Below are 57,671 nucleotides of genomic sequence, written 5' to 3'. Positions count from 1 at the left end.
ACCAACAGCATGGTCGACAGCGGATCCTGTTCCGACGGTTTGAGCACAAAGGTGTTGCCGCAGGCGATGGCCATCGGGAACATCCACAGCGGAATCATCGCTGGGAAGTTGAACGGCGTAATGCCCGCGCACACCCCGATCGGCTGGCGCAGCGTGTAGGTGTCCACACCACCGGCGACGTTCTCGGCGAACTCGCCCATCTGCAGGGTGCCGATGGAACAGGCGTGCTCGACCACTTCCAGGCCGCGGAAAATATCGCCCTCGGCGTCAGCGATGGTCTTGCCCTGTTCGGCGCTAAGCACCGCGGCAATACGCTTGGAATGTTCGCGGATCAACGCCTGGAGCTTGAGCATGATGCGCATCCGCGCACCGATGGGCGTCAGTTTCCAAGTCTGGAAAGCACGCTGGGCAGCGGCGATGGCGGCATCGACTTCCGACGCCGTGGCGAACGGAACCTTCGCCAACACCTCCTGGGTGGCCGGGTTGACGATGTCGTGCCATTCGCTGGATTGGGATTCAACCCACTCGCCATCGATCAACAGTCTGACGGTTTGCAGGGCGGTGTCGCTGGGCGTAAGGGAAACGTTCATGCTGGCCTCCGGGATTGTTCTTATAGAGAGCGCTGGTTCAGCAAAGACCAAGGCGCATACGCACCCTTGGTGATGAGACGGTTTTTGGAGTATAGATGTGCAAACTTCTAATAAGAATGCACATAAAAGCCGGTCCATCATGCAAAAAAACATCACCTCCCTGGGGTCGCTGAATTGGGACGACCTCAAGTTTTTCCTCGAAGTGGCCCGCACCCGCAAGGCCAGCACGGCCGCCAAGCGCCTGGCCGTCGACTACACCACGGTATCGCGACGCATCAGCTCGCTGGAAACTTCGCTGGGCACGCTGCTGTTCGAGAAATCCCGGACCAACGGCTTTGTCCTGACGGCCGAAGGCCAGCGCCTGCTGGGTTACGCCGAATCGATCGAAAGCACCCTGCACATGGCCTGCGAACAGGTTTCAGGCTCTGGCGTCGCGCTGTCCGGCCACGTGCGCATGGGCTGCACCGAAGGCTTCGGCAGCTTCTTCATTACCCCGCAACTGAGCCATTTCGTCGACACCTACCCGGCCATTTCGGTGGACATCCTGCCGCTGCCGCACTTCATCAGCCTGTCCAAGCGCGAGGCCGATATCGTCATCGCCCTCGAACGCCCCGAGCATGGCCCGTATGTGTGCTGCAAATTGTGCGACTACCGGCTGCAGCTCTACGCCACCCAGCCCTACCTGGACAATCATCCACCGATCCAGCGCCCGGCCGACCTGGGCAAGCACTCGTTCATCAGCTACGTGGATGACCTGGCGTTCAGCTCCGAATTGCTCTACCTGGCCAACGTCCTGCCGGGCGCCAATGCTCATCTGCGCAGCACCAGCGTGATCGCGCAATTCGTGGCAGCGCAGCAAGGCCGCTCACTGGCGATCCTGCCCTGCTTCCTCGCCGCCCAGGACCCACGGTTGTTGCCGGTGCTGCCGGAGGACATCACCGTGACCCGGCAGTTTTGGATGTACTGCCGGGAGGACTTGAGGAAACTGAAACGGATTACGTTGTTGTGGGATTACATCCGCGAGGTGACTGAGCAGAACCAGCCATTGCTGATGGGCGAAAGCCGGGAGATGGTGTTCGCCGACTAGTCGGCGATGACCACGATGGCGACACGGCGGTTTTCGGTGCGGCCCTCGACCGTGTCGTTGGAGGCGACCGGCTTGCTGCTACCGAGACCGCGCGATTGGACGTTTTCTTCACGCATGCCTACGCCTATCAATACTTTGCTCACGCTAAGGGCACGACGTATCGACAGTTGCTCGTTATAGGCTTGGGAACCCGATGCGTCGGTATGTCCGTCGATCCGCACCCGCTCGATTCCGGCCCCCAGCAGCGCCTTGCCAATTCGCTCGACGATCTCGGTGCTGGCTGGGTTAAGGCTTTCCACGTCGCTGCCGAACAGTACCTTGCCTGATAAACCAAAAGCCCAACCTTCGTCAGTCAATTTGAAGCCTTGCTCCTTGAGCACGGCAATTTGTGCAGGACTAAGCCCTTTTTGCGGCGCGGTCTGGCAACCGGTAAGGGTCAGGGCAGCCATGAACAAAAACGCGATGAACCGTTGCAGTGAAGTTTGAGGATATAAACGCACAAGTCAGCTCCTGGTTTGAAGATCCGCGACGGAGTGATCCGACCCCGCCGTATGTTGACCGCCTCGGGCGAGGCGTTTGGCTTGGTACATTGCCGCATCGGCGGCGTGGAGCAGGGTGCCGGGTGTGGCGCCATGCTCCGGGTAGACGGCAATGCCGATACTGAGGGAGGTCAACACGGAGGCGTTGCCGGGCAATTGAATCGGCATTTCCATGCTGGCGATGATTTTTTCCGCGATCCGCTCGGCATCCTCGGCCTTGTGCAGGGGCGCCAGCAGCACGGCGAATTCGTCGCCCCCCAAGCGCGCGACCAAATCGTCCTCGCGCAACTGGGCCCGGACCCGGGTCGCCACGGCCGTCAGCACCGCGTCGCCGGCGGCATGGCCAAAGTTGTCATTGATACCCTTGAACCGGTCGCTGTCCAGGTACAACACGGCCACTTGCTCATTGAGCTTGCTGGCATTGCGCAAGGCGCGAATCAGCCGGCCTTCGAAAAACGCCCGGTTCGGCAAGCCGGTCAAGCTGTCGTGGCTGGCCTGGTGGGCCAGGGTTTCGTTTTCGCTTTGCAGGTGGGTCTGCCAGGACTCCAGTTCATCGAGCAGTGCGTTGAAGTCATTGGCCAAATTATCCAGTTCAGCAATGGCGGCCGGCGGCACGCGTCGGTCCAGGGCGCGTTCGCTGCGGGCCGCGTGGGCCACCTCGGCCAGGCTGCGCAGCGGTCCGGTGATCGCCCGCAACTGGCGCCGCGCCAGATAAAGCGCCACCCAGGCACTCACCGCCGTGCACAGAATGATCCCCGCCAGGCCGCTGAGCAAAAAGCGCAACAGGCTCCCGCCATGCCCCGCCAACACGATACGGCCGATGTTCTGCCCTTGATGAACGATCGGCAGGCTGATGGGCTTTTCCAGGAAGGCCTTGGCAATGTGCACTTCCAGCTCCGACAACAGGCCGGTTTGCGGTCGCTGCCAGCGCGCCAGCAGACGGCCATGTTCATTGAACACCTGAGCATCGGCGACCTCCTCGGTGGAGGCGATCAAGGCCAGGGCTTCGGTGGCCGCCGCCGAGTCATCGAAGACCACGGCGGCTTCCACGGTGTAGTTGATCGAGCGAGCGATCAGGTGCAGGTTGTGATCGGCGTAGACCCGCAACGCCAGCAGGCCAAGCAAGGTCAGGGAAACACTGGCCATGGTGATGGCCACCAACGCGACGATCAGATGACCACGACCGATGACCGAGCCCAGGGTGGGACGGACCCTTGGTTTGCTCTGCTTCATGGCGTCGCCGGCCTGCGACGGGAAAGCTGCAGCACACTGGGATGGATGCGCACACCACTGCGCGCCACCGAATCGAGGTTGACCTCGAAAGACACTTGTTCATCGCCGACCCGCAGGCAGAACAGGCTCCCCACGGTGCACTGGTCGCCACCTTCGCTGATGCTCAGCACCGGCTTGCCGATCAAGGATGCAAACAGACGGGTGTGCTCATCATTGGTCAGCCGGCCGACGTAGACCGCGTTGCAGTCAGTGGCGATACCAGGATGATCGGCCAACAGCCGCTGCACCGTCACCGACCGCCCCGTGGCCTGGATGGTACCCTTGACCAGATCGTCGGTGTATTGAGTCGGCCCGACGATGCACAGTTGCAGTTGGGTGGGCTCCACCGGCCAGCGGGCGTAGCTGAGAATGCCCAATACCACCTGGGTCACCGCTTCTGCCCGCTGCTCGGCCTGAGTCGTGGCGGCTAGCTCCTCGGCCACCGTGACAGGCGGCAGCAGACACAAAAGGCCGGCAAGCAGAACACGCCCCCAGCCCTTGCTGCGCACTGCCTCCCCTACAGGCACGTTCATGGATAGTCTCTTGTCCAGACGATAAGTGCCGGAACGATAGCACAGTGCCAAAAAGCCAGCGAGACAGCGTGTTACGTAGACTTTGGAGCCAAACAGGCAAAATTGCCACGGGGGCATGAATCCTTAAAAGCTGATGATTCAGTCAGCCTGCTCCAACGCCAGCATCAACCCGCTCAAGCGCTTGACCTTGCGCCGGACCGCTTCCTCGAAGATGCCCCCACGCGGTTCGATCAGGCTGAACCATTGCTTGCCCCGGGTAATGGCGGTGTACACCAGTTCCTTGGTCAAGACCGGGTTGAGCGCATCCGGAAGGATCAACGCGGTATGGGTGAATTCCGAGCCCTGGGATTTGTGCACCGTCATGGCATACACGGTTTCCACGTCATTCAGGCGGCTGGGCAGGACGAAGCGCACACCGCCCTGGCCGTCATTGCGCGGGAAGGCGACCCGCAGGACCTGTTTGCCGGCATCGGGGCCGTCACGCTCGGGCAGCTTGAGGGCGATGCCGATGTCGCCGTTCATCAACCCCAGCCCATAGTCGTTGCGGGTCATCAGCACCGGGCGGCCTTCGTACCACTGGTGATCGCTATCGATAAGACGGGCCTTGAGCAGCGCAGCGGTGATTCGCTGGTTCAGCCCTTCGACGCCCCACGGGCCTTTACGCACCGCACAAAGCAATTGGAATTCGTCGAAAGCCGCCAGGACTTCCCGGGCCCAATCGGCCCAGCAACTGTCCTCCAGCGGACGAGAAATGGCCGGGCGGCGCTGCCGCAGCAGGCTCAGGTAATGCCGATATCCCTGGGGCCCTTCTGGCTTGCCGTCGAGCAACAGTTTTTCCAGCTTCGTATCGTGTTCACTCGTTAATTTTAGGTAGGACAGATCGGCATACTGCCCTTCCTCCAACAACTGTCGGGCTTTTTCAGGCTGTTGCTGGTTGACCCAGCGAGCCAACTGACCGATCCCGCTGCCTTCGCCGAAGCGTCGGGAATGCCTGAGCATGACCACTTGCTGCGCCAAGGGATGAGTGCCGTCGAGGTCTTGCTGCAAGTCACTGGCCGCCAGGTTTTCACCGCTGACCGACTCAAGCCAGGCTCGCGTCCGAGGGCTGTACCAACCGTCCTCGGCGTCTCGACACAAGTCCCCCAGCACCGCACCGGCCTCTACAGAAGCCAACTGGTCCTTGTCCCCCAGCAACACCAACCGCGCATGGGCCGGCAGCGCATCCAGCAGATTAGCCATCATCTCCAGGTCGATCATCGACGCCTCATCGACCACCAACACGTCCAGTGGCAAGCGATTGCCGCCGTGGTGGCGAAAATGCCGAGTGCCCGGACGGCTGCCGAGCAAACGATGGACTGTCGTGACGTCGCAGGGAATACGTTCGCGCACAGCCTCATCCACATCCAGGGTCCGGACTTGCTGGCTGATGGACTCGGTCAGGCGCGCGGCCGCCTTGCCCGTGGGCGCAGCCAGGCGAATTCGCAGCGGCTTCCCAGTCTCGACGGCCGGTGCCTGCAACAGCGCCAGCAGGCGCACGACAGTGGTGGTCTTGCCGGTACCCGGGCCGCCGGTCACGATGCTGAAGGCCCCGCGGGTCGCCAGCGCGCAGGCCAGCTTCTGCCAATCGATCGGGCCGTTGGCATTGGCCGGCCCGAACAGTCCGTCCAAACGCTCGCGCAGGTCGCCAGGCGCCGCTTCATGGTCAATCAGTCGTTGGCGCAACGCCTCGTCGATCCGTCGTTCATAACCCCCAGTAGCGGCGCAGATAAAGACGCTTGCCGGACAGCACCAACGGACGTTGCTGCGCCTCTTCGCTCCCATCCGCAGCCAGGGCCACCAACCGGCTGGACGCCAGGGCCTTGCACCAATGGACGCCGTCCAGTGTCTGCAATATTTGCGAGGGCAACAGCATCGCGCCTGGCTGCAGGTCGCCCTCGGGCAGCGACAGGGCGAAGTCCGGCTCCTTGAGGGTTTCGAACACATCCAGGCAAACATGCCCGTGGCCCAATTGATGACTGGTCAGCGCGGCGGCGAGCAGGACCAGGGGATCATCGTCCGGCGCCAGTTCATGGAGGAACGCCACGAAGGCTTTGTCCAAAGCACGCAGCCAGCCACGCTCGACCCAGCGCGTCAGTAACAACAGCAGGTCCTGGGCACGGCTCAAGGGGGCCAGGTCAACCGGACTCTCGTCGTCGGACGCCTTGGGCAGCAGGTCGGCAAAAGAACGACTCATAGCAATTCTCCCTGTACCCACGCCGGCTCGGCCTTGGGTTCGGGCGCGCCTTGGAACAGCCGATCCAGTTGTTCGATCAAGGCCCGTGGCGGCTTGGTGAAATACACGCCCTGGCTGGTTGATCGGGTGCCACGGAGAAACAGGTAGAGCGCGCCGCCAACATGCCGGTCGTAGTCGTAATCGGGGAGCCGCGCCTTGAGCTGGCGATGCAGGGCCAGCAGGTACAGCACGTATTGCAGGTCGTAGCGATGGTCCAGGATCGACTGTTCCATGGCCTGTACGGTGTAGGCCATGTCATCGCCACCCAGCCAATTGGATTTGTAATCGGCCACGTAATACCGACCGTCGTGCTCGAACGTCAAATCGATGAAGCCCTTGAACATGCCGTTGAGCAGTACCGGCTCCGCAGCGACGCGGGCCACACCGCCATGGGTGAACCGGCAAACCAGTTGGTCAAGCTTTTGCACATCGACCTTGTGGCTGGCGAACCAGAACTCCATCTCCACCTGGAACCGGGTCAGGTGTTCAAGCACCACCGGCGCCTGGTCGTTGCCGACGTGCATGGGCATTTTGATCAAGTGCTGCAGCCAGTCGCTCAACGTGGTGATCCAGCCTTTCCAGCCTCGACGATTACAGCGCCGGGCAATGGCATCCTCGATATCCGCCGGCGTAGATGAAAAACCTTCCCCAGCGACCCACTCCAAGAGGCCATGAAGGAAAGTGCCGGGGCCGGGGCCACGGGGAAATCGGTGGATATCGCCACTAACGGCGATGGTCTCCCTGGGCGCGTCCGGGTCCAGTCGCTCATCGTCGAACAGTTTCTGCGCTTGCGGATTCTCTGGCGCGGCATCGCTACCTTCGCTCAGGCTTTCGCCGATGCGCAAGGCACTGTAGGACGCGATCCACCAATTTTCGCTGGCTTTGCGCAAGGGCACCAAGGGCTCGAGCAACACGGCGTCGTTACGCGGCGGCCGATAGCGCTCGTCGGTGGCTTCGGGCACCGGCTGGCAACTCACCGCGACGCTGCCTTGTTGCAGGTCTTCCAGCCAGCGCCTCAGCTCCACCGAATCGGTCAGCGGCACACCGCCTCCCAGCAGATAACCCAGCGCGGACACATGCAGGATCGAGCTGTTGTTGTTGCCCCGCTTGAGATCCGCGACACCCAGCCAGCAGGCATGTTGTGCACGGGTCAGTGCTACGTAGAGCAGCCGCAGATCCTCGGCCAGACGCTCGTCATCGGCCTTGGCGATCAGTTCGGCGGTGGGCTTGAGGCTGATCTGCGCCTTGTTGGCCTCATCGTGGTAATGCAACGGCAATCGACTGCCATCCACCGGTTTCGTCGAACAGATGAAGGGCAGGAAGACCAACGGATATTCAAGCCCCTTGGACTTGTGGATCGTGACCACCTTAACCAACTGCTCATCGCTTTCCAGGCGCAGGATCTGCTCTTCCCCCGCCTGCCCGGACAAGGCCAGGTGCTCGGACAAATGTCGGATCAAGGCTTGTTCGCCATCCAGTTCACCGGCGGCCTGCTGCAACAGTTCGCAAAGGTGCAGCAAATTGGTCAGCACCCGCTCGCCATCGCTGCGCGCCATCAGGGCCTGGGGCAACTCGAAATCATGCAGCAGGCGTCGCAACATCGGCAGCACGCCCTGGCTGCGCCAGACCGTACGATAACCGCGGAACTGCATGACCCGGGCTTCCCAGGCCAGCTCATCCTGATTGAGACGCTCCAGCTCCGTCAGCGGCAGGTTCAACGTGATGCTGGCCAGCGCTGCCCGTAGCGGCCGCTCCACATCCGGCTCGGCGCAGGCCCTGAGCCAGGTCAGCAAATCCCGCGCCTCTTGCGATGCGAAGACCGAATCCTTGTCGGACAGGTAGACACTGCGCACGCCCCGCGCAGACAACTCGTCTCGCACGGCCTGCGCTTCTTTACCGTCGCGCACCAGGATGGCGATATCCGCCGGACGCAACCCGCGCAGCGTTTCGCCATCGACCGTGAAGCCGTCGCGTCCCGACTGGCCGCCATTGAGCAATGCCGTAATCTCACTGGCGCAGGCAGCCGCCATGGATTGCCGATACAGCGCACCGGAAAGCGGCTGGTCCGACGCCAGGTGCCAGAGGTTCAACGCCGCAACGGCCTGTCCTGCCACCTGCAAGGACTCCTTGCGTCCCTGGGAATCAACGGACAGGAACGGCACCGAGTTTTTGCCCGAAGGTTCACGAAACAGAAAGGCCCCGCGCCCCTTCAGACGGGACTCGGCCTTCTGGAAAATATGGTTTACCGCACCCACCATGGCATGGCTGGAACGGAAATTCGTGCCCAGCGTATGCAACCTGCCGGCCGTGGCCTCGCGAGCACGCAGGTAGGTGTAGATGTCGGCACCGCGAAAAGCATAGATCGCCTGCTTCGGATCGCCGATCAGGAAAAGTCCGGTCTCTGGGTCATTGTCTTCAATACGATAGATGCTTTCGAAGATCCGGTACTGAACCGGGTCGGTGTCCTGGAACTCATCGATCAGCGCCACCGGAAACTGCTCGCGGATCAGGCTCGCCAGACGCTCGCCCCCGTCGGCCTGCAGCGCCGCGTCGAGACGCAGCAGCATGTCGTCGAAGCCCATCTCGGCGCGGCGACGCTTCTCTGCCTCGAAACGCGCCCCAACCCACTGCGCGGCATGCTGCAACACAGCGGCATCTGGCGTGGGCAACGCATCCAGGCTGGCCTTGAGACCGGCCATGGCCTCCAGCCCGGGATGGTTGGGCACTTCGCCTTTCCAGGCTTCGGCCATGCCCTCGGGTGTCAGCCGCGTGAACCCGGTGCCGATGTCCAGCAACTCGTGGCTTTCATCATCGACCCAAGCGGTGATTTTCTGAAACCACGGTTCGAAGTAACGCGCCTGCATCTTGCGCCCGTCGACAGACTTGCTGGCGACGCCTTGCTGGCAGATCTCCAGCAGTTCCACGGCCCATTGTCGCCACGGCGCCTTGAGATCGAGCAAGGCGGCACTGCGCTCCTGCAGGGAGGCGGCGATGAGTTCAGCCGGCTCAAGTCCGTCATCGTCGCCACGCTCGCTGGAAAACAAACCTCTGACCCGTGGCAACAGCGCAGCAGGCCCTCCCCAATGGGTACGCACCCAATTCAGCGCCTCGCCTTGCATCGAATAGCAGAACAGCCGCCAGTAATCGCGCAAGACCTCGCCCAGCAATTCGCTGTGATCGGTTTCCAGGGTCTGGGTAAACAGGCTGCCACTGTCGAAGGCATGCTCACGCAACATGCGCTGGCACCAACTATGGATGGTCGAGACGGCCGCTTCGTCCATCCACTGCGCGGCGATGTCCAGCCGGTTCGCGCAGCCTGGCCATTGCTCAGCACTGAACTCATCGCGCAATGCAGCGATCAGTGAATCCGGGGCTGGAATCTCGTCGCGAAAGAAACGTGCGGCTTCGGCCAGACGGGTGCGAATTCGCTCACGCAACTCTTTGGTGGCAGCGTCCGTAAAGGTCACCACCAGGATTTGCGGCGGAAGCAGCTCGCGGCCAAAACCGGACGCCGAACCACCGTGCCCCAGCACCAGGCGCAGGTACAGCGCGGAAATAGTGAAGGTCTTGCCGGTACCTGCGCTGGCCTCGATCAGTTGACTGCCCCGTAGCGGAAACGCCAGGGCCAATGGTGCCTGCCGACTCATGAACGGGCCTCCTCGCTGACCAAGGACCGCCATGGTGCTTCGAGCAATGGTCGGTAAAGCGCATCGCACCAATCGGGGAATGTTTCGTCAGCCATCAAGGTCCCGAAATCAGGAAACTGTCGAGCCAAGGCCGGGTTTTCCCGCCGCTCGCCTTCGAACGTCTGCCCATCGCCCTCATAAGCTTTGCGAGCTGCAGCTTCGGCCTTGATCGGCTCGGTCTGACCGAGCCAGGCGAAAGCCGTCTTCACCGCGATCGGCAGCGGCTGGCGCATACCGGTCTGCCAGGCCAGCAACATGTCGCCCAGCAACCGTTGCGCCACAGGCTCCTCAAAAGGGGCCAGCAGCAAGCTGTCATCACTGGCCACCAGCGCCGTCGTCAACGACAAGCCGTTAGCGCAAGCCACGAGATGGTTGACCCAGGGTCGTATCAGACGATGCCACTTGCGGGTCTTGGAAGAGCCGATGCTGTTGGGGATGGCCGTGATGGCGAGGACCGCACCGTCAGAGCGCTGGTGCAGGCCACTGAGCCACCCTTCGACACTCACACCCTGCAAGCGCAGGCTGACGGGCACAGCACTGGTCAGCGGTGTGGGCCATAACGCCAGAAGCTGTTGGTAGCGCTGGAGCAGATCCGGCAAGGGTTCGATCAATTCACGCTGCATGCACTCACCGAACCCGGCCATCGGTAACAGGCCGCTGTTCTGAAGTCTCTGGGCGTGGGCGGCCAGGGCCAGATCCGGTTGGTCCAGGCGTATCAACGCGGCCTCGAGCAGGCTGTCACTCAGGGTGTAGCGTTGCAACGCGTCGAGCACGAAAGGTTCGTCATCGGCCAGAGGCGCTTCGATGGCTTCGAAGAACACTTTCAGGCGCTGGCTGAAGAAATGGCGGACGGGGTTGCGCAGGAAGTCCTGCAACTGACCAAGGCCCAAGGGTTCTTCCTGGACGTAAGGTGCCAGCACCTGGGTTTTGTCGGTGTGATCGGAGGTGTCGTGGAGCATTCGCCATTCGCTGGCGTAACTGAACAGCTCGTCACCTTGATGGAAATAACGCGCACTGAACGGTTGCAGCGGATGCTCCTGGGTCAGGGCATCGAGAAGAGGCTTGCTGTCATCGGCCAACCGCCAGCCATTGGCGAGGTGATCACGCAATTGGCCGATCAACACCGATGCCGGTCGCTCGCTGTTGTCGCGGATGCTGCGCCCCACCCAACTGATGTACAGCTTTTCCCGGGCCGACAGCAGCGCTTCCAACAACAGGTAACGGTCATCCTCACGACGGGAACGATCGCCCGGGCGATAATCACCGCCCATCAGATCGAAATCCAAGGGTGGCTGGGCACGCGGGTAATCACCGTCATTCATCCCCAGCAGGCACACCAGCTTGAAAGGGATCGCGCGCATTGGCATCAAGGTACAGAAGTTGACGGCTCCGGCCAGGAAGCGTTGGGACAGTCGCCCCTGATCCAGCCCAGCCAGCCACGCTTCACGCACCACCGTCAGCGGCAATTCGTCGTGCAGCCCCACCGATTCACAGGTTTCCAGCCAGGTTTCACGCAAGTCTTCGAGTTGGGCCAGCAAATAGTCGTCATGCTCGTTGCTCGCCTGGAAAAACAGCTGCATCAAGTCGTGCAGGCGCGCCCCCCATTGCTGTGGCGATGCTGGCCGGGTGAGTTCCTGATGAGCGACCTCCAGGGCATCCAGCAACGCAACCAGCGGACCGATCAATGCCGCATCCAGGCCACCGATCTCGTCATAGGGCTCGATGCCATCATAGGCCTGCGAACTGCCAACGGCGTACCCCAGCAACATGCGACGCAAGCCGAAACGCCAGCTGTTCTGCTCAAGCTCCGCGGGCAAGCCCAACCCGGCACGGTGCTCGGCGCTCATCCCCCAGCGAATGCCTGCCCCTTCGATCCAACGGTGCAGGGTCGGCAGGTCGGCCTCGTCGATGCCAAACCGTTCGCGCAACGCCGGGACATCCAGCAGATCGAGGATTTCGCTGACCGGGAAACGACTGTCCGGCAGCTTGAGCAGGTGCTCGACGGCGATCAGCAGTGGATCACGTCCACGCTGGCCCTGGTCGGTCAGCGTGAATGGTATGAAACGAGGATCGCTCCTGTCGAGCTGGCCGAACACCGCGCGAATGTGCGGCGCATAACTGTCGATGTCCGGGACCATGACGATGATATCCCGTGGGCGCAGGGTCCGATCCGCACTGAAGTGGGCCAGCAACTGGTCATGGAGAATTTCCACTTCACGCTGGGCACCGTGGGCCACATGAAAGCGGATCGAGCCGTCTCGCTCCGTATCGACGGCAGGCCAGTGTTCCCGGGTTTCGTTCAGGGGACGCAGCTCGAGGATGTCGTCCTGCAATTGACTGAGAAGGGTCGTGGGGGTCCCATCCGTGAACAGGTCGATTCGCCCATCGCGAAATACCGCACGGTAGCTATTGGGGTCATCGTAGCTATCGAGCAGGTTGATATAGTCGCGCCCCTGCTTACCCCAAGCGGCCAATAACGGATGGGCATGTTGATGCAGGGTTTGCGGATCAAGGACCGCGGGCATGCCGGTCTTGCGTGCTTGGCGCTTGTATTGGTGACGCAGCAAGTCCTTGTCGGCCACGATGTCCGCCCAATGATGGCGACATGGGTTATGCACGCATAGCAGCACCTGGCTGAACCGGGAAAGACCGGCGAGCGCCTCGAGGACTTGGGCAGGCAACGAAGAAATACCGAACACGATGACCCGCGCCGGCAAACCTTTCGGAGCCACGTCCAAGTTGTTGATACGTTCGATGTAGCGCTGGTGTACGCCGGCACGGCTTTGCGCCATGCCTTGTTCCCCCACATCCAGCAGCAAGGCGCGCCACAGTTCCGCCTGCCAGCAATTCGCCGGCGCGAGCGGCATGATTTCGCCTCGGACATTTCGTGTCTGGTGTCGACCTTCAGCCCAATCCTCGAGCCAGTCGGCTCGGTACACCTGGTACTGGTCGAACAGATCGGCGAGGCGCTCGGACAACTGATAGCGCTTGCGCAAGTCGGTGTCGTGGGTAAGGAATCGTCGCAGAGGTTCGAAATGAGGCTGCTCGATCAACTGCGGTAGCAGGCGCATCAGACGCCAGGTTAGCGGAGCCTTGTCCAGCAGGGACTTGGCCGGAATCTCGTCACGCCCCAGGACGGTTCGATAAAGCTGCCACATGAAGCTGCCCGGCAGTTGCACATCAATGGCCGCCGCAATACCGCAGCCGCCGGAGTCATCCTCGTCCGGGTCTTCAGCCAGTGCAAGCTTGAGCCATTGGGCAATGCCGTTGCTTTGTACCAGCGCGATTTCATTTTCAAGGGGGGCCAGCGGGTAGCGCCGCATCAAGCTGATCACCAGGCTGCGCAGTTCATCAAGGCGATTCCCGTGAACCACCATGAAAGCTGGGCTGAGGGACGTTGCGTCCGGCATGAAAGGCATCCTTGAAAATGCAAAAGCTAGGGCAGAACCTTAGCACTGTCGGGGGGCTGTGACAGCCGGGAGCTGTCCGAGCTTGTCGTAAGAACTTTCCTGCGGGCAAAACAAAACCCCTACCTGCGTCAGCAGATAGGGGTTTCGGAATTTAATCTTGACGATGACCTACTCTCACATGGGGAAACCCCACACTACCATCGGCGATGCATCGTTTCACTGCTGAGTTCGGGATGGGATCAGGTGGTTCCAATGCTCTATGGTCGTCAAGAAATTCGGTAGCCGGTGCGTGCCTTGCGGTCACGTGCCAGCGAATGGGTATGCGATAGTTTGTGTGCTGCTTGTGAGTATCTCGAACTTTCGGTTCGTTTCGTCTTCACACACCGCAATCTGGTCTCTTTGCCTTTGGGCTTGGAGTTACAAATTGCTTGGGTGTTATATGGTCAAGCCTCACGGGCAATTAGTACAGGTTAGCTCAACGCCTCACAGCGCTTACACACCCTGCCTATCAACGTCGTAGTCTTCGACGGCCCTTCAGGGGACTCAAGGTCCCAGTGAGATCTCATCTTGAGGCAAGTTTCCCGCTTAGATGCTTTCAGCGGTTATCTTTCCCGAACATAGCTACCCGGCAATGCCACTGGCGTGACAACCGGAACACCAGAGGTTCGTCCACTCCGGTCCTCTCGTACTAGGAGCAGCCCCTCTCAAATCTCAAACGTCCACGGCAGATAGGGACCGAACTGTCTCACGACGTTCTAAACCCAGCTCGCGTACCACTTTAAATGGCGAACAGCCATACCCTTGGGACCGGCTTCAGCCCCAGGATGTGATGAGCCGACATCGAGGTGCCAAACACCGCCGTCGATATGAACTCTTGGGCGGTATCAGCCTGTTATCCCCGGAGTACCTTTTATCCGTTGAGCGATGGCCCTTCCATACAGAACCACCGGATCACTAAGACCTACTTTCGTACCTGCTCGACGTGTGTCTCGCAGTCAAGCGCGCTTTTGCCTTTATACTCTACGACCGATTTCCGACCGGTCTGAGCGCACCTTCGTACTCCTCCGTTACTCTTTAGGAGGAGACCGCCCCAGTCAAACTACCCACCATACACTGTCCTCGATCCGGATAACGGACCTGAGTTAGAACCTCAAAGTTGCCAGGGTGGTATTTCAAGGATGGCTCCACGCGAACTGGCGTCCACGCTTCAAAGCCTCCCACCTATCCTACACAAGCAAATTCAAAGTCCAGTGCAAAGCTATAGTAAAGGTTCACGGGGTCTTTCCGTCTAGCCGCGGATACACTGCATCTTCACAGCGATTTCAATTTCACTGAGTCTCGGGTGGAGACAGCGCCGCCATCGTTACGCCATTCGTGCAGGTCGGAACTTACCCGACAAGGAATTTCGCTACCTTAGGACCGTTATAGTTACGGCCGCCGTTTACCGGGGCTTCGATCAAGAGCTTCGCGTTAGCTAACCCCATCAATTAACCTTCCGGCACCGGGCAGGCGTCACACCCTATACGTCCACTTTCGTGTTTGCAGAGTGCTGTGTTTTTAATAAACAGTCGCAGCGGCCTGGTATCTTCGACCGGCGTGGGCTTACGCAGCAAGTGCTTCACCCTCACCGGCGCACCTTCTCCCGAAGTTACGGTGCCATTTTGCCTAGTTCCTTCACCCGAGTTCTCTCAAGCGCCTTGGTATTCTCTACCCAACCACCTGTGTCGGTTTGGGGTACGGTTCCTGGTTACCTGAAGCTTAGAAGCTTTTCTTGGAAGCATGGCATCAACCACTTCGTCACCCAAAGGGTAACTCGTCATCAGCTCTCGGCCTTAAGATCCCGGATTTACCTAAGATCTCAGCCTACCACCTTAAACTTGGACAACCAACGCCAAGCTGGCCTAGCCTTCTCCGTCCCTCCATCGCAATAACCAGAAGTACAGGAATATTAACCTGTTTTCCATCGACTACGCTTTTCAGCCTCGCCTTAGGGACCGACTAACCCTGCGTCGATTAACGTTGCGCAGGAAACCTTGGTCTTTCGGCGTGGGTGTTTTTCACACCCATTGTCGTTACTCATGTCAGCATTCGCACTTCTGATACCTCCAGCAAGCTTCTCAACTCACCTTCACAGGCTTACAGAACGCTCCTCTACCGCATCACTTGCGTGATACCCGTAGCTTCGGTGTATGGTTTGAGCCCCGTTACATCTTCCGCGCAGGCCGACTCGACTAGTGAGCTATTACGCTTTCTTTAAAGGGTGGCTGCTTCTAAGCCAACCTCCTAGCTGTCTAAGCCTTCCCACATCGTTTCCCACTTAACCATAACTTTGGGACCTTAGCTGACGGTCTGGGTTGTTTCCCTTTTCACGACGGACGTTAGCACCCGCCGTGTGTCTCCCATGCTCGGCACTTGTAGGTATTCGGAGTTTGCATCGGTTTGGTAAGTCGGGATGACCCCCTAGCCGAAACAGTGCTCTACCCCCTACAGTGATACATGAGGCGCTACCTAAATAGCTTTCGAGGAGAACCAGCTATCTCCGAGCTTGATTAGCCTTTCACTCCGATCCACAGGTCATCCGCTAACTTTTCAACGGTAGTCGGTTCGGTCCTCCAGTTAGTGTTACCCAACCTTCAACCTGCCCATGGATAGATCGCCCGGTTTCGGGTCTATTCCCAGCGACTAGACGCCCTATTAAGACTCGCTTTCGCTACGCCTCCCCTATTCGGTTAAGCTCGCCACTGAAAATAAGTCGCTGACCCATTATACAAAAGGTACGCAGTCACCCAACAAAGTGGGCTCCCACTGCTTGTACGCATACGGTTTCAGGATCTATTTCACTCCCCTCTCCGGGGTTCTTTTCGCCTTTCCCTCACGGTACTAGTTCACTATCGGTCAGTCAGTAGTATTTAGCCTTGGAGGATGGTCCCCCCATATTCAGACAAAGTTTCTCGTGCTCCGTCCTACTCGATTTCACTTCTAAGATCCTTTCGCGTACAGGGCTATCACCCACTATGGCCGCACTTTCCAGAGCGTTCCGCTAAAATCAAAGAAGCTTAAGGGCTAGTCCCCGTTCGCTCGCCACTACTAAGGGAATCTCGGTTGATTTCTTTTCCTCAGGGTACTTAGATGTTTCAGTTCCCCTGGTTCGCCTCTTGCACCTATGTATTCAGTACAAGATAACCATCTTATGATGGCTGGGTTCCCCATTCAGACATCTCCGGATCAAAGTCTGTTTGCCGACTCCCCGAAGCTTTTCGCAGGCTACCACGTCTTTCATCGCCTCTGACTGCCAAGGCATCCACCGTATGCGCTTCTTCACTTGACCATATAACCCCAAGCAATCTGGTTATACTGTGAAGACGACATTCGCCGAAAATTCGATCTTGCTCTAAGAGCAACTCACAAATTTTACCTTAGCCTGATCCGTTACCAGTGAAAGTAACGTTCAGTCTATCTTTCTATCACATACCCAAATTTTTAAAGAACGAACTAGTCAAAGACTAGAAATCAACATTCACCATCGAACCGATGGAATGCTCATTTCTAAGCTTTATACAATCGAAGCAGTAGTGGTGGAGCCAAGCGGGATCGAACCGCTGACCTCCTGCGTGCAAGGCAGGCGCTCTCCCAGCTGAGCTATGGCCCCGTATTTCTACAGGCGTTTCCCACACAAAATTGGTGGGTCTGGGCAGATTCGAACTGCCGACCTCACCCTTATCAGGGGTGCGCTCTAACCAACTGAGCTACAGACCCAATTTCGGGCTGCTTCTTTCGTCTTCTTCAATGAATCAAGCAATTCGTGTGGGAGCTCATGAAGCAGCTGCGGTCGTCGATTAAGGAGGTGATCCAGCCGCAGGTTCCCCTACGGCTACCTTGTTACGACTTCACCCCAGTCATGAATCACACCGTGGTAACCGTCCCCCCGAAGGTTAGACTAGCTACTTCTGGTGCAACCCACTCCCATGGTGTGACGGGCGGTGTGTACAAGGCCCGGGAACGTATTCACCGCGACATTCTGATTCGCGATTACTAGCGATTCCGACTTCACGCAGTCGAGTTGCAGACTGCGATCCGGACTACGATCGGTTTTGTGGGATTAGCTCCACCTCGCGGCTTGGCAACCCTCTGTACCGACCATTGTAGCACGTGTGTAGCCCAGGCCGTAAGGGCCATGATGACTTGACGTCATCCCCACCTTCCTCCGGTTTGTCACCGGCAGTCTCCTTAGAGTGCCCACCATTACGTGCTGGTAACTAAGGACAAGGGTTGCGCTCGTTACGGGACTTAACCCAACATCTCACGACACGAGCTGACGACAGCCATGCAGCACCTGTCTCAATGTTCCCGAAGGCACCAATCCATCTCTGGAAAGTTCATTGGATGTCAAGGCCTGGTAAGGTTCTTCGCGTTGCTTCGAATTAAACCACATGCTCCACCGCTTGTGCGGGCCCCCGTCAATTCATTTGAGTTTTAACCTTGCGGCCGTACTCCCCAGGCGGTCAACTTAATGCGTTAGCTGCGCCACTAAGAGCTCAAGGCTCCCAACGGCTAGTTGACATCGTTTACGGCGTGGACTACCAGGGTATCTAATCCTGTTTGCTCCCCACGCTTTCGCACCTCAGTGTCAGTATCAGTCCAGGTGGTCGCCTTCGCCACTGGTGTTCCTTCCTATATCTACGCATTTCACCGCTACACAGGAAATTCCACCACCCTCTACCATACTCTAGCTCGACAGTTTTGAATGCAGTTCCCAGGTTGAGCCCGGGGCTTTCACATCCAACTTAACGAACCACCTACGCGCGCTTTACGCCCAGTATTCCGATTAACGCTTGCACCCTCTGTATTACCGCGGCTGCTGGCACAGAGTTAGCCGGTGCTTATTCTGTCGGTAACGTCAAACACTAACGTATTAGGTTAATGCCCTTCCTCCCAACTTAAAGTGCTTTACAATCCGAAGACCTTCTTCACACACGCGGCATGGCTGGATCAGGCTTTCGCCCATTGTCCAATATTCCCCACTGCTGCCTCCCGTAGGAGTCTGGACCGTGTCTCAGTTCCAGTGTGACTGATCATCCTCTCAGACCAGTTACGGATCGTCGCCTTGGTGAGCCATTACCCCACCAACTAGCTAATCCGACCTAGGCTCATCTGATAGCGCAAGGCCCGAAGGTCCCCTGCTTTCTCCCGTAGGACGTATGCGGTATTAGCGTCCGTTTCCGAGCGTTATCCCCCACTACCAGCAGATCCTAGGCATTACTCACCCGTCCGCCGCTCTCAAGAGGTGCACACCTCTCTACCGCTCGACTTGCATGTGTTAGGCCTGCCGCCAGCGTTCAATCTGAGCCATGATCAAACTCTTCAGTTCAAACATCTTTGGGTTTTGAGAAAACCCTAAACTGGCTCAGCAATCGTTGGTTACATCTTTGATTTCTCGCGGAGTAACTTGTGATGCTGATAATCTGTTGACTAGCAGCCTGACTCCACAAGCCCCACACGAATTGCTTGATTCAGTTGTTAAAGAGCGGTTGGCTGAGTCTTTCGTCTCAACCGAGGCGCGCATTCTACAGCGCCCCGTGTATCTGTCAAGCGGTTATTTTTAGAAGTTTTCAAAGTTTCCTTATCAACTTCAACCACTTGCGCTTCCGATCTCTCGTTAGCGGGAGGCGAATTCTACAGCGTTACTCGCTGCTGTCAACACCTCTTTTTCACCGCTTTCGACCGAGAAGATCGAACCGCTGATAGAGCCAAACAACACCGCTCTATCTGCTCCTTCCAGGCTTCGATGAACTGAAGCCAAACCCCTTCGAAACTTACTTAACTCATTGAATCTCAAGAAGTTTTCCGTTTCGACTGCGCCGGAAGTGGGGCGAATTATAGACGTCCAGAATCTGCCGTCAACACCTATTTTCACAATTCTGTCACATCAGCCAAAAAGCCCCATAAACACAGAGGCCGGCGCCCAAGGACGCCGGCCTCTTCACTGACCGATTACAAGCTAGGGAAAGCGAACTGTGAAGCCTCATGGCTGGCACGTTGCGGCCAGCGCTGGGTAATCGCCTTGCGACGGGTATAGAAACGCACGCCGTCCGGGCCATAGGCGTGCAGGTCGCCGAACAGCGAACGCTTCCAACCGCCAAAGCTGTGGTAGGCCACAGGCACCGGCAATGGAACGTTGACGCCCACCATGCCGACCTCGATCTCGTCGCAGAACAACCGCGCCGCTTCGCCGTCGCGAGTAAAGATGCAAGTGCCGTTGCCATACTCGTGATCGTTGATCAACTGCATCGCCTCTTCCAGGCTGTTGACCCGGACGATGCACAGCACCGGTCCGAAGATCTCTTCCTTATAGATACGCATCTCCGGTGTCACGCGATCAAACAGGCAGCCACCCAGGAAGAAACCTTCCTCATGCCCGGCCACGCTCAAACCACGACCATCGACCACCAGCGAAGCACCCGCCGCCACACCGTCTTCTATATAGCCGCTGACTTTGTCGCGATGCTGCCCCGTCACGAGTGGCCCCATGTCCAACCCGCAAGACGTACCTGCACCGATTTTCAGCGCCTTGATCTGCGGCACCAACTTGGTTACCAGCGCATCCGCCACTTGGTCGCCAACACACACCGCCACCGAAATCGCCATGCAACGCTCACCACATGAACCGTACGCCGCGCCCATCAGCGCACTGACGGCGTTGTCCAGATCGGCATCCGGCATCAGCACCGCATGGTTCTTCGCCCCACCCAGCGCCTGGACGCGTTTGCCACGTCGGGTCCCCTCGGCATAGATGTATTCGGCAATCGGCGTCGAACCGACAAAACTCAGTGCCTTCACTTCCGGCGCTTCGATCAGTGCGTCCACCGCAGCCTTGTCGCCATGCACCACGCTCAGTACACCCTTGGGCAAACCGGCTTCCAACAACAACTGGGCGATCAGCAGCGTCGAACTCGGGTCACGCTCGGACGGTTTGAGAATAAAGCAGTTACCGCAGACGATCGCCAGCGGATACATCCACAGCGGCACCATCGCCGGGAAGTTGAACGGGGTGATACCTGCCACCACGCCCAAAGGCTGGAAGTCTGACCAGGCGTCGATGTTCGGGCCGACGTTACGGCTGTATTCGCCCTTCAGAATTTCCGGCGCGGCACAGGCGAACTCGACGTTTTCGATGCCACGCTTGAGCTCACCGGCTGCGTCTTCCAGCGTTTTGCCGTGTTCTTCACTAATCAACTGGGCAATACGCGACTCGTTCTGCTCCAGCAATTGCTTGAAACGAAACATCACCTGCGCGCGCTTGGCCGCGGGCGTATTGCGCCAGGCCGGGAAAGCCGCCTTGGCAGCGTCGATGGCTTGCTGGATGGTCGCGCGATCAGCCAACGGCACCTTATGGATGGCCTGGCCAGTGGACGGGTTGAACACATCGGCGGTGCGAGCGCTGTCGCTCAGCAGTTCGCCATTGATCAAATGCGGGATGAGGCTCATGGGGGACTCCAGAATTATCCACAGGCGCCCGTGACCGGACGCCCGCTATCGAAAGCTATAGAGAAGGACGCGTCAGTCGAGCTTGTTCAGCACTTCACCGACCGCATCGAACAGGCGATCCAGGTCCTGCGGTTTGCTGTTGAACGTAGGCCCGAACTGCAGGGTGTCGCCGCCGAAGCGCACATAGAACCCGGCTTTCCACAACGCCATGCCGGCCTCGAACGGACGCACAATGGCATCGCCATCGCGCCCGGCGATCTGGATCGCGCCGGCCAGGCCATAGTTGCGAATATCGATGACGTTCTTCGCGCCCTTCAAACCGTGCAACGCATTCTCGAAATGCGGGGCGATCTCGGCCACGCTCTGCACCAGGTTTTCCTTCTGCAGCAGGTCCAGCGCTGCCAAGCCGGCCGCACAGGCCACCGGGTGCGCCGAGTAGGTGTAGCCGTGGGGGAACTCCACTGCGTACTCAGGCGTCGGCTGGTTCATGAAGGTCTGGTAGATCTCGCTGCTGGCAATCACCGCGCCCATGGGGATCGCGCCATTGGTAACTTGCTTGGCGATGCACATCAGGTCCGGCGTCACGCCAAAACTGTCGGCACCGAACATCGAACCCGTGCGGCCGAAACCGGTAATCACTTCGTCGAACACCAAGAGAATGCTGTGCTGGTCGCAGATTTCCCGCAGGCGCTTGAGGTAACCCTCAGGCGGCACCAGCACGCCGGCCGACCCCGCCATCGGTTCGACGAACACTGCGGCGATGTTGGACGCATCATGCAGCTCGATCAGCTTCAGCAACTCATCGGCCAGGGCGATGCCACCCTCTTTCGGCATGCCACGGGAATAAGCGTTGCTGGCCAGCAAGGTGTGGGGCAAGTGATCGACATCCATCATCGCCTGGCCGAACAGCTTGCGGTTGCCGCTGACACCGCCGAGGCTGGTGCCGGCGATGTTCACGCCGTGATAACCACGGGCACGCCCAATCATCTTGGTCTTGGTCGCCTGGCCCTTGAGACGCCAGTAGGCACGGACCATCTTCACCGCGGTGTCGGCGCACTCGGAGCCGGAATCGGTAAAGAACACATGATTGAGATTGCCCGGGGTCAGGCTGGTGATTTTTTCTGCCAACTGGAAGGACAGCGGATGACCGTACTGGAAGCCCGGCGAGTAATCGAGGGTGCCCAGTTGCTTGGCGACCGCTTCCTGGATTTCCTTGCGGGTGTGCCCGGCGCCGCAGGTCCACAGGCCCGACAGCGAGTCGTACACCTTGCGACCCTTGTCGTCCACCAACCAACTGCCTTCGGCCGCGACGATCAGGCGTGGATCGCGCTGGAAATTGCGGTTGGCGGTGTAAGGCATCCAGTGAGCATCAAGCTTGAGCTGGCTGGCCAGGGAACCGGCAGCGTGTTCGGGCATGTTCATCGACAAAACCTCGCAGGTCATAAGCGACAGGGGATCGAAAGCGTTCTTGCAGCTAAGTTGCCACGGCGATAAAGTCGGTGAAATCCAACTTTTGTAACCTTCAGTCGGTGGATCACTAAACTATGAGCACTCGTCGTCCCGATCCACTGGCCCAGGTCAGCGACTTTGATATCCGTCTGCTGCGCATTTTTCGCAGCGTAGTGGAATGTGGTGGGTTCTCCGCGGCGGAAACCGTGCTGGGCATCGGCCGCTCGGCCATCAGCCAGCAGATGAGCGACCTCGAACAACGCCTCGGTTTGCGTCTGTGTCAACGCGGGCGCGCGGGCTTTTCCCTGACCGAAGAAGGGCGCGAGGTGTACCAGTCGGCGTTGCAGTTATTGAGCGCGCTGGAAAGCTTTCGCACCGAGGTCAACGGCCTGCACCAGCATTTGCGCGGAGAGTTGACCATCGGCCTGACCGACAACCTGGTCACCCTGCCCCACATGCGCATTACCCACGCCCTGGCGCAATTGAAAGAACGCGGGCCCGACGTGCAGATCCAGATTCGCATGATCGCCCCCAACGAAGTCGAGCAAGGCGTGCTCGACGGGCGCTTGCATGTCGGCGTGGTTCCCCAGGCCAGCGCGCTGTCCGGGCTGGAATATCAACCGCTGTACAGTGAACGATCGCTGCTGTACTGCGCGGTCGGGCATCCGCTGTTTTATGTCGATGACCAACAGCTTGAAGACGCTCGCCTCAACAGCCAGGATGCCATCGCCCCCACGTTCCGCCTGCCGGCCGAGATCCAGGCCCACTACCAGGCGCTCAATTGCACCGCCAGTGCATCGGACCGCGAAGGCATGGCGTTCCTGATTCTCACCGGGCGCTACATCGGTTACCTCCCCGATCACTACGCCAGCCTCTGGGTCCAGCAAGGTCGGTTGCGGGCCTTGAAACCTGCGGCACGGTTCTATGACCTGAGCCTGGCGTCGGTCACGCGCAAGGGCCGCCGGCCTCACCTGGTGCTGGAGAGTTTTCTCGAGAGCCTGGCGGCAACCCGCTGAGCTCCTCCGCCCTTTGCTCGCGATGGCGATAGGTCATCCACATCACCGCTGACTGACTAACCGCTATCGCGAGCAAGCTCGCTCCCACAGGTGTTTAGCTGGCTTTTAGTGTGATGGCACTTGTCGGATCGATGCCGGTGCGCTATCAACGCAGTTGCTTGCCCCACAGACCCAGCCCGGAAACGCCCATGACCTTTGAAGTCCCTGCCCACAGTGGCAAGCCCACCAGTCGCATTCGTCAAAAGAACGAAGAGACGATCCTCAAGGCCGCCGAAGATGAATTCGCTCGCCACGGGTTCAAAGGCACCAGTATGAACGCCATCGCCCTCAAGGCCGGGCTGCCCAAGGCGAACCTGCATTATTACTTCACCAATAAACTCGGCTTGTACGTAGCGGTGCTGAGCAACATCATCGAATTGTGGGACAGCACCTTCAATACCCTCACCGCCGAGGATGATCCAGCCGAAGCCTTGAGCCGCTACATCCGCGCCAAAATGGAGTTCTCTCGTCGCCAACCCCAGGCATCGCGGTTGTTTGCCATGGAAGTGATCAGCGGTGGCGAATGCCTGACCGAGTACTTCAACCAGGATTATCGCGCCTGGTTCAATGGCCGGGCGGCCGTGTTCCAGGCCTGGATCGACGCCGGCAAGATGGACCCGATCGACCCGGTGCACCTTATTTTCCTGTTGTGGGGCAGCACCCAGCATTACGCCGACTTCGCCACCCAGATCTGTCGCGTGACCGGTCGCAGCAAGTTGACCAAGCAAGACATGATCGACGCGGGTGACAATCTCATCCGCATCATTCTCAAGGGCTGCGGCCTGACACCCACTCTTTAAGATCGCCATGCCCTTTACCCTTGCCGGTTTTTGCGAGTACCGCGAAGAAATTCGCAAAAGCCGCTTCATCACCTTCGCCGCGCCCATCACCAGCCCCGCCGATGCCCAAGCGTTCATCGAGCAACACAGCGACCTGGATGCCACGCACAATTGCTGGGCCTGGAAACTCGGTGACCAATACCGCAGCAACGACGATGGCGAGCCAGGTGGCACCGCCGGGCGGCCGATCCTGGCCGCGATCGAAGCCCAGGCCTGCGATCAAGTCGTGGTGCTGGTGATTCGCTGGTACGGCGGAATTCAACTGGGCACCGGCGGGCTCGCCCGGGCTTATGGCGGCGGCGCGAACAAATGCCTGCAAAACGCCGAAAAAATCGAATTGATCAGCCGCGTGCCGCTGCACTGTAGCTGCGGATTCGCCGAACTGCCCCTGGTGAAACTGCGCGTCGCCGAGTGCGGCGGGCTGGTGAATGAAGAACACTTCACCGCCAATGGCGTGGACCTGCAATTGGCCGTGGGTGAAGCCCACATCGAAATCTTGCAAAGGCAACTGGCCGGCCTGAGCCGTGGACGGATCCTGTTGGAGCGTTGAGGTTCGCAACCTTTCAGGGCATCGCGCAATCGTTCAACTTGCCCACATCCACTGTGCACCCGACTGTGGATAACCTGAGCACATCCCTCTGTAACCCTTCTGTCATGCGGGTTTCAGAGGGTTGTTCATTTTTTGTCCAAAGCCCTGCCCATCCAACAAATCCATCCGTAAAACAAACGCTTGCACAGGGTTATCACCTTTAGAAGAAAGCCCCACAGTGCTTATGCCCGAGTTTTCGGCTTGCGCACAATAACTGTGGAGCAACCTGTGGATAACCCGTTCATGGCTCCTCCCGCCCCAACAAGATCATGGCTCGCGGCCGCTTGTTCAATTTTTAACCACCCATTTCAGGGCAAACCTATGCCTGCGTAAAACTTGCGCGCTCCAACCCGGTGCAGAATTTTCCAATCGCAGTTGCCCAGCCCCTATGCAAGGGCCCTAGCGCCCAGACCCAAGGCGATTTCCTGACCTTATGGCCAGGAAATTGCTTTATCCACAGGCATTCCTGTCCATCGGCCCGAGCCTGTCATGTCCAACCCCGACTCCACCGCGCGCCTGCAATTGCGCAAGATCAGCAAACGCTACCCTGGTTGCCTGGCCAACGACGCCATCGACCTGAGCATTCAGCCCGGCGAGATCCACGCCCTGCTCGGCGAAAACGGTGCGGGTAAAAGCACCCTGATGAAGATTATCTACGGCGTTACTGCTGCCGATTCGGGTGAAGTGATCTGGCAAGGCCAGCGCGTCAACCTGCGTAACCCGGCCCAGGCTCGCAGCCTGGGGATCGGCATGGTGTTCCAGCATTTCTCGCTGTTCGAAACCCTTACCGTTGCGCAGAACATTGCCTTGGCGATGGGCGCGACAGCCGGTTCGCCAGCACAGCTGGAATCTCGAATCCGCGACGTTTCCCAGCGCTACGGCATGGCGTTGGAACCGCAGCGGCTGGTCCACAGCCTGTCGATTGGCGAGCGCCAGCGGGTAGAGATCATTCGCTGCCTGATGCAGGACATTCGGCTATTGATTCTTGATGAGCCGACCTCGGTGCTCACGCCCGCGGAAGCCGAAGAACTGTTTGTGACCCTGCGCCGCCTGGCGAGCGAGGGGTGCAGCATCTTGTTCATCAGCCACAAGCTCGGAGAAGTGCGCGCGTTGTGCCACAGCGCCACGGTGCTGCGCGGCGGACGGGTTTCGGGGCATTGCACCCCGGCGCACTGCTCGGACCGGGAGTTGGCGCAATTGATGGTTGGTGAAGCCGCCGGACTGATCACGGACTACCCAAAGGTCAGCGCAGACAAAGCCTTCCTGAACATCAACAAGCTGTCCTGGCACAACCCGGACCCGTTCGGCTGTTCGTTGCGGGACATTGACCTTGAGGTTTGCAGCGGCGAAATCGTCGGCATCGCCGGGGTGGCGGGCAACGGCCAGGACGAATGGCTGGCGTTGCTCAGCGGAGAAACTCCGCTTGCCCGCCAGCAAGGCGAAACGATCCGATTCGACGGACAACCTGTCGCACACCTGCGCCCCGATGCCCGGCGTCGGCTCGGACTGGCATTCGTCCCCGCCGAACGCCTGGGTCACGGCGCCGTGCCGCAATTGAGCCTGGCGGATAACGCCTTGCTCAGCGCTTTCCAACAGGGCCTGGTCAGCCATGGGCTGATTCGACGCCGTCAGGTCGAACACCTGGCCGAGGAAATCATCCGCCGCTTTGGCGTGAAAACACCCGACACCCGAACTCCGGCACGCAGCCTTTCGGGGGGCAACTTGCAGAAATTCATTCTCGGCCGGGAAATCCTCCAACAGCCAAAACTGCTGGTGGCCGCGCACCCGACCTGGGGCGTGGATGTCGGTGCGGCGGCGACCATCCATCGCGCCCTGATCGCCCTGCGCGATGCGGGCGCGGCCATTCTGGTGATCTCCGAAGACCTCGACGAACTGTTCCAGATCAGTGACCGCCTCGGTGCCTTGTGCGGCGGACGCCTGTCGGCCTTGCGCCCCACAGTCGAGACCCGCCTCAGCGACGTCGGCGGCTGGATGGCCGGCCAGTTCGACGCCCCTCAATCCCCTGCTCCCGCGCCGGTTTAACGGAGTTTTACATGCTGCTTTCTCTCGAACCTCGCGGCCAGCAATCGCGCCTGATGCTCTGGTGCTCGCCGCTATTGGCCGCCGTGTTGACCCTGGGCTGTGGCTCGCTGCTGTTTATCGCCCTGGGACATGACCCGGTGCAAACGCTGTACACCCTGTTGATCGCCCCGATCAGCGACCTGTACGGCGTGTCCGAATGGCTGGTCAAGACCTTGCCGATCCTGTTGTGCGCCCTCGGCCTGGCAGTCGCTTATCAGGCGCGAATCTGGAACATCGGCGCCGAAGGCCAACTGCTGCTGGGTGCCCTGGCCGGCAGCGCCTTGGCCGTGAACATCATCGGCATGCAAAGCCGCTGGGCATTGGTGTTGATCCTGCTGACCGGCACCCTGGCCGGGGCGGCCTGGGCCGGACTCACGGCGTGGCTGCGCACGCGTTTCAATGCCAACGAGATCCTGACCAGCATCATGCTCAATTACATCGCCCTGAACCTGCTGCTGTTTTGCGTTCACGGGCCGTTGAAAGATCCGGCGGGCTTCAACTTCCCGGAGTCGGCGATGTTCGGCGAGGCCAGTCGCCTGCCGTTGCTGCTGGAGGACGGTCGCATCCATGCCGGGCTGTATTTCGCCCTGCTGGCGCTGGTGGCGGTGTGGGTGTTGCTGCAGAAAAGCTTCGTTGGCTTTCAGATCAAGGTGCTGGGCCTCGACGCCCGCGCCGCCGGTTTCGCCGGCTTTCGTCAGAAGCCGCTGGTATGGCTGGCGCTGTTGATCAGCGGCGCGCTGGCCGGGCTGGCCGGTGTTTGCGAAGTGACCGGGCCGATCGGCCAACTGGTGCCGCAGGTGTCGCCGGGCTACGGCTATGCGGCGATTACCGTGGCGTTCCTCGGGCGTCTCAATCCCATCGGCATTCTGTTTGCCAGCTTGTTGATGGCCTTGCTGTATATCGGCGGCGAGAGCGCGCAGATGTCCTTGAACCTGCCCCAGGCGATCACCCAGTTGTTCCAAGGGATGATGCTGTTTTTCCTGTTGGCCTGCGACGTGCTGATCCTCTACCGGCCACGCCTGAACCTGCGCTGGACCCGGCGCGCCCGAACCACTGCGGTACAGGCAGGAGCCCTGTGATGGACATCGACCTGTTGAGCAATATTTTCTACGCCATGGTCCGCTGCGGCACACCACTGCTGCTGGTGGCCCTGGGTGAATTGGTCTGCGAAAAAAGCGGCGTCCTCAACCTGGGCCAGGAAGGCATGATGCTGTTCGGCGCGGTGATCGGTTTTATCGTCGCGTTCAACAGCGGCAACCTCTGGCTCGGCGTGCTGCTGGCGATGGCCGCCGGGATGCTGTTGTCGGCATTGTTCGCGCTGGTGGCGCTGGTGTTCAACGCCAACCAGGTGGCCACCGGGCTGGCGCTGACGATTTTCGGCGTGGGCCTGTCGAGCTTTGTCGGGGCGGCCTGGGTCGGCAAACCGTTGGCGGGTTTCGAACCGCTGGCCATTCCCTACCTGAGTGACATCCCGTTGATCGGGCGGATGCTGTTTGCCCAGGATCTGCTGGTTTACCTGTCCTTCGCGCTGTTTGCCCTGGTGGCGTGGGTGATCATGAAAAGCCGCGCCGGATTGATCATCCAGGCCGTCGGCGAGAACCCCGATGCCGCCAGCGCCATGGGCCTGCCGGTGTTGCGGGTGCGGACCCTGGCGGTGCTGTTTGGCGGCGCCATGGCCGGGTTGGCCGGCGCCTATCTGTCGCTGGCCTACACGCCAATGTGGGCCGAGAACATGAGCGCCGGGCGTGGCTGGATCGCCCTGGCGCTGGTGGTGTTCGCCAGTTGGCGGGTGTGGCGCCTGCTACTGGGCGCCTACCTGTTCGGCCTCGCCAGCATCCTGCACCTGGTGGCCCAGGGGTTGGGGCTGGCGATTCCATCGAGCCTGCTGGCGATGCTGCCGTATGCCGCGACCATTATGGTGCTGGTGCTGCTGTCCCGGGATGCCGTGCGCACCCGGTTGTATGCGCCGGTATCGCTGGGGCAGCCTTGGCAGGCGGGGCATTGAGATAGACCGCGGCGTACCTATCGCGGGCAAGCCTTGCTCCCACAGATTTTCATATGAGTCCCACAGATGCTCATGAGCCCCACAGACTTTCAGTGACCTGTGGGAGCAAGGCTTGCCCGCGATGAGGCCCGAACAGGCAACACCTGAACCAGCCCCCATACCACCTCGAAAAACAGGAAAACCCACAACACCGCATTGGCCCCATGAAGCAATGCATACAGCATCCAGGTCGCAAACAAAAACCGCCCCACCGCGTCATAGCGCCCATACAGCGGCTGCGGATCCCGAATTCGCAGCACCGCCCACACGCAGACAATCGAGCCCAGCAAATTCACCATCAGCAGATGCGCCGGCGCAAATGGCGGCAGTTCTCCAGGCAGGTCAAATAGCTGAGTCATGCTCATCAACACACCATGCAGCGCCGCAAAGCTCCACGGCGTAGCCAGCGCGGCCGACACGATCAGGTCGTACCAGGCGCTGCCGCGCACCACCCGGCGATATTGCATTGAAGTCCACATACCTTTGCTCCAGATAATTGGGGGAGCGAAGAGGCTAAAGCCTGGGGTATGCTCCAAGGTCAAGTCTTCTGGAGTTCCACAATGCGCATCGGTGAATTAGCCCAGGCCTGCGCCGTCAGTCGAGACACCCTGCGTTTCTACGAACAGCGGGGCCTGATCGCAGCGCAGCGCAGCGCCAACGGCTATCGCCACTACCCCGCCGATATGGTGCAACTGGTGCTCTACATCAAGACGGCCCAGCGCCTGGGCTTTACCCTGAGCGAAATCGGCAACAGCGTCGCCGCCCTGTGGCAGGCGCAGGATCCTGACTGCGCCGTAGCGCAATTGCTGCAAGACAAGCTGAACCTGATCGAAACCCGCATGACCGAACTCGACGCGTTGCGTCACGAGCTGAAACAACGGCTCGGGCAACGTTGTCCATTGAACCCGTGACCTTTTTCTTTCAAGGATGCCCCTCATGACTTCGGCAAGAAACGCATTGATCATCGGCGCCTCCCGGGGCCTGGGCCTCGGCCTGGTGAAGACGCTGCTCAGCGATGGCTGGAACGTGACCGCCACCGTGCGCAACCCGCAGAACGCAGAAGCTTTGAAGGCACTGGGCCCGGTGCGAATCGAAAAGCTCGACATGGACGATCAGCAAGCCGTCATCGCCCTGAGCCAACAGCTCAAGGGCGAGACCTTCGACCTGCTGTTCGTCAACGCCGGTGTCAAAGGCCCGGACAACCAGAACCCGGGCGGCGCGACGCTGGCGGAAGTCGGCCAGTTGTTCTTCACCAATGCCGTGGCCCCGATCAACCTGGCCCAACGCTTCGTCGGCCAGATCCGCGATGGCAGCGGCGTGCTGGCGTTCATGAGTTCGGTGCTGGGCAGCGTGACCATGCCCGACGCGCCGGAACTGGCGCTGTACAAGGCCAGCAAGGCGGCGCTCAACTCAATGACCAACAGCTTTGTCAGCCAGTTGGGCGAGCAGTCATTGACCGTGCTGTCGCTGCACCCGGGCTGGGTGAAGACCGACATGGGCGGTGAAGGCGCGGAAATCGATGTCGAGACCAGCACCCGTGGCTTGATTGATCAGGTCAATGCCTTCGCCGGCAAGGGTGGGCATCACTTCGTCAACTACAAAGGCGAGACAATTCCCTGGTAAACACCCCGATACCCTGTGAAACACCAATAACCCTGTGGGAGCGAGCTTGCTCGCGATAGCGGACTGACATTCAATATTTGTATTGACTGACCCACCGCTATCGCGAGCAAGCTCGCTCCCACATTTTTGATCTCGGCGGACTCTGGAAAACTGCAACATAACCTGAGTAAACTCCGCACCTCGCCCTATCCAACGGGCGACCCTGGATCAGCAGACAGGGCATCACTGAGCTGGCTAACCTGAACCCACTTTCAGAGGAGCCGGCCACCATGCCTGCGACCCGTACCTGGTTAAAAAATCCCCTCGCCATTTTCACTGCCAACGACCTCGATGCCCGTGGCGGTCTCGTCCTGCAGGACGGTGTGATCGTCGAGCTGCTGAGCGCCGGCCAGCAACCCGCCCTACCCTGCGACCACATCTTCGACGCCCGCGAGCATGTGATCCTGCCGGGGTTGATCAACACCCATCATCACTTCTACCAGACCCTGACCCGCGCCTGGGCGCCGGTGGTAAACCAGCCGTTGTTCCCGTGGCTGAAGACCCTCTACCCGGTGTGGGCGCGGCTGACCCCGGAAAAACTCGCCCTGGCGAGCAAAGTGGCCTTGGCCGAGTTGCTGCTGTCGGGCTGCACCACGGCGGCCGACCACCATTACCTGTTTCCCCAGGGCTTGGAACAGGCCATCGACGTACAAGTGCAAAGTGTCCGTGAACTGGGCATGCGCGCGATGCTGACTCGCGGCTCCATGAGCCTGGGTGAGGCCGACGGTGGTTTGCCGCCGCAGCAGACCGTGCAGCAGGGCGAGGTGATTCTCGCCGACAGCCAGCGCTTGATCGCCGAGTACCACGAACGCGGCGACGGCGCACAGATCCAGATTGCCCTGGCGCCCTGCTCACCTTTTTCGGTCACGCCCCAGATCATGAGCGCCAGTGCCGAACTGGCGGAAAAACTCGACGTACGCTTGCACACGCACCTGGCCGAAACCCTCGATGAAGAAGCGTTCTGCCTGCAACGTTTCGGCCTGCGCACCGTGGATTACCTGGACAGCGTCGGCTGGCTCGGCCCACGTACCTGGCTGGCCCACGGTATTCATTTCAACCCGGATGAAATCGCCCGACTCGGCGCCGCCGGCACCGGCATCTGTCACTGCCCAAGCTCGAACATGCGCCTGGCCTCGGGCATTTGCCCGACCCTGGAACTGACTGCCGCCGGCGCTCCCGTGGGCTTGGGCGTAGACGGTTCGGCGTCCAACGATGCCTCGAACATGATCCTCGAAACCCGTCAGGCGCTGTACATCCAGCGCCTGCGCTACGGCGCGCCAGCGATCACGCCGGCGCGCGTACTGGGCTGGGCGACCCGGGGCTCGGCGCAACTGCTCGGGCGCAGCGATATTGGCGAATTGGCGGTGGGCAAGCAGGCCGACCTGGCGCTGTTCAAGCTCGATGAGCTGCGCTTCTCCGGCAGCCACGACCCGGTCTCGGCCCTGCTGCTGTGCGGCGCGGACCGGGCGGATCGGGTGATGATCGGCGGGCAATGGCGAGTGATCGACGGGCAGGTCGAGGGGTTGGACTTGAAGGGCCTGATTGCCGATCACAGCCAGGCGGCGCGGGAATTGATCGCCGGCACCTGACCGGACGCCATCGCGGGCAAGCCTTGCTCCCACAGGCTCGCGGCGAGGCTGCCTGCATAAACACCCACCCTTCACTGTGGGAGCAAGGCTTGCCCGCGATGCTCTTCTAGAGGCCCAACAGCGACAACATGATAAACGTCGCGAACAACACAAAGTGGGTCATGCCTTCAATGGCATTGGTTTCACCATCGTTAAGGTTGATCGCGCTGACGATCAGGGTGATGAAGATCATCACCGTCTGCACCGGGGTCATTGCCATCTGGAAGGGTTGGCCGGTGTAGAGGGCCATGGCTTCCATCACCGGCACGGTGAGGATCACGGTGGACAGCGAAGCGCCCAGCGCGATGTTCACCACCGATTGCATGCGATTGGCCAGAGCGGCGCGCAGGGCGGTGAGGATTTCCGGCGCGGCGGAGATCGCGGCCACCAGAATCGCCGTGACCACTGGCGGCGCGCCCGAGCCTTCCAGGCCCAGGTCGATGGCCTTGGACATGACTTCAGCCAGCGCCCCGATCACCACCACGCCAAACACCAGCGCACTGATGGAGAACGTCAGGCTGATGGGTTTCGGCTCGTTTTCCACCGGCTCTTTCTTGCGGCGTTTTTCCGGATAGCTGTAACTGAAGAAGTAACTGTGAGGCCCGACCTGCATGCGCAGGAACAGGGTGTACAACACGATCATCGCGCCGATGGTAAATGCCGAATACATTTTCCAGCTCTCGCGGGGAATGAACTCCGGTACCACCATCGACACCCCCATGGCGGTGAGAATCATCACGCTGTAGGTGCGCGCCGAATCGTCGTTGTAAGCCTGCTCGCCATGCTTGATCCCGCCCATCAGCGCCGCGAGCCCGAGAATGCCGTTGATGTCGAGCATCACCGCCGAGTAGATCGTGTCTCGCACTAACGTCGAGGACGCTTCGTTGCTCATCATGATCGCCAGGATCACCACCTCCACCAGCACCGCCGACAGGGTCAGGATCATGGTGCCGTAAGGATCGCCGACCTTTTCCGCCAGCAGCTCGGCGTGATGAGCCACGCGCATGGAGGCCGCGACGATGAAGCCGATCAGGACCAACCCACCCAGCAACGCGACGATCTGCCCGCTGCCCAACAGCCAGTGTTCCAGCGGATAGGCGATACACGCGGCGACCAGCGCCAGCAACAGCAGTTTTTCTTGCTTGATTAAAGTGAGCATCGCGGGCCTGTCACCGTGGGCGGGGTCATGAGCTACTGACTATGGGGGGACGCGAACGTTTCGTTCGGTGTGATGCACCAGGGGGTGGCGCTTGCAGGCAGAGTGCACCTTTATTGTTCTCAAAGGCCTCATCGCGGGCAAGCCTTGCTCCCACAGGTATTGCGTCGCACTTGTGAAGCAAGCTTGCCTTCCCATGAGGTTGTGCTGCCCATCTGTTGGGGCAAGGTCTGATTCCACATGGTTTGGCGTTGCACTTGTGGGAGCAAGGCTTGCCCGCGATGGCGGCATCAAGATGCCGAACATTAGTTGTCTTGTTGGTCAGCATTTTGCATTGGTGCTGCACAGCCAACCTCACAACAAAACGGAGTTCGAGTTCATGCACAAACGCCCCTTGAAGCAGTTGCTTTGCGCCGTCGTCGCAGCCGTCGGCCTGGGCGCCGGCCTGAATGCCAGTGCCGCCGACCCGCTGAAGGTCGGCTTCGTCTATATCGGCCCGATCGGCGACCACGGCTGGACCTATCAGCATGAACAAGGGCGCAAGGAGCTGGCGGCGAAATTCGGCGAGCAGATCACCACCCATTACGTGGAAAACGTGCCGGAGGGGGCCGACGCCGAGCGGGTGATCCGCAACATGGCCAAGGACAAATACGACCTGATCTTCACCACCTCCTTCGGCTACATGAACCCGACGCTCAAGGTCGCCAAGCAATTTCCCAAGGTGATCTTCGAACACGCCACTGGCTACAAACAGGACAAGAACCTGGGCACGTACCTGGCACGCACCTACGAAGGCCGCTACGTCGGCGGCTTCCTCGCGGCCAAGATGACCAAGACCAAGAAGATCGGCTACGTCGCCTCCTTCCCGATCCCGGAAGTCATTCGCGACATCAACGCCATCCAACTGGCCCTCAACAAATACAACCCCGGCACCGAGATCAAGGTGGTGTGGGTCAACTCCTGGTTCGACCCGGGCAAGGAAGCCGACGCCGCCAACGCACTGATCGACCAAGGCGTGGACGTGGTGTTCCAGCACACCGACAGCCCGGCGCCGATCCAGGCCGCCGAGCGACGCGGCGTCTATGCGGTGGGCTACGCTTCGGACATGGCTCACTTCGGTCCCAAGGCGGTGCTGACGTCCATCGTCAACGACTGGGGCCCGCATTACATCCAGGCGACCCAGAGTGTGATCGACCACAGCTGGAAATCCCAGGACTACTGGGGCGGCCTGAAGGAAGGCACGGTGAAACTACCGATCAGCGACCTGGTGCCAGCAGCCGTCAAGGGCGAAGCCGAGCAGATCATCGCCGACATCGAGAGTGGCGCCTTCCACCCGTTCACCGGCCCGATCAAGGACCAGGCCGGCGTCGAGAAAATCCCCGCCGGCGCGAGCGCCACCAATGCGGAACTGGCGTCGATGAATTATTACGTCGAAGGCATGAAGGCTGAGATTCCGAAGTAATCCTCAGGCCAAACACATAACCCTGTGGGAGCGAGCTTGCTCGCTCCCACATGGGTCCGCGTCCAAATTCAGGAAAGCCGCATGAACAGCCTGCCCATCATCGACATCAGCCCGCTCTACGGCGATGAGCCCGACGCCTGGCAAGCCGTCGCCGGGCACATCGACCGCGCCTGCCGCCAGTGGGGCTTTTTCTACATCAAGGGCCATCCCATCAGCCCGGCGCGCATCGCCGAGGTGCTGGGCAATGCCCAACGCTTCTTCGCCCTGCCCGTCGAAGAAAAACTCAAGATCGACATCACCCGGACCCGCCACCATCGTGGTTACGGCGCCGTCGCCACCGAACAGTTGGACCCGACCAAGCCCAGCGACCTGAAGGAAACCTTCGACATGGGCCTGCACTTGCCGGCCGATCACCCCGAGGTGCTGGCGGAAAAACCCCTGCGCGGCCCCAACCGGCACCCTGATCTGAACGGCTGGGAAACCTTGATGGAGCAGCATTACCGCGACATGCAGGCGCTTGCGCAAACCCTGCTGCGGGCCATGACCCTGGCCCTGGGCATCGAGCGGGACTTTTTCGACACGCGTTTCAACGAGCCGGTAAGCGTGCTGCGCCTGATCCACTACCCGCCCCGCGACACCGCCAGTTGCGCCGAACAGCAAGGTGCCGGGGCACATACCGACTACGGCTGCATCACCCTGCTCTACCAGGACGCCGCCGGCGGCCTGCAAGTACGCAACGTCAACGGCCAGTGGGTCGACGCGCCGCCCATCGACGGCACCTTCGTGGTCAACCTCGGCGACATGATGGCGCGCTGGAGTAACGACCGGTACCTGTCTACGCCGCATCGGGTGATCAGCCCACTGGGAGTGGACCGCTATTCGATGCCGTTCTTCGCCGAGCCACACCCCGACACGCTGATCCAATGCCTGCCCGGTTGCCAGGATGACGCCCACCCGCCAAAGTACCCGACCACCACCTGCGCACAATTCCTGCTCTCGCGCTTCGCCGACACCTATGCTTACCGCCGGGAGCCCCACGCCGTGTAGTGGATCAGCCGGTCAGGTTTTACCCGACAGGACGGCCAGCCCCCTGTAGAATGCCCGCCATCGATTCGCTGATGAGAAAAGACCATGTACGACTGGCTGAACGCCCTGCCCAAGGCTGAACTGCACCTGCACCTGGAAGGCTCGCTGGAGCCCGAGCTGCTGTTCGCCCTGGCCGAACGCAACAAGATCGCCCTGCCGTGGAATGACGTCGACACCCTGCGCAAGGCCTATGCCTTCAACAACCTGCAGGAATTCCTCGACCTGTATTACCAGGGCGCCGATGTGCTGCGCACGTCCCAGGATTTCTACGACCTGACCTGGGCCTACCTGTTGCGGTGCAAGGCGCAGAACGTGATCCACACCGAACCGTTCTTCGACCCGCAGACCCACACCGACCGTGGCATCCCGTTCGAAGTGGTGCTCAACGGCATCGCCGCCGCCCTCAAGGACGGCGAGCAGCAACTGGGCATCACCAGCGGCCTGATCCTGAGCTTCCTGCGCCACCTGAGCGAAGAACAAGCCGAGAAAACCCTCGATCAAGCGCTGCCATTCCGCGAGGCCTTCGTGGCCGTGGGCCTGGACAGTTCGGAAATGGGCCATCCACCGAGCAAGTTCCAGCGCGTGTTCGACCGCGCACGCAACGAAGGCTTCCTGACCGTCGCCCACGCCGGCGAAGAAGGCCCGCCCGAGTACATCTGGGAAGCCCTCGACCTGCTGAAGATCCAGCGCATCGACCATGGCGTGCGGGCCATCGAAGATGAGCGGCTGATGCAGCGGATCATAGACGAGCAGATTCCATTGACCGTCTGCCCGCTGTCCAACACCAAGCTGTGCGTGTTCGACGACATGTCGCAGCACAACATCCTCGACATGCTCGAGCGCGGCGTGAAGGTGACGGTGAATTCCGATGACCCGGCGTACTTCGGCGGCTACGTCACCGAGAACTTCCACGCCCTGCACACCCACCTGGGCATGACCCAAGACCAGGCCAAACGCCTGGCGCAGAACAGCCTGGATGCGCGACTAGTAAAACCCTAAAGCCGACAATCAACCCTGTGGGAGCAAGCTCGCTTCCACAGGTTTTTGATCGCCTGCACATCCCCGGTTGGACGCAGATTCAATTGTGGGAGCGAGCTTGCTCGCGATGGCGGTGTATCAGTCGACAGCGATGTTGGATGCCGGACCGCTATCGCGAGCAAGCTCGCTCCCACAGAGGAAGGTGTTTAGTCGGCGACGGGCGCTTCGCTCAACTCCTCCAGTGTCTTGCCCCGCGTCTCCATCCCGAACAACCAGACCACCCCCGCCGCCACGGCGAAGCACAGCGCGCCCAGGGCGAACACACCGCCCTGGCCGGTGATGGGAAACACAAGGCCGGTCACCAATGGGCCAAGCAGCGAACCGATACGACCTACCGCCGAAGCAAAGCCCGAGCCGGTGGCCCGGGCCGAGGTGGGGTACAGCTCCGGCGTGTAGGTGTAGAGCACCGCCCACATGCCAAACAGGAAAAACTGCATCAGCAGCCCGGTGCCGATCAACAAGCCGACGTTGCCGCCAAACACCGCGCTCTGCCCATACAGAAACGCCATCACCCCGCCGCCCAGCAACGTGATGATGCACACCGGCTTACGCCCCCAACGCTCCACCAGCCAGGCCGCCATCAGGAAGCCGGGAATCCCGCCCAGGGAAATCAGCACGGTGTAATACACCGACTGGGTCACGGCGAACCCCGACTGCTGCAACAACGCGCTGAGCCAGGACGTCAGGCCATAGAAACCGAGCAAGGCGAAGAACCAGACGCTCCAGATCATCATCGTGCGCTGGCGATACAACGGCGACCATATCTGCGCCAGGGCCGAAAAGAAATTGCCCGGCGTGCTCTCGACCCTTGGCAGGCGGATCGGCTCCGGCAGGTCGCGCCGTCCCAGCGAGGCCCGGACCTTGTCTTCGATTCGCTTGAGCACCGCGTCCGCTTCGTCACCCCGACCGGCCTGCTCCAGCCAGCGCGGCGACTCGGGAATGAAGAAACGAATCGCCAGGACAAACACCGCCGGCACCGCCAGCACCAGGAAGATGTCGCGCCAGCCGATCACCGGCAGCAGAAAATACGACAGCACGCCCGCCGCCACGAAGCCCAGCGGCCAGAAGCCGTCCATCAAGGCGATGTAGCGCCCTCGACGCTTGGCCGGGATCAGCTCCGAGAGCATCGACTGGGCAATCGGAAACTCCATGCCCATGCCGATGCCCAGCAGGACGCGAAACAACGTCAAGGTCTCCACGTCTTGGGCGGTGGAGCACAGGTAGCTGGCAATGCCCCACAACACGATGCTCCATTGGAACACCGGTTTGCGCCCGAAACGATCGGCCAGCATGCCCGACAGCGACGCCCCCAGCACCATGCCGAAGAAGCTGGAGCTGGCGAGCAGACCGGCCTGGGCGGTGCTCAGGCCGAACTCGGCTTTGATCGAGCCCAGCAGGAACGTCATCATCGCCAGGTCCATGGAGTCGAAGAAAAACGCCAGGGCGATGATGATGAAAATCACCCGGTGATACCCGCTGATGGGTAACCGCTCCAAGCGTTCCGCCGCGCTGTAACCGTGAATGTCCATGCTACCTCCCCAATCCGATGATTTCCCCGGACCGAGTGTGCGCGAACCTTACGGGTGGCGATTGCTGAATACGACCTGTCGACAGCCCTGAGCGACGCGCCAGGAGCGTTCCCTAGAACGCCATCTCCACGGCATCCTGCCGGGCGAACCGGTGGATTTCCTGTTGGCCGAGCGTCGTTACCTGCAAGGCCCGCGAATCGTTGGGCAAGGTCAGCCAACCCGACTGCATGAACAGTTGCAGCAACGCCGCCCCCAGCGCGCCACCCAGGTGCGGACGTCGCTCGCTCCAGTCCGGGCAGGGGCAGGCAACACGGGCATTGCGATGGGCCAGGGCCTGGATGAACAGGCCACGCTCGGCCAATTGATTGGCGCCCTTGTGCGTGACGACCACCCGTTGTTCGAACTGCTCGATCCACCCGGCGTCGAGCAGGCGCTGGTAAAGGTCGGCCGCCAGGGTTCCCCCCAGGTGATCGTCGCACAGCCTGGCCCGCATCAACGAAGCGGGGGCCGAAGGGGCCTTGGTCGGCATGACCCGGCGCTTGAAAACATCCGGAATCTGCCGTGGCGTACTGACCAGGGTCGCGCTGGCCAGTGCTTCGACGGCTGCGCCGATTTCAGGCGCGGCCAGGCGGAAAAACCGCTTGCGGCCCCGGGCTTCGACTTTCAACAGGCCTCCGGCGGACAGACGCCCCAGGTGCGCATTGGCCGAGGACGGCGACAACCCGGCGAGCAACGCCAACTCCTCGGCCTGGCGGGCCGTGCCGTCCATCAAGGCCCACATCATTGCGCTGCGCTTGGGGTCAGCCAGCAGCGTGGCGATCTGGCTGATGCAAGGTGCATGTTCCATGTATTCACTCCCTGTTGAATCATTCGTCTACTGCTCTGGCGCAGGCGGTCGCTAGTATAAGCGCGACTATCGAGCTTTCCTGTCCTCCGGAAACCTTTGGAGGCGATTGTTCATGAGGGAAAATTCTCTATTTGCGCGCGACTAATGGCCGGGCCCCGTCGGGAGTGGAAATCGAGCCGTCAACTCAGCACAGCGGGCCTGGAGCATGTCCCGCAAAAGATTGATGGGTTTGCTCAATTGCGCCCGGTGGGCACACAGCAAATTGAGGGGCGCGCGTTCGCATTGCAGGTGCGGCAAGAGGATTTTCAAACGCCCGGCCAGCACATCGGTGGACACATCCAGCCACGATTTGTAGGCAATCCCGGCCCCCGCCACCGCCCAGCGGCGCACCACATCGGCGTCATCACTGAAACGGTCGCCACTGACGGTGAGGCTCACCTCCCGTTTGCCGTCATGAAAACCCCATCGGTCATGGACCCGGCTGCCCAGCATGTACAACAGGCAGTTGTGCTGGGCAAGTTGTTCCAACTGATGGGGTTCGCCCTGGCGCGCCAGATAATCCGGCGATGCACACAGCACCCGACGGTTGTCCGGGGCGACGGGCAAGGCCACCAGGCTCGAATCTTCCGGCTCGCCATAACGAAGGGCGATGTCCACCGGCTGCTTGAACAGGTCGGCCATGCGATCGCCCAGCAGCAGCCGCACCGTCAGCCCCGGGTGCTCGCGCTGGAACGCATCCAGCCAGGGCAACAGCAAGTTGCGTCCCAGGTCCGACGGCGCGGACAACTGCAACACCCCGCTGACCTGATCCTGGCCGCTGGTCAACAACCGCCGCCCTTCGTCAAGGCTGCTCAACGCGGCCCGGGCATATTCGAGAAAACCCTCGCCTTCCGCTGTCAGGCGCAGGCTACGGGTGGAGCGGGCCAACAGCCGCGCGCCAAGGTGCAGCTCGATCCGTTTCAATGCGGCACTGGCCACCGCCGCCGACAGGTCCATGACCCTGGCCGCGGCCGACAGACTGCCCAAGTCCGCCGCCCGGACAAACAATTGCAAGTCATCGAAGCGCAGCATCACCCCTCCATTATCAAAAAAGCATTGAAAGAGCCTGTTGTTTTAGCCGGTTTTATCTCGGCGATAAATAGCTAAACATGGCCTTCATCGAAACTCACCTCACGGAGCCGCTTCATGAAAGCCATCGCCTACTACCACTCATTGCCTATCACCGACCCGCAATCGCTCCAAGACATCGAGCTGCCGGAGCCGGTCGCCGGTCCCCGGGACCTGCTGGTGGAGGTCAAGGCCATTTCGGTCAACCCGGTGGACACCAAGGTCCGCCAGAACGTCCAGCCCGAAGCTGGCGTTGCCAAGGTGCTGGGCTGGGACGTGGCCGGCGTGGTCAAGGCGGTAGGCAGCGAGGTCACGCTGTTCAAGGCCGGGGACAAGGTGTTCTACGCCGGCTCCATCGCCCGGGCCGGTGGCAACAGCGAATTGCACGTGGTGGATGAGCGCATTGTCGGCCACATGCCCAAGACCCTCGGTTTCGCCGACGCGGCGGCGCTGCCGCTGACGGCCATCACCGCCTGGGAATTGTTGTTCGAACGCCTGCACATCCAGGAAGGCCAGGACGACCAGGGCCAGAGCCTGTTGATCGTCGGCGCCGCGGGTGGCGTGGGCTCGATCCTGACGCAACTGGCCAGCCAACTCACCGGGCTGAAGGTGATTGGCACCGCGTCCCGTGCGCAAACCCAGGAATGGGTGCGCAGCCTGGGTGCCGACCTGGTGATCGACCACAGCCGCCCCTTGAGCGACGTATTGAAAGAAGCAGGCCAGCCCCAGGTGACTCACGTCGCCAGCCTGACCCAGACCGACCAGCATCTGGATCAGTTGGTCGAAGCCCTCGCGCCCCAGGGCAAACTGGCGCTGATCGACGATCCCAAGGCGCTGGACGTGACCAAGCTCAAGCGCAAGAGCCTGTCGTTGCATTGGGAGTTCATGTACACCCGCTCGCTGTTCGAAACGGCTGACATGCTTGAACAACACAAACTGCTCAACCGTGTGGCTGCCCTGATCGACGCCGGCACGCTGAAGACCACGGTGGGCGAACATTTCGGCACCATCAACGCCGAGAACCTGCGCCGGGCCCATGCCTTGCTGGAAAGCGGCAAGGCCAAGGGCAAGATTGTGCTTGAAAGCTTCTGACTGCACTGGGCAGTAGCCCTGCAAACAATCCTGTGGGAGCGAGCTTGCTCGCGATGGGGCCAGGTCAGGCAACATTGATGTCGGCGGGTCCACCGCTATCGCGAGCAAGCTCGCTCCCACAGGTGTTGCATCAACCTGGAACTGCACCGTCAGTCCGAGAATTGATCGTTGTCACAACTACGATCGCATTCGGGTCTACACTCGAGGCCTTTGCAACGTAATCTTTTCGTGAGGAGGTCAGCAATGAAGATCCTGATAAAAGAAGTGGCAAAATCCCAATGGCAAGTGCGTCTTGACCAGCACGTCGTCACCTTTCGTACCGAGGCCGAAGCCCAGGCTTTCGCCACGACCTTGCAAGCGCGGATCCACGCCCCCCATCATTTCCCCGAACAGCAGCAGCGCGCGGCCGGCTGAGTCAGCCCTCGCGACTGGCCTGGGCCAATGCCCGGGCATTTTGCAGGCGACGGGTAAGCATGGCGGCACACACCACCAATAACCCGCAGAGACTGATGACCAAGGCCATCGGCACTGCGGTGCCGTCATGCAACGCGGCGACCAGCGCGGCGGCGCCCGCCGCGACCGAAAACTGCAGGCATCCGAGCATGGCCGAAGCACTGCCGGCCCGTGCGCCCTGCCCGTTCATGGCGCAGGCCGAGGCATTGGGAAGGATGCAACCCAGGCTGGCGATGCAGATAAACAGCGGGATCAGCAGCGGCCACAACTGCGCAGGTTGCAATGAACTGACCGCCAGCAGGCTCAGCCCGGCGCCCAGGTAGACCCACACCGCGCGGCTCAGCAGGAACGCCGGGCCGCGCTTGGACAGCAGCCGGGCGTTGACCTGGGCAACCAGGATGAACCCCGCCGCGTTGGTGCCGAACAGCCAACCGAAATGCTCGGCGGGCACGCCATAAAGCTTGATGAATACAAAAGGCGAACCGGCGATGTAGGCAAACATCCCAGCGATAGCGATGCCCCCCGTCAACGCATGACCGAGATAGACCGAATCGGTCAGTAACCGGCCGTATTGGCGCAACGCGCCCGACAAGGGTGGTCGAGGCACATGGTCCGGCAAGCTTTCCGGCAACCACAAGGCCACGGCCGTTGCCGCCAGCGCGCTGAACAGGGTCAGGGCAATGAAAATCGACTGCCAGCCGTGCAGGTTCACCAGCAACCCGCCCAACATCGGCGCGAGAATCGGCGCCAGGCCCATCACCAGCATCAACTGCGAAAACACCTTGGCCGAGCCCACCGCGTCGCATTTGTCGCTGACCACGGCCCGGGAAATCACCATCCCGGCGCATCCGCCGAGGGCCTGGACGAAGCGGGCGCCGATCAGCCATTCGAGGTTCGGCGCATAGGCGCAGGCCAGGGACGCCAGGGTGAACAGGCCGACGCCAGTCAGCAGCGGAATGCGCCGGCCGAAGCGATCCGCCACCGGCCCATAGGCCAGTTGCCCAATGGACAAACCGAGGAAATAGGCCGCCAGGGTCAACTGGATGTGTTTTTCGTCAGTCCCGAAGGCGGTGGCCATCGCCGGAAAGGCGGGCAGGTAGAAGTCGATCGCCAAGGGACCGAAAGCGCTCAAGGCGCCAAGAATCAGAATGATACGGAGGTTCATCGGGCGTCCAGCTCAGGCGTCGTTCGACAGCCCGACAGTCTAGCCGTGCCGGGCGCGCTTGAACATTCCGATAGGTCGCTAACGATTAAAAAACTTCAAGCAGGACTGACCTCATAGCCCTCCTTCTGGATGGCCGCGAGCACGGCATCGGCCGCCAATGAGCTCTGGACCCGGACGGTCTTGGCACCCAAGTCGACTTGCACATCGGCCGTCGGGTCCTTGGCCTGGACAGCCTGGGTGATGGCCTTGACGCAGTGGCCGCAGGACATTCCCTGAACATTGAATGTTTGCATGAGATGACTCCTTGGAATTGAGGTTGGCGCCAGTCTCAAGCTTGCCATCATGGCAAGGTCAAGTTCTGACAAAAACTGCCGGGCTGGCAATCGGCATCGCCCTCAGCCAAGCTGCACACATTAAGGATTTAACACCGGAGGTTCAGCCATGCGCTGGTCAGCGTTCAGCCTGTTTTGCATGCTCGGTTTTTCAGCGGTGGTGCCCCAGGCCTCGGCCGCCGGCGAAGACTACGGCGTGGTGATCATTTCCCGCGAACGCCTGGAAGTATCGACCAATTGCGAAATTGGCATCTACATCCAGGATCAGCTCTCGGCCAGGCTGTTCCAGGAGCAAAGCACCTCGTTCAACCTGCCGCCGGGCCAGTTTTCCTTGCGCCTGAAGTTGCTGCCGGGGCAGGCGCCGGGTTGCAATCCGGGCATGCTCGCCCCAGGGTCGCAGAACATCACCCTCAAGGCCGGCGACATCTTGAAATTCCGCATCGCCATGACCCAGGAAGGCATGTTCCTCAAATCGGCCGGCCTCGGTTACTGACACGCCACTTCCTCCCTGTGTGAGCGAGCTTTGTGGGAGCAAGGCTTGCCCGCGATGAAAGCACCACGGATTTCCGGATGACCGCAGCGCCTGGATCGCGAGCAAGCTTTGCTCCCACAAAACCAGCTCCCATATCAGAGATGCGTTCAAGCTTTTCGATTGGCGCTTGACCTTGCCAACATGGCAAGGTTGATCCTGTAGTCATTCACTACAGGGAGCCTGACCGATGTCCGAATCCACCACATTCGATCTACCCATTGCCGGCATGACCTGCGCCAGCTGCGCGGGGCGGGTCGAGCGGGCCTTGAGCAACGTCGCCGGTGCCAGCGCCGTCAGCGTCAACCTGGCGACGGAACTGGCGCGTGTCCAGGCCCCCGAAGGCAGCCTGCCGGCCTTGAAGCAGGCCGTCGAGCAGGCGGGCTATAGCGTTCCCGTGCACATCCTGGAATTGAACATCGAAGGCATGACCTGCGCTTCCTGTGTCGGCCGGGTCGAACGGGCCCTGGGCAAGGTCGACGGCGTGAACAGCGTCAGCGTCAACCTGGCCAATGAGCGCGCCCACCTCGAACTGCTCGGCCAGGTGGATGGGCAAACCCTGATCGATGCGGTCAAGCGCGCCGGCTATAACGCCACGGTCTGGCAGGCCGAGCAGGTCGCCGACACGCAAAGCAAGCGTCTGAACCGTGAACGCCTGGCACTGGTGCTGGCGATTCTACTGTCCGTGCCGCTGGTGCTGCCGATGCTGCTGGAACCATTCGGCGTGCATTGGATGCTCCCGGCCTGGGTGCAGTTCGCCTTGGCGACACCGGTGCAATTCATCTTCGGTGCACGTTTCTACGTCGCCGCCTTCAAGGCCCTGCGGGCCGGTGCCGGGAACATGGACCTGCTGGTGGCCCTGGGTACCAGCGCCGGCTACGGCTTGAGCGTCTATGAATGGGTGATCGCCCGTCCCGGCAGCATGCCGCACCTGTACTTCGAGGCCTCGGCCGTCGTGATCGCCCTGGTGTTGCTTGGCAAATACCTGGAAAGCCGCGCCAAACGCCAGACCGCCAGCGCCATCCGCGCCCTCGAAGCCTTGCGCCCGGAGCGGGCGATCCAAGTGATCGAGGGCCAGGAACGGGACGTTGCCATCAGCGCCCTGCGCTTGAATGACCTGGTGCTGGTCAAGCCCGGCGAACGCTTCCCGGTGGACGGCGAAGTGCTGGAAGGGCAGAGCCACGCCGACGAAGCGCTGATCAGCGGCGAAAGCCTGCCGGTGCCCAAGCAACCCGGCGACAAGGTCACCGGCGGCGCCATCAACGGCGAAGGCCGGCTGCTGGTCCGCACGCAAGCCTTGGGCACCGAAACCGTCTTGGCGCGCATCATCCGCCTGGTGGAAGACGCCCAGGCCGCCAAGGCGCCGATCCAGAAACTGGTGGATAAAGTCAGCCAGGTCTTCGTCCCGGTGGTGCTGGTACTGGCCTTGGCGACGTTGATCGGCTGGTGGCTTTACGGTGCGCCACTGGAAACGGCGCTGATCAACGCCGTTGCGGTGCTGGTGATCGCCTGCCCCTGCGCCCTGGGTCTGGCGACGCCCACGGCGATCATGGCCGGCACCGGCGTGGCTGCGCGCCACGGCATTCTGATCAAGGATGCCGAGGCCCTGGAGCGCGCCCATGAAGTCACGACCGTGGTGTTCGACAAGACCGGCACCCTGACCTCCGGCACGCCGCGCATCGCCCACTTGACTGCCCTGGACGGTGGTGAAGACGCGCTGCTGAAAATGGCCGGCGCGCTGCAACGCGGCAGCGAACACCCGCTCGCCAAAGCGGTACTGGACGCCTGCACCGAGCGCGGCCTGGATGTGCCGGATGTCAGCGACAGCCAGTCTCTGGCCGGACGTGGCATTGCCGGCAGCCTCGACGGGCGCCGCCTGGCCTTGGGCAATCGCCGTCTACTGGACGAACTGGGCCTGGTCCCAGGTTCGCTAGCCGAGTCGGCACAGGCTTGGGAAACAGAAGGCCGCACGTTGTCCTGGTTGATCGAACAAGGCGCGGCGCCGCGGGTGCTGGGCCTGTTCGCATTCGGTGACACCCTCAAGCCTGGCGCTCTCGCCGCCGTACAGGCCTTGAATGAACAGCACATCGCCAGCCATCTGCTCACCGGCGACAACCAAGGCAGTGCCCGGGTCGTGGCCCACGCGCTGGAGATATCCAATGTCCATGCCGAGGTATTGCCGGCGGATAAATCCGCCATCGTCCAACAATTGAAGCGCCATTCGGTGGTGGCGATGGTCGGCGACGGCATCAACGACGCCCCGGCCCTGGCCGCCGCCGACATCGGCATTGCCATGGGCGGCGGCACCGACGTGGCGATGCATGCCGCGGGCATCACCCTCATGCGCGGCGATCCGCGACTGGTGCCGGCGGCGCTGGACATCAGCCGCAAGACCTACGCCAAGATCCGTCAGAACCTGTTCTGGGCGTTCGTCTACAACCTGATCGGCATCCCCCTGGCGGCGTTCGGTTTGCTCAACCCGGTGCTGGCCGGCGCGGCCATGGCGCTGTCAAGCGTCAGCGTGGTGAGCAATGCGCTACTGTTGAAGTTCTGGACACCCAAGCAGTTGGAGGACAAGCGATGAACATCGGCCAAGCGGCCCGCCAGAGCGGCCTGAGCGCGAAGATGATCCGTTATTACGAATCCATCGGCCTGCTCAGGGCTGCCCATCGCACCGACAGCGGCTATCGGATCTACGGCACTGATGACCTGCACACCCTGGCGTTCATCAAGCGCTCCCGCGACTTGGGGTTCTCCCTGGAAGAAGTCGGCAAACTGCTGACCCTCTGGCAAGACCGCCAACGCGCCAGCGCCGACGTCAAGGCCCTGGCCCGGCAACACATCGATGAGCTGAACCAGAAAATCCGCGAACTGGCCGAACTGCGCGACACCTTGCAGGACCTGGTAGAGCACTGCCACGGCGACCACCGCCCGGATTGCCCGATCCTCAAGGAACTGGCGTCGGGGTGTTGCAAGAGTTGATGCCCTGCGCCAATCCCCTGTGGGAGCGAGCTTGCTCGCGATAGCGGTGGCTCAGCTTGCGGTGATGATGGAGACCCACAAGGGTTTTGGGAGCGGCACGTCCTGTGGCGAGGGAGCTTGCTCCCGCTGGGGCGCACAGCGGCCCCAAAAAAGCGATGAGCGCTGCGCACTCAAACGGGAGCAAGCTCGCTCCCACAGGAGAAACGCGGTCTCGCCAAGAGCCAGGTCGGCTATCAGGCCGCCTCGTGGTGGACGTTGATTTCGGCGCCCCGTTAACCACGATGGCTGAACGAAGGTATTGCGCAGTGGGCAACCCGGCATGGATGCCGGGTTAGCCGCGCTGGGCCATGGATGGCCCTTCGCGGCGGCCCACGGAGCAATGCCTTCGTTCAGGCATGCCGAGCCTAGGCGAGGCACCGAGTGGTGGGGCAGAAGCGTTTTGGTTACTTTTGCGCTTTTCAAAAGTGACCCGCTGTAAGAGCGGAACCCTAAGCCGCCGTTACGCAAAAAACGGATCTACACACAAAACAACCAAACACCGAGCTTTCAAAAAAACCAAAAAAACGGCGCTTCCCATTTCTGAAGGAAGCGCCGTTTTTTCTAAGCGAACAGCATTACGGCCATTGGCCGGGTTTCTGCTCAACCGATCATTGCATCCACGGCGGCGGTGGTTCTTCGGTCTTGCCGGGTGGGGCATCGTCGGCAGCGCGGACGGCCTGGCGGCGTTCTTCATCCAGACGGGCCGCCTCGATTTCACGCATGATCCCACCGACATCCGCCAGCTCTTCCGGCTCGTCGAACTCGCCGGTCAGCACGCTGGCCGGGTGCAAGGTGCCGGCTTCATACAGCGCCCACATTTCCTTCGCGTACTTGGTGCGCTTGAGTTCCGGGGCGAACCGGCCGAAGTAGGACGCCATGTTGCCCACGTCCCGCTCCAGCATGCTGAAGGCATGGTTGTTACCCGCCGCATCCACGGCTTGCGGCAGGTCGATGATCACCGGCCCCGTCGGCGTCAGCAGGACGTTGAACTCCGACAGGTCACCGTGCACCAGGCCAGTACACAACATCAGCACGATCTGGGAAATCAGATAGGCGTGATATTCACGGGCCTGGTCCGGCTCCAGTACCACATCGTTCAGGCGCGGCGCCGCATCGCCGTACTCGTCGGCCACCAACTCCATCAGCAGCACGCCTTCAAGGAAGTCGTACGGCTTGGGCACGCGCACACCCGCGCTCGCCAGGCGGAACAGCGCCGCCACTTCGGCATTCTGCCAAGCGTCCTCGGTTTCCTTGCGGCCGAACTTCGAGCCCTTGGCCATGGCCCGGGCCTGACGGCTATTGCGGACCTTGCGGCCTTCCTGATACTCGGCCGCCTGACGAAAACTTCGCTTGTTCGCCTCCTTGTAGACCTTCGCGCAACGTAGCTCGTTGCCGCAGCGCACCACATAAACAGCTGCTTCTTTACCACTCATGAGTGGGCGCAGCACCTCGTCGACCAGACCGTCCTCGATCAGGGGTTCAATGCGTTTTGGAGTCTTCATCAGCTTTTATTGTGGGTCCTTTATTACCAAACACGCGAATGACAGTCGTTATACGGCAATCCTTCCTCCACGGGGAGGGGTTGCCGACCTATGAACCTGTGATGCACACAATGTGCCGGATCAATCGACCGCGCCGAATCATAGCCGAGACCGGACCTGGCGTTGGCAACTGAATGCCCAGGTATTTGCGACAAAGGCTGACAGTCACATTTACCGCCGTCGTAGGCCAGTGCCGCGGCTCAATGCTTGAACAACTCCCCCGGGGTATACCCAAACATCCCCTTGAACGCGGCAATGAATGCGGACGTTGAATCATACCCACAGGACAACGCGGCGCTGGTGACGCTATCGCCCTTCTCCAACGAGCCCAGGGACGACAACAAGCGCATGCGCTGACGCCAGGCCCGAAAACTCAGGCCGGTCTCGCGCTGGAACAGGCGCATCAGGGTTTTTTCCGAGGTGCCCAGACGTTCAGACCAGGCTTGCAAGGTGACGTTCTGTTCGGGCTGTTCGATCAATTCGTTACACAGCGCCAGCAAGCGGGCATGGCGCGGCAGCGGCAGGGAGAATCCTACCTCCGGTAACGTCGCCAACTGATCCAGCAGCACCTGCACCAGCCGTTCTTCCTGGGTATCGCCCTGGGGATAATCAACCGGAAGCTGACAGAACACCTTGATCAACTCACGGGCCAGCGGCGTGACTTCCAGCACCCGACAACGCTCGTCGGCCCAGGGGCAGGCATGGCGGTGGACATACAGACTGCGCATTTCCGCCCGGGTGGAGGTCACCACCTGATGTTCCAGGTCGGCCGGGATCCAGATACCCCGTTGTGGCGGGGCGAAGAAACTGCCGGCGGCGGTGTGTACGCCGAGAACGCCGCTGATGGCGTAGGAAAATTGCACCCAGTCATGACGATGGGCTTGGGTCCAGGAGCCGGCGCTCAAGCTTTCGACACGGGCGTACAACGGCCGAGGCAATTGCGTCAGGTCAGGGATACGGCGTTCCAGCTGCTGGTGTCCGTTAGGCGGCATTGATTGGCCTTATGTCGCAAGACGACTGATGAGGACGACGTTAGGCTAAGTCGACTTTTCTTACAACATGCGGTGCCCTATGCATATCTTCAGACACCTCAAACGCATGGTGACCGACTGGTTCCTGTGCGGCATGGTGCTCGCCACGCTGCTGGCGTATTTCTTTCCCACCTTTGGTGCCAAGGGCGGTGCCATGCATGCCGAATGGGTGGTCAACATCGGCATCTTCGTGGTGTTCTTCCTGCACGGGGTCAACCTGTCCGGCGAGCAGATCCGACACGGCCTGAAGAACATCCGGCTGCACGTGATGGTGCAGGCGTTCACCTTTGGCGTATTTCCGTTGCTCTGGCTGCTCAGCAACTGGCTGCTGGGCAGCCACGTGCCGGCGCTGCTGATGCTGGGGTTCTTCTACCTGTGCGCCCTGCCCTCGACAATTTCGTCCTCGGTGGCCCTGACCGGCAGTGCAAAAGGCAACGTGCCGGCGGCGATTCTCAACGCGAGCCTGTCCAGCGTACTGGGGATTTTCCTGACCCCGTTGCTGGTCAGCTTCGTGGTCGGCAGCGGCGCTGGTGGCATCGACCTGGGTTCAACCTTGCTCGACCTGTGCATGATGTTGCTGCTGCCACTGGTGCTGGGGCAGTTCCTGCGGCGCTGGCTGGCCGGTTTTTTCGGTCGGTACAAACGCTACACCAGCATCATCGACAAACTGGTGATCCTGCTGCTGGTCTACGCGGCCTTCTGCAACTCGATGGTGTCCGGCATCTGGGGCCAGCAAGGTAACGGCGTGTTGCTTAGCGCAGTGGTGGGCAGTGCCGTGCTGCTGGCAATCATCCTGTGGGCGACCACCCGCACCGCCCGCGTCCTGAAATTCAGCAGTGCCGATGAAGTCGCCGCGGTGTTCTGCGCCAGCAAGAAATCCCTCGCCGCCGGAGTGCCGATGGCCGCATTGATTTTCGGCAACCACCCGGGCCTGGGGCTGATTTTGCTGCCGATCATGATCTATCACCCGTTGCAGTTGATCGTCTGTTCGATCCTGGCCGAGCGCTACGCCAGCCGGCACAAAGAACTGGCGTCCCGCCAGGATGGCGCGCTGCTCAACGCTCGATAATCGCCGTCACGCCCTGGCCGGCGGCGGCGCAGATGGAAATCAACCCGCGGCCTCGCCCGGCGGCATCGAGCAACTTGGCGAGGTTGGCGACAATGCGCCCGCCCGTGGCGGCAAACGGATGCCCGGCGGCCAGGGAACTGCCCTTCACATTCAGCCGGCTGCGGTCGATGGACCCCAGTGGTGCATCGAGGCCCAGACGGGTCTTGCAATAATCCGGGTCTTCCCAGGCCTTCAGCGTGCACAGCACTTGGGCGGCGAACGCTTCGTGGATCTCGAAGTAATCGAAGTCCTGCAAGGTCAGGCCGTTGCGCGCCAGCAAGCGCGGCACGGCATAGACCGGAGCCATCAGCAGCCCTTCGGCGCCATTGACGAAGTCCACCGCCGCCGTTTCACCGTCGCGCAGGTACGCCAGGATCGGCAGGCCCCGGGCCGTGGCCCACTCTTCGCTGCCCAGCAGCACCAACGAAGCACCATCGGTCAGTGGCGTGGAGTTGCCCGCAGTCATCGTGCCCTTGGCACTTTTTTCGAAGGCTGGTTTGAGGGAGGCGAGTTTTTCCAGGGTCAGGTCCGGACGCAGGTTGTTGTCCCGGGTCAGGCCGAGAAACGGTGTCATCAAGTCGTTCTGCCAACCTTCGGCGTAGGACGCGGCCATTTTCTGATGGCTTTCCAGGGCCAACTGGTCTTGGGCCTCCCGGGGGATCTGCCAGGTCTGGGCCATCAATTCACAGTGCTCGCCCATGCTCAGGCCGGTGCGCGGTTCGTTGATGCGCGGCAGATCCGGCATCAGGTGCTGGGGGCGCAATTGCAGGAAGGTCTTGATTTTATCGGCGGTGGTCTTGGCGCGATTGGCTTGCAGCAGGATCTTGCGCAGTCCTTCATTGACGGCGATCGGCGCGTCCGACGTGGTATCGACGCCGCCGGGCAATACCGCTGTCGATCTGCCCCAGGGCGATTTTGTTGGCCACCAGCAGCACCGTCTCCAGCCCCGTGCCGCAGGCCTGCTGTACGTCATAGGCCGGCGTCATCGGTGACAACCGCGAACCGAGCACGCATTCGCGGGTCAGGTTCATATCCCGGGAGTGCTTGAGCACCGCACCGGCCGCCACTTCGCCGATGTGCAAGCCATGCAGGTTGTAGCGTTCGATCAGCCCCTCGAGGGCAGCCGTCAACATCGCCTTGTTGCTGGCGGTGGCATAGAGCCCGTTGGAGCGGGCGAAAGGAATGCGGTTACCACCGATGATCGCGACGCGGGTAGTTGTGTCATGAAAAACTCCCTGTGCAGGTCTAGTGCCCTATGAAAACTCAACCGAACCCTGTGGGAGCAAAGCTTGCTCGCGATGAACGATGACGCGACCTACCCTGAAAACGCGGTGTCTGCATCGCGAGCAAGCTTTGCTCCCACAAGGATTCGGTGCCTTGGAGAAAGCGCTTGCGCTCAAGCTTAGGCTTTATCTGGCCGATCGAACGACTGATTGCCAATCATGGTCCACACTTGGAACCTCATCAGCCGGAGTGTGTTCCATGTCTGACCGTTATATCGACTTCGCCAATTCGCCCCTCGGCCGGCGCATGGTCGGGTCCCTCGGCCTGCCCTCGCCGGTACGCCTGGAACGCTGGCAGGCCGGGCGGCTGCGGCCGATCGAAGGCGCACTGCTGCTGGGCGGCGGGCCGTTGACCGAACAGATCGGCACGTTTGCCAAGCGCCTGACCGACAGCATTTTCATCTACGGCGGCGAACCGACCGTGGCCACCGAGTGGATCCCCGGCCACGGCCCGAAAATCAAGGCAGTGGTGTACGACGCCAGCCATTTGGTGCAGGCCGACCAGCTCAAGCAGCTGCGGGAATTTTTCCAGCCGCTGATGAAAAACCTCGACCACAGCGCCCATGTCGTCCTCCTCGGGCGCGCGCCGGAAAGTCTTGCCGATCCCTTCGCCGCCAGTGCCCAGCGGGCGTTGGAGGGTTTCAGCCGTTCCCTGGCTAAAGAGTTGCGCCACGGTGGGACGCTGCAACTGTTGTATGTCGGCGATGGTGCCGAAGCCCAGTTGGAAGGTGCCCTGCGGTTTTTCCTGTCCCCCAAGAGCGCCTTCATTTCCGGGCAGGTCATTCGCCTCAACGCCTGTGACACCCAGGTCCATGACTGGACCCGACCGCTCACGGGGCTCAAGGCACTGGTCACGGGCGCAGCCCGCGGAATCGGCGCGTCTATCGCCGAAACCCTGGCCCGCGATGGAGCCGACGTGATCCTGCTGGACGTCCCCCAGGCCAAGACCGACCTCGACGCCCTGGCGGCACGCTTGAGCGGGCGCAGCATCACGCTGGATATCTGCGCCGAAGAGGCCGCCGCCCAGTTGATCGAGTACTTGCCCGACGGCGTCGACATCGTGGTGCACAACGCCGGCATCACTCGGGACAAGACCCTCGCCAACATGACCCCGGAATTCTGGGACGCCGTGCTGGCCGTCAACCTCAACGCCCCGCAAGTGCTGACCAAGGCCCTGCTCGACAGCGGCACCCTGCGCGACAATGGCCGGGTCGTCCTGCTGGCGTCCATCAGCGGCATTGCCGGCAACCGTGGGCAGACCAACTATGCGGCGAGCAAGTCAGGGTTGATCGGCCTGGCCCAGGCCTGGGCGCCGCTGCTGCAACCTCGGGGCATCAGCATCAACGCCGTGGCGCCGGGCTTCATTGAAACCCGCATGACCGCCGAGATCCCCTTCGCCTTGCGCGAGGCCGGGCGGCGCATGAGCTCCCTGGGCCAGGGCGGCTTGCCTCAAGATGTCGCTGAAGCCGTGGCCTGGCTCGCGCAACCGGGCACGGGTGCCGTAACCGGGCAGGCCCTGCGGGTATGCGGGCAAAGCCTTTTGGGAGCATGACCATGACGATCCAATGGCATGAGGTCAGCAGCCCGCCATCCATGTCCGGGCTCTATTCGAAAGCGGCGACACGGCGCAAGGTCACCGGAACGACCTTGCCCCAGGAAGGCCTGCGCCAGGTGCTTCAGGTCGACCCGCAACGCCTGGCGGCCTATCGCAAAGTGTGCGGTTTCGTTGATAACGGACTGCTGCCGCCGACCTATCCCCACGTCTTGGCGTTTGCCCTGCAGATGCAATTGCTCACGAGTCGGGACTTTCCCTTTCCGCTATTGGGGCTGATCCACTTGAGCAACCGCATTCGCGTACTGCGACCCATGGGCGGGGTCGGTCAGGTGCGGGCCAGCGTCCATGTCGAGAATCTGCAAGCCCACCCCAAAGGCGCAGTATTCGACCTGGTGACCGGCCTCGATGATCAATTGGGGCCGTTGTGGGAGGCCCGGAGCCAGATGCTGTGCAAAGGCGTCCAGCTTGACGGCCCGCTTGTAGAGGACTCACCGCAGGCCAGCCTGCCCTTGGTTGAGGTGGCGCGCTGGACCGCACCGGCGGACATCGGCCGGCAATACGCCAAGGTTTCCGGCGACTACAACCCGATTCACCTAAGCGGCATCAGTGCCCGGCTGTTCGGCTTCCCCACCGCCATCGCCCATGGCCTGTGGAACAAGGCCAGGACCCTGGCGGCGCTCGATGGCCATCTGCCCGAGGCCAACATCGAGATCGACGTGACCTTCAAGAAACCGGTGCGCCTGCCCAGCGAAGTCACCCTGCTGTCCAGTGCGGCGGGTTCCAGTGGGCAACTGCAACTGGTGGGGGCCGGGGCGTTGGAGCATATGGTGGGCGAGTGGCGGCCGGTGACCTGAACAGGTCGATGGTATTCACAGTTTGTTCCGGGGTGTTCATAGATCCGAGGTCCACCGCCAATCCCCTGTGGGAGCGAGCTTGCTCGCGAAAGCGGTGGGTCAGCTTGCATGGATGTTGAATGGGCTGCCGTCTTCGCGAGCAAGCCCGCTCCCACAGTTTGTTCGGGGGGTGTTCATAGATCCGGTGTCCACCGCCAATCCCCTGTGGGAGCGAGCTTGCTCGCGAAAGCGGTGGGTCAGCTTGCATGGATGTTGAATGGGCTGCCGTCTTCGCGAGCAAGCCCGCTCCCACAGTTTGTTCGGGGGGTGTTCATAGATCCGGTGTCCACCGCCAATCCCCCTGTGGGAGCGGGCTTGCTCGCGAAAGCGGCGGGTCAGCTTGCCTCAAGGTTGAATGAGCCGCCGTCATCGCGAGCAAGCTCGCTCCCACAGATTTGTTCCGGGGTGTTCATAGATCCGGTGTCCATCACCACTCCCTGTGGGAGCGAGCTTGCTCGCGATTGCGGCGGATCAGCTTGCACCCATCCTGAATACGCTGCGGTCAGCGCGGTGGGTAGTTGGACAGAATCCGCCCCACCGTCTCGCGCACGGCCGTGTTGCGGTCGGTCGGGTTGGGGGAGTTGCTGAGCATTCGTTCATCACTACCACGCCACACCAGCTTGCCGTCCTTGCCGTCGAGCAGGTCGATCTGCACAGTGGCGACTTTGTAGCTGATGTTGCGGGTTTCGTTGTACATCGGCCCACCCCAGTAGCCATTCCAAGGCCCACCCCAACCGCCGCCATAGTTGGTCGTGACCTGCTGCTGGCGGTCCTCGACGATCAAATAAGCCTGGACCAGCACATCGCCGCGCCCGTCCGCCGCAGGGCGCAGGCCGCGCTGGTCGAGTTGATCAGCCACCGCCTGGCGGATCCGCTGTTCGGTCAGGTCGCTCTTGATGCGTGGGTCATCGGGGCGATATTGCAGCGCCGGGTCTTTCCAACTCCAACTGCGATACGCCGCGAAATCACGGCTGGCGTCGAAGTCATGATTGACTGGGTTTGAGGCACAGGCCCCCAGCAACAGGGTGAAGGCCAGTAGAGCAAGACGGCGAAACATGGTTTTTCTCCGTTGCGTAATCAACTTGGAGGATACGTCGACATGGCTTTTTCCACCGCTTCGCGAATGGCATCGGTGCGCTCGCTCTGGCTGCCCCGCTGACCGGTCTCGGCGCCGGCGCTCCACACCGGCTGACCGGTGCGGGCATCGAACAGGTCTACCCGAACCACAACGACCTGCTCCTGATACGTGCGCACCATCGGCATCGGATGGTACACGCCATAACCCGGACCGTAGCGGTCATAACGGTTATAGCCGCCGTAGTAACCGGCATCATAGTCGTCCCGGACCTGACGCACGCGAGTCTCCAGGCGCAGGTCGGCGCTGACGAACAGGTCGGCGGGCCGGTTGTCATGCAGGGGCCGTAGGCCGCGCTGGTCGAGAGCATTGCTCACCGCTTCAGCCACCTGGGCCGAATCCGCCCAGGCAGTGCCCGGTGGCAGGCGCCCGTCGCGCCAGGCCCAACTGCGATAGCGCCCGTAATCACGGGGCGGCGCAGGGTAGGCACTGCGGTCGAATACCGTGGCGGCCTCAGGCGGCGCCGGCGGCAACGGATTGGAGGTGGCGACATAGGGGTTGCTGCCCTGGCAGGCCACCAGCCCCAGGCACAGCACCAACAACCCTGAACGACCTTTCATTTCGCTCTCCGCTTACACCGGACGGCAGATCCAGTGCAGATAACGTCCCAACCCGGCAAACGCCGGATGGCGACGGTGAGCCAGCTCCATTTCCAGTAATTGCGCAAGTTCCACGCGGCCCTGGAACTCCACCGGCATGTAGTCATGGAAAACCCGCACACCACTCTGGCTTTCGACCTGCCACAGGCCTTCAAGTTGCGCCGCCAATTCTCGCGGATCAAGGGGTTGTTGCGGCGTCAGGCTCTGCTTTTCACCGGCCATGTCGTTTTTGCGCAACTTGCGGAAATGCCCCTTGAGCAGATTGCGATAGACCAGCGCGTCACGGTTGTAGAACGCCAGGGACAACCAGCCGCCAGGCGTCGTAAGTTGATGCAGCACCGGCAGGATCGCGTGAGGCTCGGCCAGCCACTCCAGCACCGCGTGACACAGCACCAGGTCGTAAGGTTCGGTCAGTTGGCCGAGCAGGTCCTGCCACGGCGCCTGGATGAACGTGGCCTGCTGGCCGGCCTCGGCAAAACGCTGGCGGGCGCCTTCGAGCATGGGTTCGGCCGGCTCGGCCAGGGTCACCTGGTGGCCGCGCTCGGCCAGCCACAACGACATGTGGCCCAGGCCTGCGCCGATGTCCAGCACGCGCAATGGACGTTGCGCCAAGGTTTCCAGCAGATCGGCCTGAAGCACCGCCAAGCGGATCGCACCCTTGGCCCCGCCGTAGATTTTTTCCGCGAAGCGCGTGGCGAGCAGATCGAAATGACGGTCGCTCATTGGCCGAACCGCCGTTCGCTGTCGGCCAGTTTGCTGCGCACCACGGCGTCCATGTCCAGGCCCAGCTCGCTGCAAAGCAGCAACAGGTACAACACGATGTCACCGACTTCCTGCCCGGCGTGGGCCAGCTTGTCCGCCGGCAACTGGCGGGACTGGTCCTCGGTCAGCCACTGGAAAATCTCCACCAGCTCGGCCATTTCCACACTGGCGGCCATGGCAAGGTTTTTCGGGCTGTGAAACTGCCGCCAGTCGTTATGGTCACGAATGGCATGCAGGCGTTCGGTCAGTTCAACAAGGTTCATCGGGTTCTCCTGAATGCGCATAGCTTCAGGGGGATGACCGGGGAAGGCAAGAGTCTCGGTACGAAGCGACGGTTTGCCCCATAATCGAACCAACTCGGCCGCCACAGCTCCTACAATCAGTAGCCAACGGCTCAGCTCGGATTCCCTCCCATCAGGATGCACATATGCAGGTAGAAAGCTTTTTCGAATGGCTCGGCCAGGCGCTCGGTTCGGTAATCCGGTTCATCGTCGACCTGCTCAGCGGCCTCTTCAACACCCTGGCCAACGCCGGCGGCAACTTCGTCGATGGGCTGTCGCGCACCTTGGGCATGGACACATCGATCATCAGCATCATCGCGCTGATCCTCGGGCTGATGCTGCTGTACTCGGCGATCCGCGCCTTCATGCGGGCCTCGATCGTCATGGGCATCATCTGGCTGGTGCTGGGGTTGTGGTTGTTGAGCTGGATCATTCACTAAGGCT

43 protein-coding genes, 2 tRNA genes, 3 rRNA genes and 2 pseudogenes (1 of these 50 running past the window's edge) are annotated in these 57,671 nt (G+C 61.1%); 22 read left to right on the top strand and 28 right to left on the bottom strand.

Annotated features, from left to right (window positions below):
• Nucleotides 1-590: the start of a CoA-acylating methylmalonate-semialdehyde dehydrogenase gene (locus PSH84_RS08235; RefSeq protein WP_305482561.1), read on the bottom strand. It extends 937 nt beyond the left edge of the window; 590 of the gene's 1,527 nt are visible here — the first part of the coding sequence; the start codon lies at nucleotides 588-590; its stop codon lies beyond the left edge, outside the window.
• A gap of 139 nt (nucleotides 591-729) precedes the next feature.
• Here PSH84_RS08235 and PSH84_RS08230 point away from each other — a divergent pair, with 139 nt between their 5' ends.
• The gene (locus PSH84_RS08230) at nucleotides 730-1,677 is read left to right on the top strand and encodes a LysR family transcriptional regulator (protein WP_305469600.1); all 948 of its coding nucleotides are present in this window, start codon (nucleotides 730-732) and stop codon (nucleotides 1,675-1,677) included.
• On the opposite strand, the gene yfiB is transcribed toward PSH84_RS08230, so the two are convergent.
• From yfiB to aptA, 13 genes and pseudogenes are all read right to left on the bottom strand, one after another.
• Nucleotides 1,674-2,126: an outer membrane lipoprotein YfiB gene (gene yfiB, locus PSH84_RS08225; RefSeq protein WP_122564877.1), complete on the bottom strand. Its 453-nt coding sequence runs from the start codon at nucleotides 2,124-2,126 to the stop codon at nucleotides 1,674-1,676. The genes PSH84_RS08230 and yfiB overlap by 4 nt on opposite strands.
• A 54-nt stretch (nucleotides 2,127-2,180) precedes the next feature.
• Nucleotides 2,181-3,449 (bottom strand): diguanylate cyclase DgcN/YfiN, encoded by a 1,269-nt coding sequence (gene dgcN, locus PSH84_RS08220; RefSeq protein ID WP_305469598.1) that lies wholly within the window; start codon nucleotides 3,447-3,449, stop codon nucleotides 2,181-2,183.
• Complete coding sequence (yfiR, locus tag PSH84_RS08215; protein ID WP_305469596.1) at nucleotides 3,446-4,021, bottom strand: regulatory sequestration protein YfiR; 576 nt, start codon at nucleotides 4,019-4,021, stop codon at nucleotides 3,446-3,448. Before yfiR ends, dgcN begins: the two co-directional genes overlap by 4 nt.
• A 138-nt stretch (nucleotides 4,022-4,159) precedes the next feature.
• Nucleotides 4,160-6,254: pseudogene (gene recD / locus PSH84_RS08210) on the bottom strand (exodeoxyribonuclease V subunit alpha).
• On the bottom strand, nucleotides 6,251-9,940 hold the full coding sequence (gene recB / locus PSH84_RS08205) for an exodeoxyribonuclease V subunit beta (RefSeq protein WP_305482559.1): 3,690 nt from the start codon (nucleotides 9,938-9,940) through the stop codon (nucleotides 6,251-6,253). The pseudogene recD and the gene recB overlap by 4 nt, the downstream one beginning before the upstream one ends.
• Nucleotides 9,937-13,389, bottom strand: a complete 3,453-nt coding sequence (gene recC / locus PSH84_RS08200; protein ID WP_305482558.1) for an exodeoxyribonuclease V subunit gamma — start codon at nucleotides 13,387-13,389, stop codon at nucleotides 9,937-9,939. The genes recB and recC overlap by 4 nt, the downstream gene beginning before the upstream one ends.
• A gap of 155 nt (nucleotides 13,390-13,544) precedes the next feature.
• Nucleotides 13,545-13,660: ribosomal RNA gene (rrf, locus tag PSH84_RS08195) — 5S ribosomal RNA — on the bottom strand.
• Between the two features lie 168 nt (nucleotides 13,661-13,828).
• Nucleotides 13,829-16,717, bottom strand: a 23S ribosomal RNA gene (locus PSH84_RS08190).
• Between the two features lie 245 nt (nucleotides 16,718-16,962).
• A tRNA-Ala gene (locus PSH84_RS08185) sits at nucleotides 16,963-17,038 on the bottom strand.
• A gap of 30 nt (nucleotides 17,039-17,068) precedes the next feature.
• Nucleotides 17,069-17,145: transfer RNA gene (locus PSH84_RS08180), tRNA-Ile, on the bottom strand.
• A gap of 81 nt (nucleotides 17,146-17,226) precedes the next feature.
• Nucleotides 17,227-18,757 (bottom strand): 16S ribosomal RNA (locus PSH84_RS08175).
• Together the 16S, 23S and 5S rRNA genes with 2 tRNA genes alongside form the textbook arrangement of a ribosomal RNA operon.
• A gap of 623 nt (nucleotides 18,758-19,380) precedes the next feature.
• A complete protein-coding gene (locus PSH84_RS08170; protein ID WP_305482556.1) occupies nucleotides 19,381-20,874 on the bottom strand; it encodes a CoA-acylating methylmalonate-semialdehyde dehydrogenase in 1,494 nt (497 codons plus the stop codon).
• A 72-nt stretch (nucleotides 20,875-20,946) separates the two neighbouring features.
• Nucleotides 20,947-22,296: an omega-aminotransferase AptA gene (gene aptA / locus PSH84_RS08165; RefSeq protein WP_060739305.1), complete on the bottom strand. Its 1,350-nt coding sequence runs from the start codon at nucleotides 22,294-22,296 to the stop codon at nucleotides 20,947-20,949.
• Nucleotides 22,297-22,418: 122 nt separating this feature from the next.
• Between aptA and PSH84_RS08160 the strand changes: the two genes are divergently transcribed.
• The 6 genes from PSH84_RS08160 to PSH84_RS08135 all read left to right on the top strand — a co-directional run bounded on the left by PSH84_RS08160 (nucleotide 22,419) and on the right by PSH84_RS08135 (nucleotide 28,893).
• On the top strand, nucleotides 22,419-23,339 hold the full coding sequence (locus tag PSH84_RS08160; protein ID WP_122567196.1) for a LysR family transcriptional regulator: 921 nt from the start codon (nucleotides 22,419-22,421) through the stop codon (nucleotides 23,337-23,339).
• 188 nt (nucleotides 23,340-23,527) lie between these two features.
• Nucleotides 23,528-24,178, top strand: coding sequence for a TetR/AcrR family transcriptional regulator (locus PSH84_RS08155; protein WP_122567197.1), 651 nt, complete (start codon nucleotides 23,528-23,530; stop codon nucleotides 24,176-24,178).
• Between the two features lie 7 nt (nucleotides 24,179-24,185).
• A complete protein-coding gene (locus PSH84_RS08150) occupies nucleotides 24,186-24,767 on the top strand; it encodes an IMPACT family protein (RefSeq protein ID WP_122567198.1) in 582 nt (193 codons plus the stop codon).
• 528 nt (nucleotides 24,768-25,295) lie between these two features.
• Complete coding sequence (locus tag PSH84_RS08145) at nucleotides 25,296-26,849, top strand: ABC transporter ATP-binding protein (protein ID WP_305482554.1); 1,554 nt, start codon at nucleotides 25,296-25,298, stop codon at nucleotides 26,847-26,849.
• An 11-nt stretch (nucleotides 26,850-26,860) separates the two neighbouring features.
• Nucleotides 26,861-27,967, top strand: a complete 1,107-nt coding sequence (locus tag PSH84_RS08140; protein WP_305482552.1) for an ABC transporter permease — start codon at nucleotides 26,861-26,863, stop codon at nucleotides 27,965-27,967.
• Complete coding sequence (locus tag PSH84_RS08135) at nucleotides 27,967-28,893, top strand: ABC transporter permease (protein WP_122567201.1); 927 nt, start codon at nucleotides 27,967-27,969, stop codon at nucleotides 28,891-28,893. Before PSH84_RS08140 ends, PSH84_RS08135 begins: the two co-directional genes overlap by 1 nt.
• An 89-nt stretch (nucleotides 28,894-28,982) precedes the next feature.
• Here the strand turns inward: PSH84_RS08135 and PSH84_RS08130 are convergent, their stop codons facing one another.
• Nucleotides 28,983-29,411, bottom strand: coding sequence for a hypothetical protein (locus PSH84_RS08130; RefSeq protein ID WP_305469579.1), 429 nt, complete (start codon nucleotides 29,409-29,411; stop codon nucleotides 28,983-28,985).
• Between the two features lie 81 nt (nucleotides 29,412-29,492).
• Between PSH84_RS08130 and PSH84_RS08125 the strand changes: the two genes are divergently transcribed.
• The 3 genes from PSH84_RS08125 (at nucleotide 29,493) to PSH84_RS08115 (ending at nucleotide 32,183) form a co-directional block, all read left to right on the top strand.
• Complete coding sequence (locus PSH84_RS08125; protein WP_122567203.1) at nucleotides 29,493-29,843, top strand: MerR family transcriptional regulator; 351 nt, start codon at nucleotides 29,493-29,495, stop codon at nucleotides 29,841-29,843.
• Nucleotides 29,844-29,868: 25 nt separating this feature from the next.
• Nucleotides 29,869-30,555, top strand: a complete 687-nt coding sequence (locus tag PSH84_RS08120; protein WP_122567204.1) for an SDR family oxidoreductase — start codon at nucleotides 29,869-29,871, stop codon at nucleotides 30,553-30,555.
• 269 nt (nucleotides 30,556-30,824) lie between these two features.
• Entirely contained in the window at nucleotides 30,825-32,183 is a 1,359-nt protein-coding gene (locus PSH84_RS08115; protein WP_122567206.1) for an 8-oxoguanine deaminase, read from the top strand.
• A 106-nt stretch (nucleotides 32,184-32,289) separates the two neighbouring features.
• Here PSH84_RS08115 and PSH84_RS08110 read toward each other — a convergent pair whose 3' ends face one another.
• Nucleotides 32,290-33,381 carry a calcium:cation antiporter gene (locus PSH84_RS08110; RefSeq protein ID WP_305482549.1) on the bottom strand — a complete coding sequence of 364 codons (1,092 nt, stop codon included), beginning with the start codon at nucleotides 33,379-33,381 and terminating at the stop codon, nucleotides 32,290-32,292.
• 376 nt (nucleotides 33,382-33,757) lie between these two features.
• Between PSH84_RS08110 and PSH84_RS08105 the strand changes: the two genes are divergently transcribed.
• The 3 genes from PSH84_RS08105 (at nucleotide 33,758) to PSH84_RS08095 (ending at nucleotide 36,925) form a co-directional block, all read left to right on the top strand.
• Entirely contained in the window at nucleotides 33,758-34,840 is a 1,083-nt protein-coding gene (locus PSH84_RS08105) for a BMP family ABC transporter substrate-binding protein (protein WP_122567331.1), read from the top strand.
• Between the two features lie 81 nt (nucleotides 34,841-34,921).
• Entirely contained in the window at nucleotides 34,922-35,887 is a 966-nt protein-coding gene (locus PSH84_RS08100) for a 2-oxoglutarate and iron-dependent oxygenase domain-containing protein (RefSeq protein ID WP_305469572.1), read from the top strand.
• 84 nt (nucleotides 35,888-35,971) lie between these two features.
• Entirely contained in the window at nucleotides 35,972-36,925 is a 954-nt protein-coding gene (locus PSH84_RS08095) for an adenosine deaminase (protein WP_060739317.1), read from the top strand.
• 185 nt (nucleotides 36,926-37,110) lie between these two features.
• Here the strand turns inward: PSH84_RS08095 and PSH84_RS08090 are convergent, their stop codons facing one another.
• The 3 genes from PSH84_RS08090 to vimR form a co-directional block, all read right to left on the bottom strand.
• On the bottom strand, nucleotides 37,111-38,493 hold the full coding sequence (locus PSH84_RS08090) for an MFS transporter (protein ID WP_305482548.1): 1,383 nt from the start codon (nucleotides 38,491-38,493) through the stop codon (nucleotides 37,111-37,113).
• Between the two features lie 112 nt (nucleotides 38,494-38,605).
• The gene (locus PSH84_RS08085) at nucleotides 38,606-39,340 is read right to left on the bottom strand and encodes an ArsR/SmtB family transcription factor (protein WP_122567210.1); all 735 of its coding nucleotides are present in this window, start codon (nucleotides 39,338-39,340) and stop codon (nucleotides 38,606-38,608) included.
• A gap of 141 nt (nucleotides 39,341-39,481) precedes the next feature.
• Nucleotides 39,482-40,411: a transcription regulator VimR gene (gene vimR / locus PSH84_RS08080; RefSeq protein WP_305482546.1), complete on the bottom strand. Its 930-nt coding sequence runs from the start codon at nucleotides 40,409-40,411 to the stop codon at nucleotides 39,482-39,484.
• A gap of 114 nt (nucleotides 40,412-40,525) precedes the next feature.
• On the opposite strand from vimR, the gene PSH84_RS08075 reads away from it, so the two are divergent.
• Both PSH84_RS08075 and PSH84_RS08070 read left to right on the top strand, forming a co-directional pair.
• Complete coding sequence (locus PSH84_RS08075; RefSeq protein WP_122567212.1) at nucleotides 40,526-41,539, top strand: zinc-binding alcohol dehydrogenase family protein; 1,014 nt, start codon at nucleotides 40,526-40,528, stop codon at nucleotides 41,537-41,539.
• A 243-nt stretch (nucleotides 41,540-41,782) separates the two neighbouring features.
• Complete coding sequence (locus PSH84_RS08070) at nucleotides 41,783-41,953, top strand: hypothetical protein (RefSeq protein ID WP_163006800.1); 171 nt, start codon at nucleotides 41,783-41,785, stop codon at nucleotides 41,951-41,953.
• Nucleotide 41,954: 1 nt separating this feature from the next.
• Here PSH84_RS08070 and PSH84_RS08065 read toward each other — a convergent pair whose 3' ends face one another.
• Both PSH84_RS08065 and PSH84_RS08060 read right to left on the bottom strand, forming a co-directional pair.
• The gene (locus PSH84_RS08065; RefSeq protein WP_122567213.1) at nucleotides 41,955-43,157 is read right to left on the bottom strand and encodes a multidrug effflux MFS transporter; all 1,203 of its coding nucleotides are present in this window, start codon (nucleotides 43,155-43,157) and stop codon (nucleotides 41,955-41,957) included.
• 95 nt (nucleotides 43,158-43,252) lie between these two features.
• Nucleotides 43,253-43,450 (bottom strand): heavy-metal-associated domain-containing protein, encoded by a 198-nt coding sequence (locus tag PSH84_RS08060; RefSeq protein ID WP_122567214.1) that lies wholly within the window; start codon nucleotides 43,448-43,450, stop codon nucleotides 43,253-43,255.
• A gap of 148 nt (nucleotides 43,451-43,598) precedes the next feature.
• Here PSH84_RS08060 and PSH84_RS08055 point away from each other — a divergent pair, with 148 nt between their 5' ends.
• From PSH84_RS08055 to cueR, 3 genes are all read left to right on the top strand, one after another.
• Nucleotides 43,599-43,982 (top strand): hypothetical protein, encoded by a 384-nt coding sequence (locus tag PSH84_RS08055; protein ID WP_122567215.1) that lies wholly within the window; start codon nucleotides 43,599-43,601, stop codon nucleotides 43,980-43,982.
• A gap of 226 nt (nucleotides 43,983-44,208) precedes the next feature.
• Entirely contained in the window at nucleotides 44,209-46,602 is a 2,394-nt protein-coding gene (locus tag PSH84_RS08050; protein ID WP_305482544.1) for a heavy metal translocating P-type ATPase, read from the top strand.
• Entirely contained in the window at nucleotides 46,599-47,000 is a 402-nt protein-coding gene (gene cueR / locus PSH84_RS08045; protein WP_122567217.1) for a Cu(I)-responsive transcriptional regulator, read from the top strand. Before PSH84_RS08050 ends, cueR begins: the two co-directional genes overlap by 4 nt.
• Before the next feature lie 647 nt (nucleotides 47,001-47,647).
• Here the strand turns inward: cueR and PSH84_RS08040 are convergent.
• Both PSH84_RS08040 and PSH84_RS08035 read right to left on the bottom strand, forming a co-directional pair.
• Nucleotides 47,648-48,541 (bottom strand): PA4780 family RIO1-like protein kinase, encoded by an 894-nt coding sequence (locus PSH84_RS08040; protein ID WP_014336406.1) that lies wholly within the window; start codon nucleotides 48,539-48,541, stop codon nucleotides 47,648-47,650.
• A gap of 239 nt (nucleotides 48,542-48,780) precedes the next feature.
• On the bottom strand, nucleotides 48,781-49,572 hold the full coding sequence (locus tag PSH84_RS08035; RefSeq protein WP_122567218.1) for an AraC family transcriptional regulator: 792 nt from the start codon (nucleotides 49,570-49,572) through the stop codon (nucleotides 48,781-48,783).
• 79 nt (nucleotides 49,573-49,651) lie between these two features.
• On the opposite strand from PSH84_RS08035, the gene PSH84_RS08030 reads away from it, so the two are divergent.
• A complete protein-coding gene (locus PSH84_RS08030; RefSeq protein WP_305469562.1) occupies nucleotides 49,652-50,680 on the top strand; it encodes a bile acid:sodium symporter family protein in 1,029 nt (342 codons plus the stop codon).
• Here the strand turns inward: PSH84_RS08030 and PSH84_RS08025 are convergent.
• Nucleotides 50,667-51,944 (bottom strand): annotated as a pseudogene (locus PSH84_RS08025) (acetyl-CoA C-acetyltransferase). The gene PSH84_RS08030 and the pseudogene PSH84_RS08025 overlap by 14 nt on opposite strands.
• Before the next feature lie 257 nt (nucleotides 51,945-52,201).
• On the opposite strand from PSH84_RS08025, the gene PSH84_RS08020 reads away from it, so the two are divergent.
• The gene (locus tag PSH84_RS08020) at nucleotides 52,202-53,554 is read left to right on the top strand and encodes a 3-oxoacyl-ACP reductase (protein ID WP_305469559.1); all 1,353 of its coding nucleotides are present in this window, start codon (nucleotides 52,202-52,204) and stop codon (nucleotides 53,552-53,554) included.
• Nucleotides 53,555-53,556: 2 nt separating this feature from the next.
• Nucleotides 53,557-54,411 carry a MaoC family dehydratase gene (locus PSH84_RS08015; protein WP_305482543.1) on the top strand — a complete coding sequence of 285 codons (855 nt, stop codon included), beginning with the start codon at nucleotides 53,557-53,559 and terminating at the stop codon, nucleotides 54,409-54,411.
• A gap of 541 nt (nucleotides 54,412-54,952) precedes the next feature.
• On the opposite strand, the gene PSH84_RS08005 is transcribed toward PSH84_RS08015, so the two are convergent.
• The 4 genes from PSH84_RS08005 to PSH84_RS07990 are packed head-to-tail and all read right to left on the bottom strand — an operon-like array spanning nucleotide 54,953 to nucleotide 57,209.
• Nucleotides 54,953-55,507 carry a DUF4136 domain-containing protein gene (locus PSH84_RS08005; RefSeq protein ID WP_122567223.1) on the bottom strand — a complete coding sequence of 185 codons (555 nt, stop codon included), beginning with the start codon at nucleotides 55,505-55,507 and terminating at the stop codon, nucleotides 54,953-54,955.
• Nucleotides 55,508-55,527: 20 nt separating this feature from the next.
• Nucleotides 55,528-56,145: a DUF4136 domain-containing protein gene (locus PSH84_RS08000; protein ID WP_305482541.1), complete on the bottom strand. Its 618-nt coding sequence runs from the start codon at nucleotides 56,143-56,145 to the stop codon at nucleotides 55,528-55,530.
• A 12-nt stretch (nucleotides 56,146-56,157) separates the two neighbouring features.
• Nucleotides 56,158-56,907, bottom strand: coding sequence for a methyltransferase (locus tag PSH84_RS07995; RefSeq protein WP_305482539.1), 750 nt, complete (start codon nucleotides 56,905-56,907; stop codon nucleotides 56,158-56,160).
• Nucleotides 56,904-57,209, bottom strand: coding sequence for a MazG-like family protein (locus PSH84_RS07990; protein ID WP_092205098.1), 306 nt, complete (start codon nucleotides 57,207-57,209; stop codon nucleotides 56,904-56,906). The genes PSH84_RS07995 and PSH84_RS07990 overlap by 4 nt, the downstream gene beginning before the upstream one ends.
• A 164-nt stretch (nucleotides 57,210-57,373) precedes the next feature.
• On the opposite strand from PSH84_RS07990, the gene PSH84_RS07985 reads away from it, so the two are divergent.
• Nucleotides 57,374-57,667: a hypothetical protein gene (locus tag PSH84_RS07985; RefSeq protein WP_003197447.1), complete on the top strand. Its 294-nt coding sequence runs from the start codon at nucleotides 57,374-57,376 to the stop codon at nucleotides 57,665-57,667.
• Nucleotides 57,668-57,671: the final 4 nt, after the last annotated feature.

It is taken from the genome of Pseudomonas beijingensis, assembly GCF_030687295.1.
Classification (GTDB): domain Bacteria; phylum Pseudomonadota; class Gammaproteobacteria; order Pseudomonadales; family Pseudomonadaceae; genus Aquipseudomonas; species Aquipseudomonas beijingensis.
This window is presented reverse-complemented; position numbering and strand designations above follow the sequence as displayed.

What these genes read in the sequence shown, in the direction of transcription:
- PSH84_RS08230 (WP_305469600.1), top strand. Translation starts at nt 730, where the DNA reads ATGCAAAAAAACATCACCTCCCTGGGGTCGCTGAATTGGGACGACCTC.
- yfiB (WP_122564877.1), bottom strand. Translation starts at nt 2,126, where the DNA reads ATGGCTGCCCTGACCCTTACCGGTTGCCAGACCGCGCCGCAAAAAGGG.
- dgcN (WP_305469598.1), bottom strand. Translation starts at nt 3,449, where the DNA reads ATGAAGCAGAGCAAACCAAGGGTCCGTCCCACCCTGGGCTCGGTCATC.
- yfiR (WP_305469596.1), bottom strand. Translation starts at nt 4,021, where the DNA reads ATGAACGTGCCTGTAGGGGAGGCAGTGCGCAGCAAGGGCTGGGGGCGT.
- recB (WP_305482559.1), bottom strand. Translation starts at nt 9,940, where the DNA reads ATGAGTCGGCAGGCACCATTGGCCCTGGCGTTTCCGCTACGGGGCAGT.
- recC (WP_305482558.1), bottom strand. Translation starts at nt 13,389, where the DNA reads ATGCCGGACGCAACGTCCCTCAGCCCAGCTTTCATGGTGGTTCACGGG.
- PSH84_RS08170 (WP_305482556.1), bottom strand. Translation starts at nt 20,874, where the DNA reads ATGAGCCTCATCCCGCATTTGATCAATGGCGAACTGCTGAGCGACAGC.
- aptA (WP_060739305.1), bottom strand. Translation starts at nt 22,296, where the DNA reads ATGAACATGCCCGAACACGCTGCCGGTTCCCTGGCCAGCCAGCTCAAG.
- PSH84_RS08160 (WP_122567196.1), top strand. Translation starts at nt 22,419, where the DNA reads ATGAGCACTCGTCGTCCCGATCCACTGGCCCAGGTCAGCGACTTTGAT.
- PSH84_RS08155 (WP_122567197.1), top strand. Translation starts at nt 23,528, where the DNA reads ATGACCTTTGAAGTCCCTGCCCACAGTGGCAAGCCCACCAGTCGCATT.
- PSH84_RS08150 (WP_122567198.1), top strand. Translation starts at nt 24,186, where the DNA reads ATGCCCTTTACCCTTGCCGGTTTTTGCGAGTACCGCGAAGAAATTCGC.
- PSH84_RS08145 (WP_305482554.1), top strand. Translation starts at nt 25,296, where the DNA reads ATGTCCAACCCCGACTCCACCGCGCGCCTGCAATTGCGCAAGATCAGC.
- PSH84_RS08140 (WP_305482552.1), top strand. Translation starts at nt 26,861, where the DNA reads ATGCTGCTTTCTCTCGAACCTCGCGGCCAGCAATCGCGCCTGATGCTC.
- PSH84_RS08135 (WP_122567201.1), top strand. Translation starts at nt 27,967, where the DNA reads ATGGACATCGACCTGTTGAGCAATATTTTCTACGCCATGGTCCGCTGC.
- PSH84_RS08130 (WP_305469579.1), bottom strand. Translation starts at nt 29,411, where the DNA reads ATGTGGACTTCAATGCAATATCGCCGGGTGGTGCGCGGCAGCGCCTGG.
- PSH84_RS08125 (WP_122567203.1), top strand. Translation starts at nt 29,493, where the DNA reads ATGCGCATCGGTGAATTAGCCCAGGCCTGCGCCGTCAGTCGAGACACC.
- PSH84_RS08120 (WP_122567204.1), top strand. Translation starts at nt 29,869, where the DNA reads ATGACTTCGGCAAGAAACGCATTGATCATCGGCGCCTCCCGGGGCCTG.
- PSH84_RS08115 (WP_122567206.1), top strand. Translation starts at nt 30,825, where the DNA reads ATGCCTGCGACCCGTACCTGGTTAAAAAATCCCCTCGCCATTTTCACT.
- PSH84_RS08110 (WP_305482549.1), bottom strand. Translation starts at nt 33,381, where the DNA reads ATGCTCACTTTAATCAAGCAAGAAAAACTGCTGTTGCTGGCGCTGGTC.
- PSH84_RS08105 (WP_122567331.1), top strand. Translation starts at nt 33,758, where the DNA reads ATGCACAAACGCCCCTTGAAGCAGTTGCTTTGCGCCGTCGTCGCAGCC.
- PSH84_RS08100 (WP_305469572.1), top strand. Translation starts at nt 34,922, where the DNA reads ATGAACAGCCTGCCCATCATCGACATCAGCCCGCTCTACGGCGATGAG.
- PSH84_RS08095 (WP_060739317.1), top strand. Translation starts at nt 35,972, where the DNA reads ATGTACGACTGGCTGAACGCCCTGCCCAAGGCTGAACTGCACCTGCAC.
- PSH84_RS08090 (WP_305482548.1), bottom strand. Translation starts at nt 38,493, where the DNA reads ATGGACATTCACGGTTACAGCGCGGCGGAACGCTTGGAGCGGTTACCC.
- PSH84_RS08085 (WP_122567210.1), bottom strand. Translation starts at nt 39,340, where the DNA reads ATGGAACATGCACCTTGCATCAGCCAGATCGCCACGCTGCTGGCTGAC.
- vimR (WP_305482546.1), bottom strand. Translation starts at nt 40,411, where the DNA reads ATGCTGCGCTTCGATGACTTGCAATTGTTTGTCCGGGCGGCGGACTTG.
- PSH84_RS08075 (WP_122567212.1), top strand. Translation starts at nt 40,526, where the DNA reads ATGAAAGCCATCGCCTACTACCACTCATTGCCTATCACCGACCCGCAA.
- PSH84_RS08070 (WP_163006800.1), top strand. Translation starts at nt 41,783, where the DNA reads ATGAAGATCCTGATAAAAGAAGTGGCAAAATCCCAATGGCAAGTGCGT.
- PSH84_RS08065 (WP_122567213.1), bottom strand. Translation starts at nt 43,157, where the DNA reads ATGAACCTCCGTATCATTCTGATTCTTGGCGCCTTGAGCGCTTTCGGT.
- PSH84_RS08060 (WP_122567214.1), bottom strand. Translation starts at nt 43,450, where the DNA reads ATGCAAACATTCAATGTTCAGGGAATGTCCTGCGGCCACTGCGTCAAG.
- PSH84_RS08055 (WP_122567215.1), top strand. Translation starts at nt 43,599, where the DNA reads ATGCGCTGGTCAGCGTTCAGCCTGTTTTGCATGCTCGGTTTTTCAGCG.
- PSH84_RS08050 (WP_305482544.1), top strand. Translation starts at nt 44,209, where the DNA reads ATGTCCGAATCCACCACATTCGATCTACCCATTGCCGGCATGACCTGC.
- cueR (WP_122567217.1), top strand. Translation starts at nt 46,599, where the DNA reads ATGAACATCGGCCAAGCGGCCCGCCAGAGCGGCCTGAGCGCGAAGATG.
- PSH84_RS08040 (WP_014336406.1), bottom strand. Translation starts at nt 48,541, where the DNA reads ATGAAGACTCCAAAACGCATTGAACCCCTGATCGAGGACGGTCTGGTC.
- PSH84_RS08035 (WP_122567218.1), bottom strand. Translation starts at nt 49,572, where the DNA reads ATGCCGCCTAACGGACACCAGCAGCTGGAACGCCGTATCCCTGACCTG.
- PSH84_RS08030 (WP_305469562.1), top strand. Translation starts at nt 49,652, where the DNA reads ATGCATATCTTCAGACACCTCAAACGCATGGTGACCGACTGGTTCCTG.
- PSH84_RS08020 (WP_305469559.1), top strand. Translation starts at nt 52,202, where the DNA reads ATGTCTGACCGTTATATCGACTTCGCCAATTCGCCCCTCGGCCGGCGC.
- PSH84_RS08015 (WP_305482543.1), top strand. Translation starts at nt 53,557, where the DNA reads ATGACGATCCAATGGCATGAGGTCAGCAGCCCGCCATCCATGTCCGGG.
- PSH84_RS08005 (WP_122567223.1), bottom strand. Translation starts at nt 55,507, where the DNA reads ATGTTTCGCCGTCTTGCTCTACTGGCCTTCACCCTGTTGCTGGGGGCC.
- PSH84_RS08000 (WP_305482541.1), bottom strand. Translation starts at nt 56,145, where the DNA reads ATGAAAGGTCGTTCAGGGTTGTTGGTGCTGTGCCTGGGGCTGGTGGCC.
- PSH84_RS07995 (WP_305482539.1), bottom strand. Translation starts at nt 56,907, where the DNA reads ATGAGCGACCGTCATTTCGATCTGCTCGCCACGCGCTTCGCGGAAAAA.
- PSH84_RS07990 (WP_092205098.1), bottom strand. Translation starts at nt 57,209, where the DNA reads ATGAACCTTGTTGAACTGACCGAACGCCTGCATGCCATTCGTGACCAT.
- PSH84_RS07985 (WP_003197447.1), top strand. Translation starts at nt 57,374, where the DNA reads ATGCAGGTAGAAAGCTTTTTCGAATGGCTCGGCCAGGCGCTCGGTTCG.